This window comes from Micropruina sp., from assembly GCF_047606665.1.
Classification (GTDB): Bacteria; Actinomycetota; Actinomycetes; order Propionibacteriales; family Propionibacteriaceae; genus Micropruina.
On the sequence record NZ_JASGEF010000053.1, the window covers coordinates 57,231 to 103,536 of the forward strand.

At 69.0% G+C, this 46,306-nt stretch carries 42 protein-coding genes and 1 tRNA gene (1 of these 43 running past the window's edge); 20 read left to right on the forward strand and 23 right to left on the reverse strand.

Going from position 1 to position 46,306, the window contains the following annotated elements:
• Positions 1-264: the end of a DUF349 domain-containing protein gene (locus tag QM619_RS12905; RefSeq protein ID WP_415109235.1), read on the forward strand. It extends 978 nt beyond the left edge of the window; the window shows 264 of its 1,242 coding nt (coding positions 979-1,242); its start codon lies beyond the left edge, outside the window; the stop codon is at positions 262-264.
• Positions 265-266: 2 nt separating this feature from the next.
• Positions 267-602 carry a gamma-glutamylcyclotransferase family protein gene (locus QM619_RS12910; RefSeq protein WP_415109238.1) on the forward strand — a complete coding sequence of 112 codons (336 nt, stop codon included), beginning with the start codon at positions 267-269 and terminating at the stop codon, positions 600-602.
• A gap of 205 nt (positions 603-807) precedes the next feature.
• Here the strand turns inward: QM619_RS12910 and QM619_RS12915 are convergent, their stop codons facing one another.
• The 15 genes from QM619_RS12915 to QM619_RS12985 all read right to left on the reverse strand — a co-directional run bounded on the left by QM619_RS12915 (position 808) and on the right by QM619_RS12985 (position 17,619).
• Positions 808-3,192: a RelA/SpoT family protein gene (locus tag QM619_RS12915; RefSeq protein WP_415109241.1), complete on the reverse strand. Its 2,385-nt coding sequence runs from the start codon at positions 3,190-3,192 to the stop codon at positions 808-810.
• Between the two features lie 105 nt (positions 3,193-3,297).
• Positions 3,298-3,834 carry an adenine phosphoribosyltransferase gene (locus QM619_RS12920; protein WP_415109244.1) on the reverse strand — a complete coding sequence of 179 codons (537 nt, stop codon included), beginning with the start codon at positions 3,832-3,834 and terminating at the stop codon, positions 3,298-3,300.
• A gap of 4 nt (positions 3,835-3,838) precedes the next feature.
• On the reverse strand, positions 3,839-5,050 hold the full coding sequence (gene secF, locus QM619_RS12925; protein WP_415109247.1) for a protein translocase subunit SecF: 1,212 nt from the start codon (positions 5,048-5,050) through the stop codon (positions 3,839-3,841).
• On the reverse strand, positions 5,050-6,744 hold the full coding sequence (gene secD, locus QM619_RS12930; protein ID WP_415109250.1) for a protein translocase subunit SecD: 1,695 nt from the start codon (positions 6,742-6,744) through the stop codon (positions 5,050-5,052). Before secD ends, secF begins: the two co-directional genes overlap by 1 nt.
• Before the next feature lie 21 nt (positions 6,745-6,765).
• Positions 6,766-7,203 (reverse strand): preprotein translocase subunit YajC, encoded by a 438-nt coding sequence (gene yajC / locus QM619_RS12935; RefSeq protein ID WP_415109253.1) that lies wholly within the window; start codon positions 7,201-7,203, stop codon positions 6,766-6,768.
• A 226-nt stretch (positions 7,204-7,429) separates the two neighbouring features.
• Positions 7,430-8,446 carry a Holliday junction branch migration DNA helicase RuvB gene (ruvB, locus tag QM619_RS12940; RefSeq protein ID WP_415109350.1) on the reverse strand — a complete coding sequence of 339 codons (1,017 nt, stop codon included), beginning with the start codon at positions 8,444-8,446 and terminating at the stop codon, positions 7,430-7,432.
• Positions 8,447-8,516: 70 nt separating this feature from the next.
• The gene (gene ruvA / locus QM619_RS12945; protein ID WP_415109256.1) at positions 8,517-9,122 is read right to left on the reverse strand and encodes a Holliday junction branch migration protein RuvA; all 606 of its coding nucleotides are present in this window, start codon (positions 9,120-9,122) and stop codon (positions 8,517-8,519) included.
• Positions 9,119-9,646 carry a crossover junction endodeoxyribonuclease RuvC gene (gene ruvC / locus QM619_RS12950; RefSeq protein WP_415109353.1) on the reverse strand — a complete coding sequence of 176 codons (528 nt, stop codon included), beginning with the start codon at positions 9,644-9,646 and terminating at the stop codon, positions 9,119-9,121. The genes ruvA and ruvC overlap by 4 nt, the downstream gene beginning before the upstream one ends.
• Before the next feature lie 119 nt (positions 9,647-9,765).
• Positions 9,766-10,530, reverse strand: coding sequence for a YebC/PmpR family DNA-binding transcriptional regulator (locus QM619_RS12955; RefSeq protein WP_415109259.1), 765 nt, complete (start codon positions 10,528-10,530; stop codon positions 9,766-9,768).
• Entirely contained in the window at positions 10,531-11,541 is a 1,011-nt protein-coding gene (locus QM619_RS12960; protein ID WP_415109262.1) for a hypothetical protein, read from the reverse strand.
• A gap of 48 nt (positions 11,542-11,589) precedes the next feature.
• Positions 11,590-12,315 (reverse strand): bifunctional 1-(5-phosphoribosyl)-5-((5-phosphoribosylamino)methylideneamino)imidazole-4-carboxamide isomerase/phosphoribosylanthranilate isomerase PriA, encoded by a 726-nt coding sequence (gene priA / locus QM619_RS12965; RefSeq protein WP_415109265.1) that lies wholly within the window; start codon positions 12,313-12,315, stop codon positions 11,590-11,592.
• 707 nt (positions 12,316-13,022) lie between these two features.
• Positions 13,023-13,099, reverse strand: a tRNA-Val gene (locus tag QM619_RS12970).
• 29 nt (positions 13,100-13,128) lie between these two features.
• Complete coding sequence (locus QM619_RS12975; protein WP_415109268.1) at positions 13,129-13,551, reverse strand: DUF3052 domain-containing protein; 423 nt, start codon at positions 13,549-13,551, stop codon at positions 13,129-13,131.
• 140 nt (positions 13,552-13,691) lie between these two features.
• Positions 13,692-16,454, reverse strand: a complete 2,763-nt coding sequence (aceE, locus tag QM619_RS12980; protein WP_415109271.1) for a pyruvate dehydrogenase (acetyl-transferring), homodimeric type — start codon at positions 16,452-16,454, stop codon at positions 13,692-13,694.
• Between the two features lie 154 nt (positions 16,455-16,608).
• Entirely contained in the window at positions 16,609-17,619 is a 1,011-nt protein-coding gene (locus QM619_RS12985; protein ID WP_415109274.1) for a PHP domain-containing protein, read from the reverse strand.
• 121 nt (positions 17,620-17,740) lie between these two features.
• Here QM619_RS12985 and QM619_RS12990 point away from each other — a divergent pair, with 121 nt between their 5' ends.
• From QM619_RS12990 to QM619_RS13010, 5 genes are all read left to right on the forward strand, one after another.
• Complete coding sequence (locus QM619_RS12990; RefSeq protein ID WP_415109277.1) at positions 17,741-18,934, forward strand: PucR family transcriptional regulator; 1,194 nt, start codon at positions 17,741-17,743, stop codon at positions 18,932-18,934.
• 131 nt (positions 18,935-19,065) lie between these two features.
• Positions 19,066-19,992 carry an ACP S-malonyltransferase gene (locus QM619_RS12995; RefSeq protein WP_415109280.1) on the forward strand — a complete coding sequence of 309 codons (927 nt, stop codon included), beginning with the start codon at positions 19,066-19,068 and terminating at the stop codon, positions 19,990-19,992.
• The gene (locus QM619_RS13000; protein ID WP_415109283.1) at positions 19,989-20,984 is read left to right on the forward strand and encodes a beta-ketoacyl-ACP synthase III; all 996 of its coding nucleotides are present in this window, start codon (positions 19,989-19,991) and stop codon (positions 20,982-20,984) included. Before QM619_RS12995 ends, QM619_RS13000 begins: the two co-directional genes overlap by 4 nt.
• A 55-nt stretch (positions 20,985-21,039) precedes the next feature.
• Positions 21,040-21,282 (forward strand): acyl carrier protein, encoded by a 243-nt coding sequence (locus QM619_RS13005; protein ID WP_298135049.1) that lies wholly within the window; start codon positions 21,040-21,042, stop codon positions 21,280-21,282.
• 85 nt (positions 21,283-21,367) lie between these two features.
• On the forward strand, positions 21,368-22,624 hold the full coding sequence (locus tag QM619_RS13010; protein WP_415109286.1) for a beta-ketoacyl-[acyl-carrier-protein] synthase family protein: 1,257 nt from the start codon (positions 21,368-21,370) through the stop codon (positions 22,622-22,624).
• Positions 22,625-22,701: 77 nt separating this feature from the next.
• On the opposite strand, the gene QM619_RS13015 is transcribed toward QM619_RS13010, so the two are convergent.
• Positions 22,702-23,196, reverse strand: a complete 495-nt coding sequence (locus QM619_RS13015) for a DUF3145 domain-containing protein (protein WP_415109356.1) — start codon at positions 23,194-23,196, stop codon at positions 22,702-22,704.
• Positions 23,197-23,334: 138 nt separating this feature from the next.
• Between QM619_RS13015 and QM619_RS13020 the strand changes: the two genes are divergently transcribed.
• Complete coding sequence (locus QM619_RS13020) at positions 23,335-24,114, forward strand: crotonase/enoyl-CoA hydratase family protein (protein ID WP_415109289.1); 780 nt, start codon at positions 23,335-23,337, stop codon at positions 24,112-24,114.
• 178 nt (positions 24,115-24,292) lie between these two features.
• Here the strand turns inward: QM619_RS13020 and QM619_RS13025 are convergent, their stop codons facing one another.
• The 4 genes from QM619_RS13025 to QM619_RS13040 are packed head-to-tail and all read right to left on the reverse strand — an operon-like array spanning position 24,293 to position 28,363.
• Positions 24,293-25,255: a VWA domain-containing protein gene (locus QM619_RS13025; RefSeq protein ID WP_415109292.1), complete on the reverse strand. Its 963-nt coding sequence runs from the start codon at positions 25,253-25,255 to the stop codon at positions 24,293-24,295.
• Complete coding sequence (locus QM619_RS13030) at positions 25,255-26,199, reverse strand: VWA domain-containing protein (protein ID WP_415109359.1); 945 nt, start codon at positions 26,197-26,199, stop codon at positions 25,255-25,257. Before QM619_RS13030 ends, QM619_RS13025 begins: the two co-directional genes overlap by 1 nt.
• Before the next feature lie 11 nt (positions 26,200-26,210).
• Positions 26,211-27,248 carry a DUF58 domain-containing protein gene (locus tag QM619_RS13035; protein ID WP_415109295.1) on the reverse strand — a complete coding sequence of 346 codons (1,038 nt, stop codon included), beginning with the start codon at positions 27,246-27,248 and terminating at the stop codon, positions 26,211-26,213.
• Between the two features lie 20 nt (positions 27,249-27,268).
• Positions 27,269-28,363, reverse strand: coding sequence for an AAA family ATPase (locus QM619_RS13040; protein WP_415109298.1), 1,095 nt, complete (start codon positions 28,361-28,363; stop codon positions 27,269-27,271).
• 177 nt (positions 28,364-28,540) lie between these two features.
• On the opposite strand from QM619_RS13040, the gene QM619_RS13045 reads away from it, so the two are divergent.
• The 3 genes from QM619_RS13045 to QM619_RS13055 all read left to right on the forward strand — a co-directional run bounded on the left by QM619_RS13045 (position 28,541) and on the right by QM619_RS13055 (position 31,632).
• On the forward strand, positions 28,541-29,434 hold the full coding sequence (locus QM619_RS13045) for a hypothetical protein (RefSeq protein ID WP_415109301.1): 894 nt from the start codon (positions 28,541-28,543) through the stop codon (positions 29,432-29,434).
• On the forward strand, positions 29,431-30,225 hold the full coding sequence (locus tag QM619_RS13050) for an HAD family hydrolase (protein ID WP_415109304.1): 795 nt from the start codon (positions 29,431-29,433) through the stop codon (positions 30,223-30,225). Before QM619_RS13045 ends, QM619_RS13050 begins: the two co-directional genes overlap by 4 nt.
• Before the next feature lie 72 nt (positions 30,226-30,297).
• Positions 30,298-31,632: a serine hydrolase domain-containing protein gene (locus QM619_RS13055; RefSeq protein ID WP_415109307.1), complete on the forward strand. Its 1,335-nt coding sequence runs from the start codon at positions 30,298-30,300 to the stop codon at positions 31,630-31,632.
• A 200-nt stretch (positions 31,633-31,832) separates the two neighbouring features.
• Here the strand turns inward: QM619_RS13055 and QM619_RS13060 are convergent, their stop codons facing one another.
• Together QM619_RS13060 and QM619_RS13065 are read right to left on the reverse strand one after the other, a co-directional pair.
• Positions 31,833-32,855 carry a ketopantoate reductase family protein gene (locus tag QM619_RS13060; RefSeq protein WP_415109312.1) on the reverse strand — a complete coding sequence of 341 codons (1,023 nt, stop codon included), beginning with the start codon at positions 32,853-32,855 and terminating at the stop codon, positions 31,833-31,835.
• A gap of 56 nt (positions 32,856-32,911) precedes the next feature.
• The gene (locus QM619_RS13065; protein WP_415109315.1) at positions 32,912-33,916 is read right to left on the reverse strand and encodes an iron-siderophore ABC transporter substrate-binding protein; all 1,005 of its coding nucleotides are present in this window, start codon (positions 33,914-33,916) and stop codon (positions 32,912-32,914) included.
• A 95-nt stretch (positions 33,917-34,011) separates the two neighbouring features.
• Between QM619_RS13065 and QM619_RS13070 the strand changes: the two genes are divergently transcribed.
• The 5 genes from QM619_RS13070 to QM619_RS13090 all read left to right on the forward strand — a co-directional run bounded on the left by QM619_RS13070 (position 34,012) and on the right by QM619_RS13090 (position 38,959).
• On the forward strand, positions 34,012-35,064 hold the full coding sequence (locus QM619_RS13070; protein ID WP_415109318.1) for a FecCD family ABC transporter permease: 1,053 nt from the start codon (positions 34,012-34,014) through the stop codon (positions 35,062-35,064).
• Positions 35,061-36,119, forward strand: a complete 1,059-nt coding sequence (locus QM619_RS13075) for a FecCD family ABC transporter permease (protein ID WP_415109320.1) — start codon at positions 35,061-35,063, stop codon at positions 36,117-36,119. Before QM619_RS13070 ends, QM619_RS13075 begins: the two co-directional genes overlap by 4 nt.
• Positions 36,119-36,934: an ABC transporter ATP-binding protein gene (locus QM619_RS13080; protein ID WP_415109323.1), complete on the forward strand. Its 816-nt coding sequence runs from the start codon at positions 36,119-36,121 to the stop codon at positions 36,932-36,934. The genes QM619_RS13075 and QM619_RS13080 overlap by 1 nt, the downstream gene beginning before the upstream one ends.
• 124 nt (positions 36,935-37,058) lie before the next feature.
• Positions 37,059-37,727: a GntR family transcriptional regulator gene (locus QM619_RS13085; RefSeq protein WP_415109326.1), complete on the forward strand. Its 669-nt coding sequence runs from the start codon at positions 37,059-37,061 to the stop codon at positions 37,725-37,727.
• Positions 37,724-38,959, forward strand: a complete 1,236-nt coding sequence (locus QM619_RS13090; protein WP_415109329.1) for an MFS transporter — start codon at positions 37,724-37,726, stop codon at positions 38,957-38,959. Before QM619_RS13085 ends, QM619_RS13090 begins: the two co-directional genes overlap by 4 nt.
• On the opposite strand, the gene QM619_RS13095 is transcribed toward QM619_RS13090, so the two are convergent.
• Positions 38,934-40,295 (reverse strand): CitMHS family transporter, encoded by a 1,362-nt coding sequence (locus tag QM619_RS13095; protein ID WP_415109332.1) that lies wholly within the window; start codon positions 40,293-40,295, stop codon positions 38,934-38,936. The genes QM619_RS13090 and QM619_RS13095 overlap by 26 nt on opposite strands.
• Before the next feature lie 349 nt (positions 40,296-40,644).
• Here QM619_RS13095 and QM619_RS13100 point away from each other — a divergent pair, with 349 nt between their 5' ends.
• The 4 genes from QM619_RS13100 to efeO all read left to right on the forward strand — a co-directional run bounded on the left by QM619_RS13100 (position 40,645) and on the right by efeO (position 46,079).
• The gene (locus QM619_RS13100) at positions 40,645-42,351 is read left to right on the forward strand and encodes an ATP-binding protein (protein ID WP_415109335.1); all 1,707 of its coding nucleotides are present in this window, start codon (positions 40,645-40,647) and stop codon (positions 42,349-42,351) included.
• Between the two features lie 4 nt (positions 42,352-42,355).
• Complete coding sequence (locus QM619_RS13105) at positions 42,356-43,048, forward strand: response regulator (protein WP_415109338.1); 693 nt, start codon at positions 42,356-42,358, stop codon at positions 43,046-43,048.
• A 195-nt stretch (positions 43,049-43,243) separates the two neighbouring features.
• Positions 43,244-44,839, forward strand: coding sequence for an iron uptake transporter permease EfeU (efeU, locus tag QM619_RS13110; protein ID WP_415109341.1), 1,596 nt, complete (start codon positions 43,244-43,246; stop codon positions 44,837-44,839).
• Complete coding sequence (gene efeO / locus QM619_RS13115) at positions 44,829-46,079, forward strand: iron uptake system protein EfeO (protein WP_415109344.1); 1,251 nt, start codon at positions 44,829-44,831, stop codon at positions 46,077-46,079. Before efeU ends, efeO begins: the two co-directional genes overlap by 11 nt.
• Positions 46,080-46,306 lie beyond the last annotated feature (227 nt).

Here is a 46,306-nt window from a genome sequence, read left to right on the forward strand (position 1 = left end):
CTGGACAACCGCGTCAGAGCCCTGGAGACGGCGATCCGCAACGCCGAGGACGCCGAGTGGAAGCGCACCGATCCCGAGGCCCGCTCGCGCGCCGAGGAGACCGTGGCGATGCTCAGCAACGAGATCGACAAGCTGACCGAGAAGATCGCGAAGGCCGAGGCCCGCGGCGACGCAAAGGCCGCCGACAAGGCGCGGGACTCGATCGCGACCTACCAGACCTGGCTCGACCAGGCCCGTGCCACGCTGGCCGACTTCTCCCGCTGATCGTGGTCCACCGCGTCTTCTCCTACGGCACGCTGCGGCAGGAGAACGTCCAGCAGGCGTTGTTCGGGCGTCCTGTCGTCACCGTCGCCGACACCTTGCCCCGCTATCGGCTCGACTGGCTGACCATCACCGACCCCGAGGTGATCGCCACCAGCGGCTCGGACCGGCACCCGATCCTACGTCCCGGTTCGGTCACGGACGTCGTCGCCGGCGCCTACCTGGAACTCGACGACCGTGAACTGGCCCAAGCGGACGCCTACGAGGTCGACGCCTACGTCCGCGCCGCCGTCACCCTGGGCTCCGGAACGTCCGCCTGGGTCTACCTCGCCGCCGACTGATCACCCAACCCGTCATCACGGCGAACGCCGGGATCTCCGTCCAGCCGACTTCGCACGCTGGGGACGGTTCTTCTCATGCGAATTCCGAACCCTCTGGGGACGGACCTCGATGCCAGGGTCTGTCCCCGAACGATCGAAAATCGCACGCTCGAGAACCGTCCCCGAAGTTCGACAGAGCTTCTTCGGACAGGAGTTGCGGCGTGGCTCAGCTCTTCACCCGATGGGCGTCGTACACGCCCGGAATGCGTTTCAACGCGTTCGTCAGGGACGCCAGATGGGTGGGGTCGGGGGTCTCGAACTGTAGCCGCATGGTGAAGACCCGTTCCTTGTTGGTGCTGGCCGACATGGACAGGATGTTCGAGTGGTGCTCGGTCATCACCCGGCTCACGTCGGACAGCATGCCAGCGCGGTCGAGGCCTTCGACGTGCACGGCGACCAGGAAACTGGAGTCGGCGGACGGCGTCGCCCAACTCACCTCGACCAACCGGTCGGGCTTCTGCCGCAGATTGTCGGCGTTGGTGCAGTCTACCCGGTGTACCGACACGCCCTCTTCACGTGTGATGAAACCGAGGATCTCGTCACCCGGCACCGGCATGCAGCATTTGGCGAGCTTCACCCACATATCGGAATGGCCCTCGACCACGATGCCGGTGTCGGTGCTCCGGCGGTTCGGACGCCGGCCAGGGACCGGAGCGGTGAGCGCCGGATGGTCCTCGACGCTGGCCTCGGCGGCCTCCTCGGCACCGCCCTCGGCGGCGATCAGCCGTTCGACCACATTCTGCGCGCCGACCGTCCCCTCCCCGATCGCCGCATAGAGCGCATTGGTGTCGGGCACTCGGAAATGCCGGGCCAGTGCGGCCAAATGCTCGGCGGACAGCAGCCGGTGCACCGGCAGCCCGGTCCGCCGCAATTGCTTGGCCAGCGCCTCTTTGCCCTGCTCGATCGACTCCTCGCGGCGCTCCCGCATGAAGTACTGCCGGATCTTCGTCCGCGCTCGTGGGCTGGCCACGAAATTCAACCAGTCGCGGCTTGGGCCGGAATTGGGCGATTTGGACGTCAGCACCTCGACCTGGTCGCCGTTTTTCAACTCATATTCCAGAGGCACCAGGCGCTGATTGACCCGCGCCCCGATGCAATGATGGCCGACCTCGGTATGCACGGTGTAAGCGAAGTCGACCGGCGTGGAACCCGCCGGCAGCGACATCACGTCACCCTTGGGGGTGAACACGAAGACCTCGTTGGTGTTGATCTCGAACCGCAGGGTGTCCAGGAACTCGCCCGGGTCTTCGGTCTCCCGCTGCCATTCGGTGATCTGTCGTACCCAGGCCAGGTCGTTGGCGCCGGCGCCCTTGCCCTCTTTGTATTTCCAGTGAGCGGCGACACCGTATTCGGCCTGCCGGTGCATCTCGTGGGTGCGGATCTGGAACTCCACCGGTTTGCTGTCGGGCCCTAGCACTGTGGTGTGCAGCGACTGGTACAGGTTGAATTTCGGGGTCGCGATGTAGTCCTTGAACCGGCCCGGCAACGGAATCCACCGGGCATGCAGCACACCGAGGGCACCGTAACAGTCGCGTTGGGCGTCCACCAGGATGCGCAGCCCTACCAGGTCGTAGATCTCGAAGAAGTCCCGCCCGCGGACCACCATCTTCTGATAGATCGAGTAGTAGTGCTTGGGACGCCCGTAGACGGTGGCCTTGATCTTCGCTTCGGCCAGATCGTCGCGCACCTGGTCGATCACCTGCCGCAGATAGTTCTCCCGCAACGGGGCGCGGGCGGCGACCATGCGCACGATCTCGTCGTAGATCTTGGGGTGCAGTGTGGCGAAGGCGAGATCTTCCAGCTCCCATTTGATGGCATTCATGCCCAGCCGGTGCGCCAACGGAGCGAAGATCTCCAGGGTCTCGTTCGCGGTCACCACCTGTTTGTCCTGGCGCTGGAACCCCAGGGTGCGCATATTGTGCAGCCGGTCGGCCAGCTTGATCACCAGCACCCTGATGTCGCGGCTCATCGCCAGCACCATCTTGCGCAGCGTCTCGGCCTTCGCAGAGTCGCCGTAGGTGACCTTGTCGAGCTTCGTCACGCCATCGACCATGGTGGCAACCTCGGAGCCGAAGTCGGCGGTCAATTGCGCCATCGTGTACGAGGTGTCCTCGACGGTGTCGTGCAGCAACGCCGCGCACAACGTGGTCTCGGTCATGCCCAACTCGGCCAGAATCGTGGCCACCGCCAGCGGATGGGTGATGAATGGATCGCCGCTATTGCGGAACTGGCCCGCGTGATAGTGCTCGGCCGTCCGATAGGCCCGCTCGATCATGGTCAGGTCGGCCCGGGGATGATTGGCCCGCAACGTCTTCACCAGCGGGTCGAGCACCGCCGCCTGGCTGTTCTTCGGGGCTCCGAGCCTGGCCAACGCGTGCCGCATCCGCATCCGCGGCTGGTCGCGCGCGGCCGCCGGACGGGCCAGCGCGCGAGGCTCTCCGGGCAGGCCGTTGCCCGTCCCATACGGACCATGGATGCTGTCGCTCACCCGGTTTCCCTTCGGCAGGACTGCATCATACTGCTCGTCCCCGGTTGTCACGCATCCGCGCATTCCGCGTTGCCAGGACGGGGTGAGCGGTGGCCAAGAGAACCCGTCCCAGGTGACCGAACGAACCGTCCCCAGTGACCAGACGGACAGATCAGATGGTCGAGGCGATCAGATGGTGACGACCGAGGAATACCCGATGCCAAGCTCGGCGAGCTTCTCGCCGCCGGGAAGCGAGTCGAGTTCCATCAGCACCGCCACGTGGACCAGTTCGGCACCCAGCCGATGCACCAGCGCGGCGGTCGCGCCCACCGTGCCGCCGGTGGCGAGCACATCGTCGATCACCAGCACCCGTGCGCCCGGAAGGACGGCGTCGGTCTTGATGGTGAGGGTCTCGTGACCGTACTCGAGCGCGAACTGCTCCGAATACAGGTTGCCCGGCAACTTCCCCGGCTTGCGGACGGGGACGAAGCCGGCACCCAGCTCCAGGGCGACCGGCGCCGCCAGAATGAAGCCTCGGGCCTCCATGCCGACCACCACGTCGATCCCGTCCGGTGCCAGAGCGGCCAACTCTGTGACCGCCGCCCGCAGCCCGGCGGGCGAGGCCAACAACGGGGTGATGTCGTAGAAAGTGACCCCTGGCTTCGGGAAATCGGGAATGTCCGCGATCAGGTCCAGGATGAGCTTCTTGTTGTCGTCGCTCGACATATCGTCACTTCCTTCGCTTCGCTCGGGAACTGCGTTGAGGTTGCTGCCGCTGCTGGCGGGCCAACTCGTTGGCGCTGACCAGACCCAGCCGCTCGGGTTCGACCTCGTCCACCTCGGCGAGCGGGCCGTCCGCGTCGTGCAGCACGACCGCCTTCTTGGTGATCGTCGCCGCCTCTTTCGCGGTCTGCCGCTGTGCCCGGCGGGCCAAGCGCTCGCGATGCTCACGCATCTCGGGCTCGGCCTCCTTGAGCTGGGCCAGCAACGGCGCCGCGATGAAGATCGACGAATAGGCGCCGGCGATCATGCCGACCAGCAGCGCCAGACCGAGATCCTTCAGCGGGCCGGTACCCAGGATGAACACGCCGGTGAAGGTCAGCGCGGCCACCGGCAGCACGCCCAGGATCGTGGTGTTGATCGATCGGATCAGCACCTGGTTGACGGCTGCATTGGCGGCTTCGGAGTAGGTCGAGCGGCTGTTCTTCAGGTCGGCGACGTTCTCGCGCACCTTGTCGAAGACCACCACGGTGTCATAGAGCGAATAGCCGAGAATCGTCAGGACGCCGATCAGCGTGGCCGGCGTCACCGAGAAGCCGACCAGCGCATAGATGCCGACGGTCACCACCAGGTCGTGCAGCAACGCGACGATCGCCGCGATGGCCATCTTGTAGTTGCGGAAGTAGGCCCAGATCAGCAACGAGACCAGCACCAGGAACACCGCCAGCGCGATCACCGCCTGCTGGGTGATCATGCTGCCCCAGGACGCCCCGATCAGGCTGTAGCCGACCTCGTCCACGCTGATATCGCCGACGGCCTTGGCGATCGCCGCCTTCACCAGCCCTACCTCATCGACGCTCAGCGACCGGGTCTGGACGCGGACCTCGCCGTCGCCGACCGTGGTGACGCTGACATCGTCGTTATTGGGCAGGTTGAGCGCCTCGACCGCCGTCCGCACCTGATCGGTGGTCTGCTCGGCCACGGTGACAGGCGCGCTGAAGTCGGCGCCGCCCTTGAACTCGATACCCAGGTTCAGGTGCAGCACGGCGATCGCCAGCACGGAAAGCGCCAACAGGGCCGCGGAGAAGATGTACCAGCGGTTCCGCTTGCCGACGAAATCGTAGCTGACCTCGCCGGTGTACAGCCGATGCGCGAAGCTCTCCTTCTTGGCGGGCACGTCCTTCTTCTCGGCGGGTGCCTCCGGGGTGCTCGTGGTGCTCATCACGCCTCCTTGGTCGCTGCCGCGACGGGCCTGGCCGGACGCCGCCGATGCAGCGGCGGCTGATGCTTGGCGCCCAGATGCTCAGGCTCGAAGCCGGAGAATTTGCGGCCTTGGCCGAAGTACGTCGTCTTGCCCAGCAGCGACACCAACGGCTTGGTGAACCAGAACACCACCGCGAGGTCGATCAGGGTGGTCAGGCCGAGGGTGAACGCGAAGCCCTTCACTGCGCCGATCGCCAGGATGAACAACACGATCGCCGACAGCAGCGAGACGCCGTCCGCCACCAGGATGGTCTGCCGGGACCGCACCCAGCCGACCTCGATGGCGGTGCGCAGCGTCCGGCCGTCGCGGACCTCGTCCCGGATTCGTTCGAAGTAGATGATGAACGAGTCCGCGGTGACGCCGATCGCCACGATCAGGCCGGCCACACCGGGCAGGTTGAGCGCGAAGCCCATCGCCTGACCCAACAAGACGATGAAGGCGTAGGTGATGCCGAAGGCGACCACCAGGCTGCTGACCACCACGATCGACAGCGCCCGGTAGTAGAGCAGGCTGTAGGCGACCACCAGCGCCAGGCCGATGATGCCGGCGATGATGCCCGCGTCGAGCTGCTCGCCGCCCAGCTTGGCCGACACGGTGTCGACGCTGGACACGTCGAAGGCCAGCGGCAGCGCGCCATACTTCAGCACGTTGGCCAGTTCGGTGGCGCTCTTCTGGGTGAACGACCCCGAGATCTCGGCCTTCCCGCCCGCGATCGTGGTGCTGACATACGGCGTGCTGATCACGTCGCCGTCCAGGACGATGGCGAACTCGTTCTGCGGGCTGGTCTTGGTGGCGAGCGCCTCGGTGACGGTCTCGAAGGTCGCACCCGCGGTGCTGTTGAACTCCAGGTTGACCACCCAACTCACCTGGCCCTGCGGGATTCCGGCGGCTGCCTTCACCAGATCTTTGCCCGAGATCACGGTGGGCGACAATAGGAACTTCGTCGTGCCAGCCTTGTCACAGGTGATCAGCGGCTGATCGGAGACATCCGGGAACGGATCCCCGCACTGGAAGTCGGTGTACTCGCTCTGGTCACGCTCGGACGGCTGCCAGTCCAGCACCTGCTGCGTGGTCAGCGGGGTGGCGCCGGGTGCGGTGGGCCGAGGGCTGGGTACCGGTGTGGGCAGGCTGGGCAGCGGGCGTCCGTTCGTGCTGGGCGAGGCGGACGGCTCGGCGCTGGGCTGAGCAGACTCGGCGGGTTGAGCGGATTGGCTGGGCTGAGCGGGGTCAGTGGGTTCGACCGTGGGCTGAGCCGACGGATCGGCCACCGTCTCCTGTGCGTAGACCAGCCGGAAGTACAGCTGGGCGGTCTGGCCCACCGTACGCACCAGCTCGTCCTGCTGGACGTTCGGGACGCTGACCACGATCTGCCGGTCGCCCGAGGTGGTCACCTCGGTCTCGCCGACGCCGAAAGAGTCCACCCGCTGCTGGATGATCGTCCGGGCCTGCTCCAGGCTGTCGGGATCGATCGAGCCCTCGCCGGAGGTATTGCTCGCAGTCAGCGTGATGGTGGTGCCGCCCCGGAGATCGAGGCCCAGTTTCGGCGTCCACACACCACCCAGTGCCATCAGCCCGACCAGTCCGACGCTGAACGCCAAGAAGACGATCAGGGTGCGCAATGGGTGGCTGTGGTGCTTACTTGTCGTTGCCACGGCTCGCTCTGCCCTCGCGGGTCACTTCTGGGTGCTGGACTGATCGGTCGGATCGTCGTCGGTGGCGCGCGCGTCGGACGGCTTCGGATCGATGAAGTCGGACGGCTGGATGTTGTCGAACGGCGAACCCTCGACGTCGTCGAAGGACCCCTCCGGCTCGTCGTCGCTCACCTGATCGTCGTCGGAGTACTCGAACTCGTCGTCCTCGGGAAGCAGGGTCTTCACCACCGCCTGCTTGACCACGGTCATCTCGATGCCGGGAGCGATCTCGATGATCGCCTGCCGCTCACCGAGATGGCGAATGGTGCCGAACACGCCGGACGACAGCATGACGCGCGTGCCGGGCGCCAGGGAGTTGGTCATCTCCTGCTGCTTCTTGGCCCGCTTCTGCTGCGGCCTGATCAACAGGAAGTAGAAGGCGGCCCCCATCAGCACAAGCATCAGGAGGGTGCTACCCATGTCACCCATGTGGATTCTTTCGTTAGACGATTGATCGGTGGCTCAGCCACACGACGCCTAACTCTAGCCGAGGCGTCCCGATTGCCCCGACTCCGACCAACCGGGCGGATGCCCGGATCTCCTGCGCCAACCACGGCGTCCTGGTCGGAGATCCCGTGGAAAGCCCGGATGACGGGCTCTGCCGGTGTCGTCGCGGCGTCGCCTGGACGGCCTTGCCCAGCGCGAATCAGCCGTCGGCGCCGAAGAGGTCCGGTTCGGCTGAGTTCGGCATGGTCAGGCCGAGGTGGGCCCAGCCGCGGACGGTGGCGACGCGGCCACGCGGCGTTCGCATCAGAAAGCCTTGCCGGACCAGGAATGGCTCGGCGACCTCTTCGACCGTCTCGCGCTCCTCCCCCACCGCCATGGCCAGGGTGGAGACCCCGACCGGACCGCCGCCGAAGCGTTCGCAGAGCGCGGACAACACCGCACGGTCCAACCGGTCGAGGCCCAGCTCGTCCACCTCGTACAGCTCGAGGGCGGCCCGCGCAACGGCCGCGCTCAGGCGTCCGTCGGCACGCACCTGTGCATAGTCGCGGGCGCGGCGCAGCAGCCGGTTCGCGATCCGAGGGGTGCCGCGCGAGCGGGAGGCGATCACCTCGTCGGTGCCGCGTTCCAGCGCGATGCCCAGCAGGCCTGCCGAGCGCCGCACGATCGAGCGCAGCGCGTCGGTTTCGTAGAAGTCGAGCTGCGCCGTGAAGCCGAACCGGTCTCGCAGCGGGCCCGGCAGCAGACCGGCCCGCGTCGTGGCGCCGACCAGAGTGAACGGGGGAATCTCCAGCGGGATCGCGGTCGCACCAGGCCCCTTGCCGACCACCACATCGACCCGGAAGTCCTCCATCGCCAGGTACAGCATCTCTTCGGCCGGCCGTGACATGCGGTGGATCTCGTCGAGGAAGAAGACCTCGCCCTCGGTCAGCCCGGACAGGATCGCGGCCAGGTCGCCGGCATGCTGAATGGCCGGGCCGGAGGAGATCCGGATCGGCGAGCCCACCTCGGCGGCGATGATCATCGCCAGCGTGGTCTTGCCCAGTCCGGGCGGCCCGGACAACAGGACATGGTCGGGCACCGAGCCACGGTGCCGCGCGGCGTCCAGCACCAGGCCGAGCTGGTCGCTGACCCTCGGCTGTCCGGCGAACTCGGCCAGGCTGCCGGGGCGCAGCGCGGACTCCGCCAGGGCCTCGCCATCGTGGACGTGCGGATCCATTACCTCGTCGGTTTCGTGACTCACCACGCCAGACCCCGTCCGATTCGCTCACTCATCTGGCCGCGCCCCCTCATTTGGCCAGACTCCGCAGCGCGGCCCGCATCAGCACCGCGACCGGGGTTGCCGGGTCGTCGTCGACCAGCGGGGCGACCGTGTCACAGGCCCGGTCGGCGTCGCGCGACGACCAGCCCAGACCCTCCAGTCCACCCTTCACCTGGTCACGCCACTGAATGGGCGCGGTGGCGGACGACGTGGCCGGGTTGCCGACCGCGGCGAGGGTGTTGATCTTGTCCTTCAGCTCGATCACCAGGCGTTGCGCGCCCTTGACGCCGATGCCCGGCACCTTGGTCAGCGCCGGAATGTTCTCGGCGGCGATCGCGGCCCGCAGGGCGTCCGGGCTGAGCACCGACACCACGGCCTGGGCGATCTTGGGCCCGATGCCGCTGGCCGACTGGACGAGTTCGAAGCAGTCCCGCTCGTCGGCGTCCGCGAAACCGTAGAGGGTGAGCGAGTCTTCGCGCACCACCAGCGAGGTGGCCAGCGTGGCCGGCTGTCCGATCCGGACCGCGGACGCCGTCGCCGGCGTGCACTGGGCGCGGACGCCGAAGCCGTTGAGGTCGAGCACCACCCAGGTGGCGCCGGCGGCGATCACCGTTCCGCTGAGTTGAGCGATCATGCGCCCCTCCTGTGTCGCTGGCGTCGTCCGGCCGCCACCGCAGCCTCCAACCGGGCCTGGCCGGCACCGCGCCACAGCTGGCAGACCGCGAGCGCCACGGCGTCCGCTGCGTCGGCCGGTTTCGGTGCCTCGGCGAGCCGCAACACCCGTGTCACCATCACACCGATCTGAGCCTTGTCGGCGCGTCCCGAACCGCTGATCGCCGCCTTCACCTCGCTCGGAGTGTGCTGCCGGACCGGCAGCCGATGTCGGGCGGCGACCAGCAGCGCCACCCCGGCCGCCTGTGCGGTGCCGATCACCGTCATCGTGTTGTGCTGGCTGAACACCCGCTCGACCGCGACCACGTCGGGGCGATGCCGCCCGATCCACTCCTCCAGGCCAGTCTCGATGGCCAGCAGTCGCAGGCCGAGGTCGGCGTCCGACGGAGTCCGGATCACGCCGGCCTCGACCAGGGTCGGAGTGCGGCCCGCCACGCCGTCCACGACGCCCACACCGCAACGGGTCAGGCCCGGGTCGACGCCCAGAACACGCATGCCGATGAACTCCCGTCAGCCGAACAGATGTTCGGATACTAGTGGACGCCGCCAGCCCGCCCCGGGAACCGCGCTGGCGCGCCGTTCCGAACGCCCCGGCCGGCTGGAGGTCACTCCAGCTCGGCGAGCACCGCCTCGGGGACGTCCTCGTTGGAGTAGACGGTCTGCACGTCGTCGACGTCCTCGATCGCGTCGAGCAACCGGAACAGCTTCTCGGCGGCCTCTTTGCCGTCGATGGCCTGGGTGTACTGCGGCACGAACTGGACCTCGGCCGACTCGTAGTCGAGCCCGGCCTCCTGGACCGCCTTGCGCACGTCGACCACCGCGCTCGGGTCGGAGATCACCTTGAAGGTCTCGCCCTCGTCGGAGACGTCCTCGGGGTCGGCCTCCAGCGTCGCCTCGAGTAGATCGTCCTCGTCGAGTTGGCGTCCGCCCTGGGACTTGGCCACCTCTACGATGCCCTTGCGGTCGAAGATCCGTGACACCGAGCCGACGTCGGCCATCGTGCCGCCGTTGCGGGTGACCGCCACCTTCACGTCAGAGGCCGAACGATTCCGGTTGTCGGTCAGGCATTCGATGAGGATCGCCACGCCGCCGGGACCGTACGCCTCGTACATGATCTCGGTGTAGTCGACCGCCTCGCCGCCGATACCCGAGCCGCGCTTGACGGCGCGGTCGATGTTGTCGTTGGGGACAGAGTTCTTCTTCGCCTTCTGGATGGCGTCGTAGAGGGTCGGGTTCCCGCCGGGGTCACCGCCACCGACGCGCGCCGCCACTTCGATCTTCTTGATCAGGTTCGCGAAGAGCTTGCCCCGCTTGGCATCGATCGCTGCCTTCTTGTGCTTGGTGGTGGCCCATTTGGAGTGCCCGCTCATCTACGTCCCATCTGCTGCTCGTCCATCGTGCGCGGCCCCGATTGTATCGGTGCCCAGCTGTTGCACGTACCAGACCATGGTGTCGACGCCGACGTACCCGAGTTCTGCGTAAGGTCGCGAACCCTGATCGGATTCGGTCTCGATGCCGATTCCGGCGGTGAGCAGGCCGGCCTCGACGAACGATTGGTGGCTGCGGGCGAGCAGCGTCCGGTAGAGGCCGTGATTGCGCCATTCCGGCACCGCGCCGAGGTACTCCGTCCAGCCGGCGAACTCGCCGGCCAGGCTGGTCTCGGCGTTCAACACCCAGCCGACCGCCTGCCCGTCGACCACCGCGACCCACGACCAAGCGTCGCGGATGCCAGCGCCGGCCAGGCCCCATTCCCAGGCGTCCGGTTCGAGCAGGTCGGCGGGATGGCTGACGGTCGCGTTGTAGAGCAGCCGCACCGGCTCGCTCCAGTGCGCCCCGAACGGTTCGAGCGCGACACCGGGCAGCGGGCGGGGACCGTCCGGGAGAGGCTCGGCGAGGCTGCGGCGCATCGCGTGATACCAGCGCTGAGGCCGGAACCCGCAGTCGGACAACGTCTCGGCAAGGAAGAGGTTGCTGACCGAGATCAGCATTGACAGTTCGGCCGGTTCGCTCTCGTCGCCCTCCAGCTGCCACTCCTCGGCGCGCTCGATCTGCCAGCGCAACATGGTCTCCTGGACGCCCTCGTCCCGCCATGCCGGATGGCAGCCGCCGTGCAGCCGCAGCCGGTTGGGCGGCTCACCGGCGTCCGGCAAGCGGATCCAGGCGTAGGCGATCAGGGTGCCGCTGGGTTTGCGCAAGACCACGCCGGTCTCGGTATCGCGGACGATGCCTCGCGCGACCGCCGCCTCCAGCGCCGGCAGGTCGTGATGATGGGTCGCGTCGCCGAAGTGCTCTTCGGCGACGATCAGGCCGGCGATCTCGGGAAGGTCCTGTTCGGACAGCCAATGCCATGTGCAGCCATGGCTCTTGGCCGGTGTGGGCATCGTCGCCTCCGTTCCTACTCCCCAATCTAGTACCCCAATACGGGCGGGTTACTGCGTGGCGACAGCCAATGCATCCTCAAGGGTGAAATTGCCGATGTAGAGGGCGGTCCCGATGATCGCGCCGGTGACGCCGAGCGGCACCAGTCCGCGCAGCGCGACCAGGTCGTCCAGCTGTGCGATGCCACCCGAGGCGATCACCTGGGCGTCGGTCTGCGCAGAGACCTGCCGCAGCAGGTCGAGGTTCGGGCCGGTCAGCATGCCGTCGGACTTCACATCGGTGACCACGAAGGTGCCGCAGCCGGCCGCCGACAGCCGATCGACCGCCTCGGCCCAATCGCCTCCCTCGCGCACCCAGCCGCGAGCGGCGAGCTTGCTGCCCTTGACGTCGATGGCGATGCCGATCCGGTCCCCGTGCTCGCCGATGATGCGCTCGCACCACTCCGGGTTCTCCAACGCAGCGGTGCCGATGTTCACCCGACGACAACCGGTGGCCAATGCCCGCTCCAGGCTGGCGTCGTCCCGGATGCCACCGGAGAGTTCGACGTTGAGATCGAGCCGGGCAGTGATCGACGCGATGATCTCGGCGTTCGAGCCGCGCCCGAAGGCGGCGTCCAGGTCGACCAGATGCAGCCACTCGGCACCGGCGTTCTGCCAGCGCATCGCGGCGGCGAGCGGGTCGCCGAACACCTTCTCGGAGCCGGCCACACCTTGGGTGAGCTGGACGGCCTGGCCGTTCTGGACATCGACGGCGGGCAGCAGGGTCAGTGCGGTCACGGTCTTCGACCCTAGTGGACGGCCCGAGGACCACGGCAATCTGTGCGAGGTCCGGACGGCTCACACCGGGACCGACGATCACCGACAAGGGTCCTGGACGGGATGGTCGAGTGGTAGGAGCGGCCGTCGGACCCAGTGTGTCCGGCGACCTGGGTCCGCGCCCAGCCGACAAGTCCCGCGATCGCGAGCACGATCGAGGCGCTGACTCCGCCGAAGAAGCCGATGCCCGTGACCACCCAGCGGGAGCTCGCCGACAAGCTCTGCGCGCGCTCCAGAGCGGGCTCGTCGCGCTCATCGACGCACTGGAGCGCAAGGAGCTCGTCGTTCTCACCGGCAGCACCACCGACCGCCGCCGGAGGCAGCTCTACCTCACCCCGGCCGGCCGCGACATGCTCACCGCCCTGCGTGCCGCAGCAGAAGTCCAGGAAGCGGCGATCACCGAGTACTCAGCGAACACGCCAAGACGACGCTCTACGAGGTGCTCGTTACGCTCGGCGCACGCCAAGGCATCGACGCCAGCGTGCATCCGGGATACAAGACCGAATCGCTGCTATCGCTGGAGCCGCGAGGGTCGGCGGCGAGGTCGTAGCGGGCCTGGTCTGCGACGGCGGGGGTTCCACCAGCGGTCGTCGTGGATCACCGTGGTAGGCGCGGGTGAGGTCGAGTCCGAACCCGGCGGCTCGCAGGGAGAGCACAACGAGGCTCGGTGGTGGGCGCAGAGGGACTCGAACCCCCGGCCACCTCCTTGTAAGGGAGGTGCTCTAACCAACTGAGCTATGCGCCCGCAGCTCTCCGGCGGCCCCATTGTGCCAGCTATCGCCGGTTTCCCCGTGGGCGGACCAGCTTCTGCGCCTGCCAGTTCGTCGAAACGGACGCCGGATTGGCCAGCACCAGGCCCGCGGTCAGCGCGCCCTCGGCGACGTCGGTCGGATCGACGTATTCCGGACGTCCCACCTTCGGAGTCAACAGCCAGATACAGCCGGTGGGTGACAGGTCGGTGAGCGCGTCCACCAGACCGTCCACGACGTCGCCGTCGCTGTCGCGCCACCACAGCAGCACCACGTCGACCGCCTCGTTGGACTCGTACAGCAGGTCGCCGTCGATGGCGTCCATCACCGCATCGCGCAGCACTTCGTCGACGTCGTCGTCCCAACCGAGCTCCTGCACCGCCAGGCCGCGGGTCAGCCCGAGGGCAGTCACCTCCGCGGCGCTTGCCGAGCCATCCGTGCGGGCCACCTGCTTCCTACTCTCCACTCTCGCGACACAACGTCTGTCGCGGCCTAGCCTGCCAGACTTCCGCACCGGACGGAAAGCGCAGAATATGGCAGTGGGCCGGTGACCCGCAGCAGCGGAACACCGGCCCACGACGCATTCACTCAGGCGTCGCCGCCCGCGCTACCGGAGGCGCCGGCCGCAACGTCCAGCAGCCGGTACTTCTCCGCGGCCCGACCGGGTGCGGAGGCATCCAGCTGGCCCTTGGCGGCCAGCGCCTGCAGCGTCCGGACCACCATCGACGGACCGTCGATGTGGAAGAACCGCCGCGCCGCCGCGCGGGTGTCGGAGAAGCCGAAGCCGTCCGCGCCGAGCGAGTGGAACTCACCGGGCACCCACTGGGCGATCTGGTCCTGAACCAGCCGCATGTAGTCCGAGGTCGCGATGAACGGACCCGGACGTCCCTGCAGCCGCTGCGTCACGAATGGCACCTGTCGCTCCTGCTCGGGGTGGAGGAAGTTGTGCTCGTCGGCGGCCAGGCCGTCGCGCCGCAACTCGTTCCACGATGTGACGCTCCACACGTCGGCCACCACACCCCAGTCGCGCCTCAGCAGTTCCTGCGCCTCCAGCGCCCACGGCACGCCGACGCCGGACGCCAGCAACTGTGCCCGCGGGGCGTCGCCGCCGACACCCTCGAAGGAGCCTTCCTTGAGCAGGTAGATGCCCTTCTTGATGCCTTCCACATCGATGTTCTCGGGCTCGCGCGGCTGCGCCATCGGCTCGTTGTACAAGGTGATGTAGAAGATCACGTCCTGCGGGTTCTCGCCGTACATGGTCTCCAGGCCGTGCTGCATGACGTGCGCCACCTCGTAGGCGTAGGCGGGGTCGTAGCAGCGCATCGCCGGGTTGGTCGCGGCCAGGATGTGGCTGTGCCCGTCCATGTGCTGCAGGCCCTCGCCGGCAAGCGTCGTCCGTCCGGCGGTGGCGCCCAGCAGGAAGCCGCGGGCCAGCTGGTCGGCGGCGGCCCACATCGAGTCGCCGGTGCGCTGGAAGCCGAACATCGAGTAGAAGATGTAGATCGGCACCATGTGCACGCCGTGGGTGGCGTAGGCACTGCCGGCCGCCGCGAACGCGCCCATCGAGCCCGCCTCGTTGATGCCGACGTGCAGGATCTGGCCGTTCTTCGCCTCACGGTAGGCGAGCATCAGCTCGTGGTCGACCGGCGTGTAGGTCTGGCCGTGCGGGCTGTAGATCTTGATCGTCGGGAAGAACGCGTCCAGGCCGAAGGTGCGGGCCTCGTCCGGGATGATCGGGACGACATGCGGCGCGAATTCCTTGTCGCGCATCAGGTCCTTGAACAGTCGTACCCAGGCCATCGTGGTGGCGATCTGCTGCTGCCCGGAGCCCTTCTTCACCGACGCATAGGCGGAATCGCCGGGCAGCTTGATCGGCTTGGGATTGTTCCGCCGCTGCGGCAGGCCGCCACCCAGCGTCCTGCGTTGTTCCAGCGCGTACTGGATGCGCTCGTCGCGCGGACCCGGGTTGACGAACGGCGGACGGTACGGATCGGCCTCGAGGACGGCGTCGGTGATCGGCATGTCGAGCCGGTCGCGGAACTGCTTGAGGTCGTCCAGGGCCATCTTCTTCATGCCATGGGTGGCGTTGCGGCCGGCGAAGTGCGAGCCCAGGAAGTAGCCCTTGATGGTGTGCGCGAGGATCACCGTCGGCGCGCCGGTGAACTCCAGCGCCGCCTTGTAGGCCGCGTAGACCTTGTGGTAGTCGTGACCGCCACGGGTCAGCTTCCAGATCTTCTCCGCGTCCCAGCCCTCGACCATCTTGGCGACCCGCGGATCACGTCCGAAGAAGTGCTCCTTGACGTAGTCGCCGTCGTTGGCCCGGAAGGTCTGGTAGTCGCCGTCGGGGGTGTTGTTCATCACATTGACCAGCGCACCGTCGCGGTCGGCGGCCAGCAGCGGATCCCAGCCGCGACCCCAGACGACCTTGATCACGTTCCAGCCGGCGCCGCGGAAGAAGCCCTCCAGCTCCTGCATGATCTTGCCGTTGCCGCGCACCGGCCCGTCCAGCCGCTGCAGGTTGCAGTTGATCACGAAGGTCAGATTGTCGAGCTCGTCGTAGGACGCCAGCTGCAGCGCGCCGCGGCTCTCCGGCTCGTCCATCTCGCCGTCGCCGAGGAACGCCCAGACGTGCTGCTGCGAGGTGTCCTTGATGCCTCGGTTGTGCAGGTACTTGTTGAACTGCGCCTGGTAGATGGCGTCGATCGGGCCCAGGCCCATCGAGACCGTGGGGAACTCCCAGAAGTTCGGCATCTGCCGCGGGTGCGGGTAGGACGGCACCGCGCGCACCCGGCCGTCGACGACGTGGCTGTGCTCCTGGCGGAAGCCGTCCAGGTCGGCCTCCTCCAACCGGCCCTCGAGGAAGGCGCGGGAGTACATGCCGGGGGCGGTGTGGCCCTGGTAGAAGATCTGGTCGCCGCCGCCGGGGTGGTCCTTGCCGCGGAAGAAGTGGTTGAAGCCCACCTCGTACAGCGTCGCCGACGAGGCGAAGGACGAGATGTGGCCGCCGACCCCGATGCCCGGCCGGTTGGCCCGGTGCACCATCATCGCGGCGTTCCAGCGCACCAGACGGCGGAACTTCCGCTCCAGCTCGACATCGCCCGGGTACCAGGGCTCGCTCTCCGGCGGGATGGTGTTGATGTGGTCGGTCACGGTCAGCGAGGGCACGCCCAACTGGCGCTCACGCGAGCGTTCCAACAGCTTGAGCATGATGTAGCGGGCACGGTTCCGGCCGCCCTCGTCGATGATCCCGTCCAGGGACTCCAACCACTCGGCGGTCTCCTCCGAGTCGATGTCAGGCAGGCTCGTGGGCAGCCCGTTCAGGATCGGGCCGACGTTGTCGCTGATGGCCACAGGGGAGTCCTTTCTCATGCACGGCCCGGCGCGCAACGATGGGCACCACCGGGTGATTGGGGTCCATCCTGCCCCATCTTCCCTTCCGAGCACATCGTCTGGACCACACTGTGTCCGCGCCACGGCGTCCCGACGGGTGGATCGGGTCTCGAAGTCAGCTCTTTGCCCAATCCAGCAGCCGCCACACCGGCCAGGTGGTGACGATCCGGTCGGGGTCGATGCCGGCCGTTTCGGCCCGTGCCGCGCCGTAGACCAGGAACTCGAGCTGCCCCGGAGCATGGGCGTCGGTGTCGATGCTGAACAGGCATCCGGCGTCCCTGGCCAGCTCCAGCAGCCAGTCCGGCGGGTCGCAGCGTTCCGGACGGGAGTTGATCTCGACCGCCACCCCGAAGGCGCGGCACGCCTCGAAGACCACCTCGGCGTCGAAGGCGCTCTCCCCGCGGGTGCCCCGCTCCCCCTCGATCAGCCGTCCGGTGCAGTGGCCCAGGATGTTGGTGCGCGGGTTCGCGATCGCCGCCACCATCCGGTGGGTCATCGACTCGGCGTCCATCGCCAGCTTGGAATGCACGCTGGCCACCACGACGTCCAGCCGGTTCAGCAGGAACGGCGACTGGTCGAGCGTGCCGTCGTCGAGGATGTCCACCTCGATGCCGCGCAGCACCCGGAACGGCGCCATGGCCTCGTTCAGATCATCGATCAGGTCGAGCTGATCGGCGAGCCGCTCGGCGGAGAGTCCCCGAGCCACCCGCAGACGGGGCGAATGGTCGGTGACCGCGGTATAGGAGTGGCCCAGCGCCTGGGCGGCCAGCATCATCTCCTCGATCGAGCTGCCGCCGTCGGACCAGGTGGAGTGGGTGTGCAGATCGCCCTTGAGCAGCGACCGCAGCCGTGGTTCCGGCTCGACCAGCGGACGGGCCTTGGCCCGCTTGCCGGCCAGGTAGTCGGGGACGCCGCCGCGCAGCGCCTGCTCGATCACCGTCACCGAGGTGGCGCCCAGGCCGCGCACCTGCTTCCAGCTTCCCGACGCGGCGTGGCTCGCGCGTTCGTCCGCGGGCATCACGTCCACGATCTCGGCGGCTCGCCGGAAGGCCTTCACCCGGTAGCTGTCGGCGCGCTCGCGTTCCATCAGGTAGGCGATCTCGCGCAGCGCGACGACGGGATCCATGCGGTCCACACTAGGTCGTGACGTGACCGAGGAGAACGAAGCGAGGTGCCTGCCCGAAAGCGGCCAGGGGCAAGTATTAGGGGCGACAGGCCATTAGGGTGTCGGGGACGAAGGGAGAGCGGTGGCCGCCATTCCAGGGATCGGACGCGGCTGGCCGCAGTCCGGCCGGCAGCGATCGGCGCTCTCCAAGCGGCTGGTCCAAGCGTCCGCCGATCTCACTGCCGCGGCGCTCACTGAGATGGAGGAACGGCACCCCTGGTTTCGTGACCTGGACGCCGAACACCGCTCCTGGGTGACACTGGTGGCTCGCGCCGGGATCGACGGATTCATCCGCTGGTTCGCCGACGAGGGCCGCGACGTGAACCCCTCGGAGGTCTTCGACGCCGCACCTCGCGCGCTGCAGCGCCGGATCACCCTGCACCAGAGCGTCGACCTGATCCGCACCACCATCGACACCGTCGAGAGCCAGCTCGATCGGCTGGTGCCGCGCGGCGACCGCTCCGGGGTGTACCTGGCGATCGTCCAGTACTCGCGCGAGATCGCGTTCGGCGTGGCCGAGGTCTACGCCCGCGCCGCCGAGGCCCGCGGCGGCTGGGACGCCCGGCTGGAGGCGCTGGTGGTGGACGCCGTCATTCGCGGGGAGGCGGACGAAACCGTGCTGTCCCGCGCCTCCACGCTGGGCTGGCGCTCCCCAGCAGCGATCACCGTCACCATCGGCCAGGCACCCGCGAAAGACCAGGCGGTCGAGGCGATGCGCCGGGTGGTCGCCGAGCGCGGCTTCGATCTGCTGGCCTCCACCCAAGGCGACCGGCTGGTGGTCGTCCTCGGCGGGCACGCCGGAACCGCCGGAACCGCGCTGTCGGTGATCACCGAAGTCGCCGACCAGTTCGGGCCTGGCCACATCGTCGTCGGCCCCGAGGTCAGCGATCTGGTCGAGGCCGCCACGTCGGCCCGCGGCGCGCTGTCAGGCGTCCGTGCTGCGGACGCCTGGCCGAGCGCCCCGCGTCCGGTCGCGGCCGAGGACCTGCTGCCGGAACGGGCGCTGGCCGGCGACGGCCATGCCCGGCGGATCCTGGCCCGGGAGATCTACGGGCCGCTCCGGGACGCCGGTGCCGATCTGCTGGAGACCCTGGTCGCCTACCTGGACAACAGCGGCTCGGTGGAGGCCACCGCGCGCGCCCTCTTCGTCCATCCGAACACCGTGCGCTACCGGCTGCGCCGGATCGCCGAGGTGTCCGGCTATCACCCGGCGGACGCCCGCAGCGCCTACGTGCTCCGGCTCGCAGTCACCCTCGGCCGGCTGTTGGCGTCGTAGTACCACAAAGCAGGACGGGTCCAGTCCCCGTCCGACTGTGAGCGGTGTTGTGAGAACCCCACAAGAAGGTCTGTGCGATTTTCGTGCCGTCCCGCTGTCCTTCCCGCCCGGATTCGCGCAAGAGTATTCCCGTGCTAGCAATCCTCGCACCCGGTCAGGGTGCTCAGACCCCTGGCTTTCTCCGGCCTTGGTTGGAGGACACCGCCGTCCGGGACGAACTGGGCGCACTCTCCGAGGTCGCCGGCATCGATCTGGCGCACTACGGCACCGAGGCGGACGCTGAGCAGATCCGGGCCACCGACATCGCCCAGCCGCTGCTGGTCGCCGCCGGCCTGGTGGGCGGACGCGCCCTGCTCGCCGAGGCTCCGGTACCGGACGCGATCGCAGGTCACAGCGTGGGCGAGATCACCGCCGCGGCGCTGGCCGGAGTGCTGTCGCCCGCCGATGCGATGGCCTTCGTCGCCGCCCGTGGCCGTGGGATGGCGGCGGCGTCCGCATTGCGGCCGACGTCGATGATGGCCGTCGTCGGCGGCGTCCCCGAGCAGGTGAGCACCGCGATCGAGGCGGCCGGGCTAACCGCCGCCAACAACAACGGACGCGGCCAGATTGTGGCCGCCGGAACCGTCGAGCAACTCGCCGAGCTGTCCGCGAATCCGCCGGCTCGGGCTCGGCTGATCCAGCTCAGCGTGGCCGGCGCTTTCCACACCGTGCACATGCGGCCGGCGGTCGCCGCGCTGGATGAGTTGGCGTCCGCTCTGAGCACCGCCGCTCCGACCACCCGGCTGTTGAGCAATGCCGACGGCGCCGTCATCGACGACGGCGCCGAGGTGCTGCGCCGGCTGGTCCGCCAGGTGGCCAATCCGGTGCGCTGGGATCTCTGCCTCGACACGCTTGCCGAACTGGGCGTCACCGGCGTCCTGGAGTTGCCGCCGTCGGGCACACTGACCGGGATCGCCAAGCGCAACCTCAAGGGAGCCGCCTTGTTCAACCTGAACACTCCGGATCAACTCACCGACGCCCGTGCCTTCATGGCCGACCACACGGAGGTGGCCGCGTGACCACGTCGATCACGGCCGGCGCCGGCGCGCCGTTCGCGAAGTTGCTCTCCGTAGCCTCCTTCGTGCCCTCCCGTGTCGTCGACAACGCCGAGATGTGCACCTGGATCGACTCCTCCGACGAGTGGATCCAACAGCGCACCGGCATCGCCGAGCGCCGCTGGGTCGGCGAGGGCGAGGACGTCGAGTCGATGGCGCTCGCCGCGGCCCGCACCGCGATCGAGCGGTCCGGCGTCGCTGCCGACCAGATCGGCGCCGTGATCGTCGCCACCGTCTCCTACTTCCACCAGACCCCGAGCATGGCCGCCAAGCTGGCCCATCAACTCGGCACCACCGGCGCCGCCTACGACATCTCCGCCGCCTGCGCCGGCTTCTGCTACGGCCTGGCCCAGGCCGAGGCGCTGGTTCGCTCGGGGGCCGCCCGCTACGTGCTGGTGATCGGCGTCGAGGAGCTCAGCCGGTTCACCGACATCCATGACCGCAGCACCGCCTTCCTGTTCGCCGACGGTGCCGGCGCGGTCGTGGTCGGTCCCAGCGAGACCAACGGCGTCGGACCAGTGGTCTGGGGCTCCGACGGCGGCCAGTACGACGCGATCACCCAGACCGTCGAGTGGAGCCACGCCGTCTCCTCCGGCGAGCGTCCCTATCTCGCGATGGATGGCCGCTCGGTGTTCAAATGGGCCAGCGGCTTCATCACCGAGGCCACCAAGAACGTCCTGGACGCCGCCGGTCTCGCCCCGGCGGACCTCGACGTCTTCATTCCGCACCAGGCCAACAACCGCATCACCGACGCCATGTTGCGGCATCTGAAACTGCCCGAACACGTCATGGTGGCGCGCACCATCAAACAATTCGGCAATAATTCAGCAGCCTCGATACCGATGGCGATGGACGCCCTGCTCACCTCGGGCGAGGCCACCTCGGGGCAGACCGCCCTGCTCATCGGCTTCGGCGCCGGCCTGGTGTACGCCGGGCAGGTCGTCACTCTGCCCTGACCCAACATGATCTTCCGGGGACCCCCGGAAAGGCCCTACGACAAGGAGAAACCCTATGGCCACCACCGAAGAGATCCGCGCTCAGCTGGCTGAGCTCGTCAACGACGTTGCCGGTGTGCCGGTCGAGGACGTCCAACTGGACAAGTCCTTCGTCGACGATCTCGATGTCGACTCGCTGGCGATGGTCGAGATCATCGTCGGTTGTGAGGAGAAGTTCGGCGTCACCATTCCCGACGAAGACTCCAAGAACCTCAAGACCGTGGGCGACGCCGTGGCCTACGTCGAGGCGCACAGCTGACCTGCGCTGTCGTGTGCCCCGGGTCCACCACTGAAGGTGGGCCCGGGCACCCCTCCATCACCGTCCCCGAACACCTCGGAGAAACATGCCTGAGATTGTGATCACCGGCATCGGCGCCACCACCCCGCTGGGCGACGACGCGGCATCGACCTGGGCCGGTCTGCTGGCCGGCACCTCCGGAGTCCGCCGCCTCACCGAGGAGTGGGCTGAGGAACTCCCGGTCAAGATCGCCGCCCATGTGAAGGTCGATCCGTCCACCGTCATCGAGCGGGTCAAGGCACGCCGACTCGACCGATCCACCCAGTTGGCGCTGATCGCGGCGCAAGAGGCCTGGCAAGACGCCGGCCTGACCTGGAGCACCGAAAACGAGGTGGACCCCTACCGGCTGATCGTGTCGCTGGCCAGTGGCATCGGCGGCCTGCACTCCCTGCTGAACAACTGGGACGCCCACCGCGACAAGGGCTATCGCCGGGTGAGCCCGTTCACCATCCCGATGCTGATGGCCAACGCGCCGGCGGCGAACGTCGGCATGGCGATCAACGCCAAGGCCGGGGTGCACACCCCGGTGTCGGCCTGTGCGTCGTCCAATGAGGCGATCGCACTGGCCATCGACCAGCTTCGGCTGGGCCGGGCCGACATCGCCCTGGTCGGCGGCACCGAGGCCACCATCCATCCTCTGCCGATCGCCGCATTCGGGCAGATGCAGGCGTTGTCACGACGCAACGACGAGCCCGAGAAGGCTTCCCGGCCATGGGACATCGGACGTGACGGCTTCGTGATGGGCGAGGGCTCGGCGGTGCTGGTGATCGAGACCCTGGAGCACGCCAACGCCCGCGGAGCGAAGAGCTACGGCACGCTGGCCGGAGCCGGCATCACCGCCGACAGCCACGACATCGTCCAGCCCGACCCGAGCGGTGCCGGGCAGTACGGCGCCATGCAGAAGGCACTCGTGGACGCCGGACTGGCGGCATCCGACATCAGGCACGTGAATGCCCACGGCACTTCGACTCCGCAAGGCGACGTGACCGAGGCCGGATCGATCCGGCACGCCCTGGGCGACGCCGTCGATCAGTGCGTGGTGACCTCGACCAAGTCGATGACCGGCCACCTGCTCGGTGGTGCCGGCGCCCTGGAAACCCTCGCGACCGTGCTAGCGCTGCGCGAGCGGATGATTCCGCCGACCATCAACCTGGACAATCCGGAGCCCGATCTCGGCATCGACATCGCCGCGAACGTGGCCCGTCCGTTGCCCGAAGGCGACCTGGCCGCGATCAACAACTCGTTCGGTTTCGGTGGCGCCAATGTGGCGATCGCCGTCACCAACGCCAACATCACCCGCTGACCCGCTGCACACGGTTCCGAACCCCGGCGTCCCGCGTCCCTACCCCCTAGGCCCTGCCTAGCGGGTAGGGACGCGAGTCAGACCACCTGATGCAGCCAGCGGATGTCGGCGCCGTCGCCGGCTTGGCGGAAGACCTCGAGCTCGTCGTCCCAGGCGGTGCCGAGGAGATCGGCGACCGCCTCGTGGAGGCTTCGGCGTCCGAGGGCGTCACGAGCCAGCGCGGCCCGCAGCCGGTCCTCGTGAACCATCACGTCGCCGTGGCGGCCGAGGGTGGCATGGAAGACGCCCAGCGCCGGCGTGTAGGAGTACCGGACGGCCTCGGAATCGCCGGTGGCCTCCTCGCTGACCTCGAAACGCAGCCGCTGCCAGCCCTTGAGCGCGCTGGCGAGTCGTGCGGACGTCCCGGCCGGACCCGTCCAGGAATATTCGCTGCGATAGGACGCCCGTTCTGCCGGTTGCGGCGTCCATTCCAGCCGGACAGGTACGCCGACGACGCCGCCCACGGCCCATTCGACATGCGGGCACAACGCGGACGGCGCAGAGTGGATCTGCACCACTCCTTGGGTGGTCACCATGGTCATCTCCTTGGGCCGAGTAGCTGCCTTCCCCTGCATCTCTCGGCTCGCGGAGCGGGTCTATTCTGCCTCAGCTGCCACCCGTGAGCCAACCGCGCGATGACAAAATGCCCTTGTCCGGCTTGGATGGACGACGTGAGCGACGAACGGGTGCTGGTCGAGCGACGTGGGCATGTGCTGCTGATCGGGTTGAACCGCCCCGACAAACGCAATGCCGCCGACCTGGCGATGCTGCACGGCCTCGCCCACGCCTACACGCTGCTGCACACCGACACCTCGCTACGAGTCGGCGTCGTCCACGCGATCGGGGCGCATTTCAGCGCCGGCCTCGATCTGACCGACATCGGCCCGTCGTTGGCCGCGGGCAACCTGGAACTGTTGCCACCCGGCACGATCGACCCGTGGGGCGTCACCACCGAGCCGGTCGCCAAGCCGGTGGTGGCAGCCGTGCAGGGCACCTGCCTGACCATGGGTGTCGAGCTCGCGCTCGCTGCGGACGTCGTGGTGGCTGCCGCCGGGGCCCGGTTCGCCCAACTCGAGGTGGCGCGGGGAATCATGGCCTTCGGCGGCGCCACCTTGCGGCTGCCCCGTCTCGGCTGGGGCGACGGCATGCGCTGGCTGCTCACCGGTGACTTCTTCGACGCGTCCGAGGCCCACCGGATCGGGCTGGTCCAGGAGATCGTGCCGGACGGCACCCAACTGGACGCCGCCCTCGCGCTGGCCGAGCGGATCGCGGCACAGGCGCCACTCGCGGTCCAGGCCAGCCTGGCCAACGCCCGGCTGGCGCTCACCGATCCCCGCGCGGCCGCCGACCGGCTGCATCCGGTGGTCGCTATGCTGGCCCGCACCTCGGACGCCCGGCGCGCGGCCGCCGGCTATCTCCACGATGCACCGGTGACCTTCGAGGGACGCTGACGCCGTCCGCGCGAAACTCTGCCTGACAAGGCCCTCCCTAACTACTTCTGCCCTGCCGCATGTGGGAGGGCAGAAGTAGTTAGGGAGGGAGATACCGGGTATGCGATTCGGGCTGCGCGGGGGGAACCGGCCCGAACCGGGGATCCGGGCGGCGCCGTCCGATCAGGGGCGAAGGGCATCAGGGCCAGCGGGCACCCAGCGAGATCACGGCGATGGCGGCCAGGACGGCGAACCCGAGCGCATAGCCGGTGTAGACCTCGGTGACCTCCTGCTCTTCCTTCACGAAGCCGATCTGCTGGGCGATGTTGCGGTAGACGTCCTTCAGCTCGGACGCCGACCCGGCGGCAAACTTCTTACCGCCGGAGATGTCGGCCACCTTCTGCAGTTCCTCGTGGTTGACCGGGACCGACTCCCGGCGTCCACGATCGACGACATAGCCGTCCTCGGTGCCGTAGGCGATCGTGTAGATCGGGATGCCGCGCTTCTTGGCCTCTTCCGCGGCCGGGGCCGAATAGCGCGGAATGTTGGTGTAGCCGTCGGAGAGCAGCACGACCGCGCCCGGCGCCTGGTCGTTCGGGTGGTCCGGGTCGACCGGGGCCAGCGCCATGGCGTCCAGCGACGAGTAGATGCCCTCGCCGATGGAGGTGGACGGCGCCACCTGCAGCCCTTCGATCGCGCGGGAGACCAGTCCACGGTCGGTGGTCGGCGCCACCACGATCGAGGCCGTCCCGGCGAACGCGACCAGCGCCACGTTGAACCTGGCCGGCAGCATGCCGAGGAAGTCCTTCGCTGCGGTCTTGGCCGCGTCCAGCCGGTTGGGTTGGACGTCCTCGGCGATCATCGAGCGCGACACGTCGATCGCCAACACGATAGTTGCGCGGTCCCGCGGGACGTCCACCTGGTCGCTGGGCTTGGCGAACGCGACGTTCAGGGCGCCCAGCGACAGCACCGCGGCGCCCACCGCGATGTGCCGCTTCCAGGCCTGCTGCTTGGGCAGCACCTTGTCGAGATTGGAGATGCCGGCGGTCCGGCTACGAATGCTCTTTCGCCGCAGCAGCGCCAGGTAGAGCAGCAGCAGGACCGGGATCAGCACCAGCCACCACAGCCGGTCGGGCTCCAGGAACGCGATCATCGGAATCATCATGGCCACCTTGCCCCGAGCGAGACCGCGGCGAGGGCGGCGACCACCGCGAAGGCCAGGCCGTACCCGGCCCAGGTCGCGGTGATCTCTTTGCGCACCTCTTCGTAGCCGACCTCGCTACGGATGTTCTTGTACACCGAGTCCAACTGGCCCGCGGTCTCGGCAGAGTAGGCTTGACCGTTGGTCAAGCTCGCGATGCGCTGCAAGAGCGCCTTGTCCGGCGGCACCTTCTCACGCTTTCCGTCGAGGTCGACATAGCCGTTCTCGGTACCGTAGGCGATCGTGTACACCGGCACTTTCGCCTTGGCCGCCTCGGCCGCCTCCTGTGTCGGCGACCGACCGGCGGTGTTTTGGCCATCGGAGAGCAGCACGATGGCACCGGGCGGAATCGAGCCGTCCGCTCCCTTCGGCGCCGACTGCAGGGTGGCCATCGCCACGTTGATCGCGTCGCCGACGGCTGTCGAGTCCTGCAGGGTGAGCGCGTCGACCGCCCGGTTGAACTGCCCACGGTCGGTGGTCGGCGGCAGCCGGGACGCCGGATTACCGGACAGGCTGACCAGCGCCACGTTGTAGCTGGGCGGCATCGAGGCGACGAATTGCTTCGCCTCGGTCTTGGCGGCGTCCAGGCGATTCGGCTTGATGTCGGTGGCCGCCATCGACTGTGAGATGTCCAACACCAGCACGATCGTGGCCCGCTCGCGCGGCACCCGGTCGATGCCACTGGGCCGCGACCAGGCAATGGTCAGCGCGACCAGACTGAGCAGCGACAACGCGACCGCGAGATGACGCCGCCACTGCGACTGCACCGGCACCACCGCACCGAGAATGGAGGTGTTGGTGAACCGCATGCCGGTGCGGTTCTTCCGCCTGCTCAGGTAGATGTACGCGGCGACCAGGGCCGGAACGAGCAGCAACCACCACAGACGCTCCGGATTCAGGAACATCTGGTCGAGATTCACGTGCTCACCCCCTGGGGCGGTTGATGCAACATGCCGGCCACCCGGCGGTAGGCCAGCACGAAACGAGCGATGTCTTGCACCCAGTCTCTATCGGTGCGCAACTGGATATGCGCTACCCCGGCACGGCGCAGCGCGATCCGGATCCGCTCCCGTTGGGCGGCGGACGCCGCGTCCATCCGGGCCCGTGCTGAGGCGTCGCTGGTGTTCACGTAGCGCTGGAAGTCGGTCTCGGGGTCGCGGATCAGAATGTCTCCGACGTCCGGAAACTCGATCTCGCGCTTGTCGACCACCTCGATCGCCAGCACCTGGTTCCGGACGGCCAACCGGCGCAGCGGCCGCTCCCAGTCGGGTTTGACGTTCGGGTCGAGCTCGGAGTCGCCGGCCGACAGAAAGTCGGAGACCACGATCCGCATGCCGCGACGGCGTTGCAGCCGGGCGAGCTGCTCGACCCCGGCGGCCAGCGTGTACCGCCCGGTGCTGTGGTCGGGCACGATCGGCTCGTCGAGCATCCGCCGCAGCAGCCCGTACAGCGCCGTCCGGCCCGACCGGGCGGGGAGCCGCTCGATGGCGTCCGGACGCATGATCAGGCCGCCGAAGCGGTCTCCCATCCGCTGGGACAGAAAGCCGACGGTGGCGATGGCCGCGATGCCCAGGTCGCGTTTGGTGACGCCCTCGGTGCCCCAGTTCATCGACGGGGTGACGTCGAGCAGCGCCCACACCTCAAGTTCGCGGTCGGCGATGGTGTCCCGGACGTGCGGCGCCTGAGTGCGCGCGGTCACCGCCCAGTCGATCTTGCGGACGTCGTCCTGGCCGGGCACGTAGAGTCGGGCATCGTTGGTCTCCGAGCCCGGACCGGGCAGCAGCCCGCGGTGATCGCCGTGCAGGAAGCCCTCCAACCGCCGGACGATGGTGAGCTCGAGGCGTTTCAGCGCCGCCTCGGGGGCGAGTTTGTGCAGCGGCAGGCTGGCGCGGGTCGGTTCGCGCAGCACCGATTCGACCACGCCGAGGTCGTCGGCGGGCGGCTCGAATTGCATCTGCGGGGACAACGGCCTCGTCAGTTCTGGTAGCTCGGGTTGTGCCGGTGCTGACTGTGCGCCTGATCGCGCTGCTGCTGGTTCCACACCGGCGTGGGCGGCGGCACCATGGCGACGATCCGCTCGACCACCTGGGCGGGCGCGATGTTGTCGGCGACCGCGTCGAAGCCGAGGACGAGACGGTGCGACATGACGTCCTTGGCGACAGCCTGGACGTCGGTGGGCAGCACATAGTCGCGGCCATGGATCAACGCCAACGCACGCGAGGCGGCCACCAGGCCGAGGGTGGCGCGCGGCGAGCAGCCGATCTGGATCACCGGGGTCAAATCGGGCATGCCGAACTCCGCCGGCGTCCGGGTGGCCAACACGAGCCGGACGATGTACTCGGCGACCAGGTTGTGCACGAAGACGTTGGACGCCTGATCCTGCAGCTCGCGGATCTTCTCCGGGGTGAGCATGTTGGTCGGCTCGGGCGGCTGGACGCTCATTCGGCGGAGGATCTCGAACTCCTCGTTGCCGCGCGGGTACGGGACGTCGACCTTGAGCAGGAAGCGGTCGCGCTGCGCCTCGGGCAGCGGGTACACGCCCTCGGATTCGATCGGGTTCTGGGTGGCGATCACGATGAACGGCTTCGGCACCGGGTAGGTGGTGCCGCCGATCGACACCTGGCGTTCGGCCATCAACTCCAGCATCGCCGACTGCACCTTGGCCGGGGCGCGGTTGATCTCGTCCGCCAGCACGAAATTGACGAAGACCGGGCCCAGCGCGATGTCGAATTTCTCCTGGCGGGCCGAATAGATCCGGGTGCCGACAATGTCGGAGGGCACCAGGTCGGGGGTGAACTGGATGCGCGAAAAGTCTCCGCCGACCACGGTCGCGAAGCTGCGCACAGCCAGCGTCTTGGCCACGCCGGGGACGCCTTCGAGCAGCACGTGCCCCTTGGCCAGCAGGCCGACCATCAGCTGTTCGACCATGTGCTCCTGGCCGACGATCACCCGCTGCACCTGGGCGATCGCCTCACCCAGCAGCCGGGCGGCCTCGCGGGTGGCCGGGTTCCCTTGCGGCTGCTGGGCATTCCCCTGCGGCTGACCGGGGGCCTGGATCGGATTGGACACGCGTCTCTCCTGCTCGCCGAATGCACCTTGGGGCGGGCCTGGCCCGCCGGTCTGCAGCCACCTTACCGGCCGGTGCTGTCAGTCTTCTGTGCATCGGGCGGACGCCCGGGATCGGGCAGAATGGGCGGTATTGCGTGCCCGGCCGGCGGTTGGCCAGGTGTGATGAGATGGGAGCCGATGTCCGAGCAGCAGAACCCGGCACCCGGCGACCCGCAGTCGCACGGGACGGTGCCGCTGACCCCGCTGCTCGGCGACGATCCGCCCAAGGTGGGCGATTTCTGGCTGGACGCCCGGCTGGTGGCCGCGCCGTCCGGGGTTGCCTTCGCCGGGCACGACGAGGCGAGCACGCCAGTGATGCTGATCCTGCTGTCGCAGGGGGCGTCCGAGGATGCGGCGGCCCGCGACCGGCTGGCCGGCGTGGTCAACCAACTGCACATCGACACCGTGGTGGCGCGCGGCGGACACGGTCAGGACGAGGGCCGGCTGGGTCACAAATACCACCACGAGGACGACGACCCGGTCGACCCCGACGACGCGCCCCTGGCGCCCTGGGTGGCATTGGCCTACGACGGCTCCCCCGCCGCGATCGCCGAGGCGTCCCGGATTCTCGACGAGGTGCAGCTGGCTCGACTGCCGCTGCAGGGCCGGCCGGCCGGGCCCGACTATCGGCTGCATTGGATCGACCGGGCGCGTCCCGGGGTGGCCCGGGTGTGGCCGCTGCCCTGGCCCGGACGGCACGACCGTGCCGGCTGGGTGTCGATCCTGGCGTCCTGGCTGTTGATGCTGCTGCTGGCCGCGCTCGCGGTGCTGATCGCGATTCTGATCTTCCAGCAGTCGCCGCAGCAGAGCCCACCGCCACCGGTGCCGCCGACCGGATCGCCGCCGCCTCAGTCGGCGTCCCCGTCGCCGGAGTCGGGCTCCCCGTCGCCCCAGTCCGGGTCGCCCTCCCCACAGTCCGGATCGCCGTCCCCACAATCCGGGTCGCCCTCCCCACAGTCGGGTTCTCCTTCGCCGCAGTCGGCCTCGCCGTCGAACGGCGCTGGAACGCCGTCCCCGAACTCGCGGCTGTGAGCGTCCGGCTGATCGCCACCGACCTGGACGGCACCTTCCTCGACCCGGTCGGGCAGGTCTCCGAGGTCAATCGGCTGGCGCTGGCGGCAGCCGCCGCGTGTGGCGTCCCGGTGGTGGTGGCGACCGGACGGCCCTCCCGCTGGCTGCAGGTGCTGGACGACCTGCCCGGAGTCCATCGCGAGGTGGTGGTCAGCAACGGGGCAGGCGTCTTCGACCTGGACGGCCGGCGGCACACCGTCGTCCACGGGCTCGACCCGCAGCTGGCGGTGGAGGTGGCCGCCGACCTGCGGGACGCGATTCCGGGCACGGTGTTCGCCTTCGAATGGGGCGAGCATTTCGGCTGCGAACCGGAGTTGCCGCAGGAGCGCGGCGAATGGCTGAAACGAGCGCCGCTGGCCGAGCTGGCCGCCATCGAGCTGCCGGTGCTGAAGCTGTGCGCCTTCCACGCCGACCTGGACAGCGACACGCTCGCTGTCCGGGGCCGCACGGTGATCGGCGACCGGCTGACCATGACCCATTCGCACCTGGGCGACTACGGGCTGCTGGAGATCAGCGCGCCGGGGGTCACCAAGGCGTCCGGACTAGCGGCGTTGTGTGCCGGGCTGGGCATCGACCCGGCTGATGTGGCGGCCTTCGGCGACATGCCGAACGACCTGCCGATGCTGGCCTGGGCAGGGCACGGCCATGCCATCGCCGCCGGACATCCGCTGGTAAGGGCGGCCGGCTTCCGGCTCACCGAAGGTCCACAGGACGAGGCCGTCGGACGCGCGATCCTGCGGCTGCTGCGCTGATATCGCTGACTCGTCCGAAATCTGACCTTTCGGATGCTGACGTGCGACAATAGGCGGGAGTAGCCTCCGGCCATGCGTCGTCGCGGTCGGCTATGGCTGAAGATCCTGCTGGGCCTCGTGGTGCTGACAATGGCGGCTGTGGTCGGCGGGTATTGGTACGAGCGGCCGCTGCTGCGGACCGGCACCGGGTACGCCGCACACAACGCCTGCGCCCTGGACACGATCGCTCACCGGCCGGTCAGCGACGATCTGCCGCCGAACCCGCTGGTGCCGTACATCCGGTTCGGGACGCCCGCGGACAGCTACCCGGCCTCGGTACTCGGGGGTCTGGCCACCCAGCGGGCCTGGCCGGTCGAGGGGTTCGGCTGCACACTGGCCGGCGGGCGTCCGTCGTTCGGTCCGGCGACGCCGATCTCGGCACAGAACAATCCGATCTCCGGCCAGCCCCAACCCGAAGCCGCGCCCGCCTTGGAGGCCGCATTGGCGCGGGCGTTCGGCGACGAGCTCGACCCGGCGGGCCGGGTTCGGTTGGGCACCCGTGCCGTGGTCGTCGTCCGGGACGGTCGGATCGTGGCCGAGCGTTACGCCTCCGGATTCACCGCCGTCACCCCGCAGCTGGGCTGGTCGATGAGCAAGAGCGCGACCAGCCTGCTCACCGGGGTGCTGGCGGCGCAGGGCCGGGTGCGGCTCGCCGACGATCGGCTGCGTCCGGAATGGACCGATGAGCGGGCGCGGATCACCATTGAGGACCTGCTGCGGATGCGAAGTGGGCTCGCCTGGGACGAGACCTACGACCTGGGCACCACGATCACCGCCATGCTCTACGACCAGCCCGACATGGCGGCGTTCGTCGCCTCGCAGCCGCTGGCGCATCCGGTCGGCACGGCGCAGCAGTACTCCTCGGGCTCGACCACCCTGCTCTGCGGCGTGTTGCGGGCCAAGACCGGTCACGGGGCCGATCTGCCGCGAGCCGAGCTGCTGGCCCCACTCGGGTTGGCGTCCGCGATCTGGGAGGCAGACGCCACCGGGACGCCAGTCTGCAGCTCGTACCTGTGGGCCACCCCGCGGGACTGGGCGGCGCTGGGTCAGTTCGCGCTCGCCGACGGGATCTGGAACGGACGCCGGCTGCTGCCGGAGGGCTGGATGCGGCAGACCACCACCGCGGTCACGCCGACGTCCGCGGAAGACCCGAACTACGCCGCCGGCTGGTGGACCAACCTGACCGCCGCCGGCGCCCAGGTCGACCGGCGACTCCCACGGGACGCCTACTGGGCCAGCGGCCACGACGGCCAGCGGCTGTACGTGGTGCCGTCGGAAAAGCTGGTTGTGGTCCGGCTCGGCTTCTCACCTGCGGCGGACGACATCCGCACCGAACAACTCGTCGCGGACGTCATCGCCGCCACGTGACCATCGGGGACGGTTCTCTGGCATGCGAAGTCCGCACGTCGGGGACGGTTCTTTCAGATCCGGAATTCGCACGTCTGGGGACGGTTCTCTCATGTGCGATCTTCGAACACGGGAGAACCGTCCCCGAATGTGCGACGTTCGCACGAATAGGAACCGTCCCCGAATGTGCGGGATTCGAACGCCGAAGAACCGTCCCCGAGTCAGCGGAGGCGGGAGAGCAGGGCGTCCGGATTGTGCCGGTAGACGTCGATGCTCAGCTCGCCGGCGGTGAGGGCTTCGAGGGTCGAGGTGAGCAGTGCGTTCACCGGGGTGGGGACGCCGACCTGGGCGCCGTAGCGGGCAACAGCACCGTTCAGAAAGGAGACCTCGGTGCGTCCGCGTCCACTGTGCAGGTCGATGTGGAAGCTGGGCATCTTGTCGCCGCGGCCCGAGCCGAGCGCCTTGGTCAACGCCGGCTGAGCAATCAGCCGCGGCAACCTGGTAGCCAGTGCCAGGGCTCGCACCGGCGTCCCCGGCAGATCGACGACGCGATGGCCGAGCGCCTTCATCACCGCCAGGCATTCCCGCAGCACGGCCACTTCCAGGCCGTAACTGCGCTTGTCAGAGAATAGTTCGGCGACCGTGCGGTCGAGGATCGCCGAGGTGGCATTCCCGGTCAGGTTGGTCAGCAGCTTGGACCATTTCATCGAACCCACGTCGGCAAACAGGCGTCCGGACAGCCCGGCCCGCTCCAAGGCAGCGACCAGCGGCTCGCTCAGCCGATGGCCCATCGCCACCCCGATGCCGCGGTGCTTCTCTTCCACCACCTCGCCGACGCCCGGCTTGCTCACCGCGGTCGCCACGGTGCCGGCCAGCACCCGGTCGGCACCCAGGGTGGCCGCGATGGTCGGCTCGTTGTCCACCCCGTTCTGCAGCGACAGGATGCTGGGCACCTCGTGCCCGGTCGCGACCAGTTCGTCCAGCGCGGTCTGGGTGTCGAACGACTTCAGCGCGAAGACCCCGATGTCGTACGGTCCGGACGCCAGGGCGTCCGCGGCGCTGCCGTACATGGTGACGTTGTTGACCAGCCGGGTGGCGCCGGCGGTGTGCACCTTCAGCCCGGTCGAGGCGATCGTCTCCGCCGTCCGCGGCCGTTCGATGAAACTGACCTCCTCGCCGGCGGCGGCCAAGCTGCCGCCGACGTAGGTGCCGATCGCGCCCGCGCCCAGGAAGAGGAACCTCATGGCAGGACTCTTTCGGCTTCGGCCGTCGCGGGCAAGCGGACGCCAGGGACGGGCGGCTACTTCAGGGCGGCCTCCAGCTTGGGCACCAGGTTCTCGATGGCGTACTTGGTCGCCATCGTGGTGCCCAGCGAGTAGGCCTGCGACAGGTCGCCGTCGATCACCACGGCATGTCCGGCCTCGACCGCCGGCACCGCCTTCCAGGCCGCGTCACCGGTCAGCTGTTCGGTCTTGATGAAGATCGGGAAGGCCACCACCACGTCGGCGTCGATGTCGTCCAGCTTCTCCGAGGACAGGCTGACCGAGAATCCGGTGGCGTCCGGCTTCATCGCGGCGATCTTCGGGTTCTGCACGAAGCCGAGGTTCTGCATGAAGGTGACCCGCTCGCTGCCTTCGATGTAGGCGCCCCAGCTGTTCGCCGACTTGGTGGCGGCCGTCATGGTCTTGCCCTTCCACTCGGGGTGCGCCGCGGCAGCCGCCGCGAAGGCGTCCGCAACCTCCTTCTGCAGGGCCGCGGCCTTCTCCTTCTCACCGAGCGCGGTCGCGATCATGGTGAGCTGCGTCTCCGGGCTGGTCAGGTAGCTGTCGCCGCCGGTCGGGACGCCGATGGTCGGCGCGATGCTCTTCAGCCGGTCGTAGCGAGCCTGATCGCCGGAGCTCTTCACATCGAGGATCAGGTCCGGCTTCAGCGCCCCGATCTTCTCGTAGGACGGCTCCATGGTGCCGATGATCTCCGGCGCCGTGGTGTAGAGGCCCCTCGCCCACGGTCCGACGCCCTCGCCGCCGAAGCCCAGCCAGTCGGACGCGCCCACCGGCTGGACGCCGAGCGCCAGCACGGTCTCGGCGTCGCCCCAGCCCAGCGCGACTACCCTGGTGGGCTTGGCCTTCACCGTCACGTCGCCGAATTTGGTCGCGATGGTCGCCGGGAAGGCGGACGGCGCGGACGCCGACTCGCTCGGGGCCGCGGACGACGCGGACGGGCTCGCCTGCGGACCGGAGGAGCAGGCCGCCAAGCCGGCCAATAGGGTGGCCACCACGGCCGCCGCGAATGCTCGTAGACGCATCGGATTCCTTCGCTTGATCTGATGTGGAATGGGTCGCGATCGCCACGGATCGCACCCGTGGAGGAACTTAGGTAAGGCTAGCCTATGATCTCCCCGTGACCGACCTCCGTCCGCGCCCCGAGGCCGCGAGCGCACCCATCACGCAGCGGCGCTCCCCCGCCGTCCGTGCGGTCGGACTGCTGGTGCTGCTGGCCGCGCTCGCGGCGGCCGTGATCGTCAGTCTCGCGGTCGGCGCCCGCTCGATTCCGCCGCTCGAGGTGCTGCAGATCCTGTTCGGCGACCGCGGTGGGCAGAACGCGGCGGTGGTCAACCAGCTCCGCGTCCCGCGCACTCTGATCGCGCTCGTCGCCGGTGCCGCGCTGGGTGTCGCCGGCGCGCTGATCCAGGCGGTCACCCGCAACCCACTGGCCGATCCCGGCATCCTCGGGGTGAACGCCGGCGCCGCTTTCGCGTTGGCGATCGGCACCGGACTGCTCGGCATCTCCGGCGCCGCCGGCACACTGACCCTGGCCTATGTCGGGGCCTTCGGGGCGTCCCTGCTGGTGTACGCGATCGGCTCGCTGGGACGCGGCGGCGCCAGTCCGGTGCGGCTGATCCTGGCCGGCGTGGCCCTCGGTGCCGTCCTGGCCGGCATCACCCGCGCGATCACCCTGACCGATCGGGCGCGATTCGCCGGGATGACCGCCTGGGAGTCCGGCTCGCTGCTCGATCGGGACGCCGGGCTGCTCGCCCTGGCAGCGCCGCTCACCGTGGTCGGGCTGGGCATCGCGCTGGCCATCGGTTCGTCGCTGAACGCGATCGCGCTGGGCGACGACCTGGCCGCCGCGCTGGGCGCGAACGTGCTGCGCACCAGGATCTTCGCGGTGACCGCGGTGATGCTGCTGGCCGGCACCGCCACCGCGCTGGCCGGGCCGATCTCGTTCGTCGGGCTGATGGTGCCGCACGCCGTCCGGTGGATCGTCGGGCCCGATCAGCGCTGGATCATCGGCTACTCGGTGGTCGCCGCCCCGACTTTGCTGCTGCTCTCCGATGTGCTCGGACGCGTGGCGATCGCGCCCGGCGAGCTGCCGGCCGGCATCGTCACCGCCCTGGTCGGCGCGCCGGTGTTGGTCTTCCTGGTCCGGCAGCGGAAGGCGAGCGAACTGTGAGCGCCGGCGTCCAGGATCGGCCGCGGACATCCGACCCGCGGCAGGGCAGCTTCCCGATCCCGCTGGTCGGCGGCTGGGCGCCGCGGCGCGGCCTGCTGGTCGCCACGGTGGTCAGCGTTATCGCGCTGGTGCTGGCCGTGGTCGCGCTCGGCCTGGGCGATCTGCCGCTGAGCCCGGCCGAGGTGGTCCAGGCGCTGTTCGCCACCGACGGGAGCTTTACCTCGACCGTGGTGCGCGACTGGCGACTACCTCGGGTGCTCGGCGCGCTGGTGTTCGGCGCCGCGTTGGCCCTCTCCGGCGCGATCTTCCAGTCGCTGACCCGCAACCCGCTGGGCTCCCCGGACGTGATCGGCTTCGCCACCGGCGCCTATACCGGCGCCCTGCTGGCCCTCACCGTGATCGGTGCCGGCGCCGTGTCGGCCTCGGCGGGCGCCTTGGTCGGCGGCCTGCTCACCGCCGTGGTCGTGTACCTGCTCGCCTACCGGCGCGGCATGCAGGGCTTCCGGCTGATCATCGTCGGCATCGCGGTGACCGCGATGCTGCATGCCGCCAACCTGTTCCTGCTGCTGCGGGCACAAGAAGACGTCGCGATGGCCGCCGCGATCTGGGGCGCCGGCTCGATCGCGCTGCTCGGCTGGCCCGCCCTGGTGCCGGCCATGGGGGGGCTGGTGCTCTGCACACCCGGCCTGCTGCTGGTGCCGAGCCTGCGCCAGCTGGAGCTCGGCGACGATGCGGCGGCCGCGCACGGCGTGTCGGTGGAGCGGTCTCGGATCGGGTTGGTGCTGTTCGCGGTCGCGCTGGTCGCGATCGTCACCGCCAGCACCGGACCGATCGCGTTCGTCGCGCTGGCCGCGCCCCAGGTCGCCCGGCGGCTCACCGGGAGTGCGGGCATTCCGCTGGTCTCGTCCGCCGCCGTGGGGGCCGTGGTGCTGCTCGGTGCCGACCTGATCGCCCAGCACGTCCTGCCGGCCGACGTCCCGGTCGGCATCGTCACCGTCGTGCTCGGCGGTGTCTATCTGCTCACCCTGCTGGTTCACGAAGCGAGGAGCCGCTGATGACCGTCCCCGCACAGCAATCCCTGCGTGCCCCGAGGCTGCGCGCCGAGGGCGTCACGCTGCGCTACGACCAGCGCGTGGTGAGCACCGGGCTGACCGTCGACATCCCCGACCAGGAGTTCACCGTGATCATCGGCCCGAACGCCTGCGGGAAGAGCACGTTGCTGCGCTCGCTGTCGCGGCTGTTGCGCCCGGCGGAGGGTCGGGTCACCCTGGACGGCCAGGCGCTGGACGCCTACAAGCCCAAGGAGTTCGCCCGCCAGGTCGGGTTGCTGCCGCAGTCGTCCATCGCCCCGGACGGCATCACGGTGGTTGATCTGGTCAGCCGGGGACGGTTCCCTTACCAGAAGCTGGTCCGGCAGTGGACGCCGGCCGACGAAGACGCCGTGCGTGGCGCGATGGCCGCCACCAACGTCGCCGAGCTGGCGACCCGCGAAGTGGCGGAACTGTCCGGGGGCCAGCGGCAGCGGGTCTGGGCAGCGATGGCGATCGCCCAACAGACCCCGGTGCTGCTGCTGGACGAGCCCACCACCTACCTCGACCTCACCCACCAGATCGAGATGCTCGACCTGTTCGCCCGGTTGCATCGCGACGGCACCACCATCGTCGCGGTGCTGCACGATCTGAATCAGGCCGCTCGCTACGCCAGTCACCTGGTGGTGATGAAGGCCGGACGGCTGATCGCGGCCGGTCCACCGGCCCAGGTGCTGACCGTGGAGTTGGTCCGTGAGGTGTTCGAGTTGAACTGCCTGGTGATCGACGACCCGGCCTCGGGCACCCCGATGGTGGTGCCCACCGACGGCTGCTGGCGCTGAACCCAACTGATTGAGACTGCCGCGAGTGTCTGCGGTAGGCGGGACAACCGCCAACGGTCCGTCCGCCCCGCCGGTAGGCGTGGACCGGGGATCCAGACGAGCCTATAGGCTATAGGCTGCCGGAGTGAGTGGCCCGATCCCCAGCAAGAGCCAGTTCGCCTACACCGAGGTGAAACGGCGGATCCTGGCGGAGGAACTGGGCCCTGGCGCCCCGATCGGGCAGGAGCGGCTCGCGTCCGAACTCGGCATCAGCACCACCCCGCTGCGCGAGGCCCTCAAACAGCTCGCCGGGGAGGGCCTGGTGACCCTCAGCTCGCACCGGGACGCCGCCGTCACCCAGCTGACCGCAGCCGAGGCCCAAGACCTGCTCGACCTGCGCCGCGTCCTCGACCCGTTCGCCGCCGGGCTGGCCGCCGAACGCCGCGGGCCCCCCGACTTGGCCGCGATCGCCTCCGCCCTGGACGCACTGCATCCAGTCGCTGCCCAGCCCACCGCTGAATCGCTGCACGCACATCGCGCCTTTCACCGGGCCATCTACCGGGCGTCCCACAACCCGTCGTTGATCGGCATCCTGGACGGGTTGTGGGACCGGTCCGACCGCTACCGTCTGCTCGGCCTACGCCACCGCGTCCGACCGGGCGACCACGTCGAACGGGTCCGCGCCGAGCACGCCGCGATCGCCGACGCCGTGGCCGCCGGTGACCCGGCGACCGCTCGGGGGTTGATGCTCGAGCACGTCGACCGCAGCCTGATCGGGACCGTCGTCGCCGAACTCCGCGCGGGCGACAGGTGACCGGCAACGGACGCCGCCAGTTCGTGCTGCTGCTGGCGACTCTGGTGGTCACCCAGACCGGGCTGCACGCCGCCCGCCCGCTGATCTCCTACCGGACCATCGCAATGGGCGGCGGCGGTTTCGAGGTCGGCATCGCGGCCGCCGCCTTCGCGGCGCTGTCGGTGCTGGCGGCGATGCCGCTGGGGCGCTTCACCGACCGCACCGGCCGCACCCTGACCCTGCTGGTGATCGGCACAGTGCTGTGCGCGGCCTCGATCGGCTGGCTGGCGCTGGCGGCCGATCCGCTTGCGGTGGCCGCCTCGTCCACGGCTCTCGGCTTCGCCCACGTCCTGCTGATGGTCGGCGCGCAGGGGCATGTCGCCACGATCGCCACCGACGACCAGCTGGACGGGGGCTTCGGCGCGATGACCGCCTCGGTTTCGGCCGGGCAGCTGCTCGGCCCGTTGCTGGCCGGGTTCGCGCTCGGACCCGGTCAGGTCGGCGTTGCCGGCTCGGCGTGGGCGGCCGGGCTGGCCGCCGCCGTCGCCGCGGCGGCGATCCCGCTGGCGGTCTGCCTGGCACTCACCGCCCGCACTCGGAACGCCCCTCGTCGGCCCGCGCCGGATCCGGCCGACCGAATCGGCAGCCTGGAGTTGACCCGGCGTCCCGGCATTGCCAGCGCGCTGTTGACCAGCATGGCGCTGCTCACCGCCGTCGACATCCTGACCGCCTACCTGCCCCTGGTGGCTCACGACCGCGCCGTCGACGCCACCGCGGTCGGGCTGCTGCTCGGGTTGCGTGCCGCGGCGTCCCTGGCCTCGCGGATCGGGATCGGACGGCTCGCCGCCCGCTGGGGTCACGATCTGCTGGTCACCGCCAGCACCGTCGGCTCGGGAGTGGCGCTGGCAGTGATCGCCCTGCCGGTGTCGTCGATGGCGGTGCTGGTGCCGACGGCCCTGATCGGCGGGTTCCTGCTCGGCATCGGCCAGCCGCTGACCATGACGTTGGTGGTCCGATCGGTGCCGGCCACCTCCCGCGGGGCCGCGCTGGCGCTGCGCCTGGTCTCGAACCGGGTCGGGCAGGTGGTGCTGCCGACACTGGCCGCGGTAGGGACCGGTTGGCTGGGTGCGGCCGGCGCGCTGTGGTTCTCGGCGGCGGTGCTGGCGGCCTCCGGGCTCGCCCACCGGTTCGACGCCCGGACGCCGGCGCGGTCCGCGCCGTCCGGGCTCAGAGGGGGACGCCGCCGATGGTGAACATGGCCAGCAGGAAGGCCGCGAAGGTGCCGATGCCCCACTTGGCCGAGGTCAGCTGCCACTTGCCCATGTCCACCCCGGTCAGGTTGAGCAGCAGGTAGATGAAGCCGACCAGCGGGCTGAGCAGATGGAAGGCCTGTCCGGCGGTGGACGCGATGGCGATGTCCATCGCCGTGAACCCATTCTGCACGCCGACCTGGTTCAGCACCGGCAGCACGCCGAGATAGAAGGCGTCGTTGCTGAGCAGGAAGGTGCCCGGCGCCGAGGCGATCGCGGTGACCAGCGGCCAATGCGCGCCCAGCGCGTCCGGCACCCAGTCCGAGAGCGCCTGGCCCATCGCGCCGCTCATCCCGGTGCCGGCCAGCACACCCATGAAGACACCGGCGGCCAGCACCATGATGATCACCTGGACGGCTGAGGAGCCGTACTTCTCCACCACCCGGCGCTGATCGACCAGGTTGCCGTAGTTGATCACGATCGCGAGAGCGAAGCCGATCGCGAAGATCAGGGCGGCGTTCACCTTCGGGATGAACGGCAGCTCGCCACCGAACACCAGCACCACCATCATCACCATGGTCAGCACGAAGTTGAACCAGATGGTGTGCGGACGGCCCAGGTCGACGTCCTCGGGGTGGGTGGTCTTGCCCACTTCGGCGAGTTCCTCGGGGGTGATCTCCACCACCCCCAGCCGCTTGCGCTCGGAAAGTCCGCGGACGACGGCCACGCCGAGCACCCACAGCGCCGCCAGCACCATTCCGGGAATGATCCGGCGCAGCAACTCGCCTTCGTCGACGTTCAGGGCAGTGATGATCCGGGCGGTGGGACCGCCCCAGGGCAGCAGGTTCATGATCGAGTTGGCAAGGATGACCAGTACCGCGAGGTCCATCATCTTCATGTTCAGCTTGCGGTAGACCGGGATCATCGACGAGCAGACCACCAGTGTGGTAGTCGACCCGTCGCCGTCCACCGACACTGCCAGGGACAGCACCGCGGTGCCGACCAGCACCTTCAACGGGTCGCCTTTGACCACCCGGAGGATGAACGCCACCACCGGGTCGAACAGACCGGCGGTGAGCATCAGGCCGAAGTAGAGGATCGCGAACAGCAGCATCACCGCGGTACCCGCGACACCGGTGATCTCCAGATCGGCGTTACTGGTGATGCCGGCGATGGCGAACTTGAAGATGTCCGTCCAGGTGAACCCGCCGGCGACGAACGCCGCAACGATGCCGACCACCAGCGGCACCAGGACCAGCGAGGTGAACGGGGTGGCCTTCTTGGTCATGATCAAGGTCATGAATCCAGCCACGATGATCAAGCCGAACATTGCCAGCATCGCTGCACTCTTCCTCTTTGAAGAACCTGGGAAACGGTGGATGTGGGGTCACCGGACGCTTCGTCCGGACGCATTCGCACATGTCGCGCGATGCGCCGTCCGTTTCCGGGGAACCGTACTTCTCCGACCATCCCGCCGACAATACGAACTGCTGCGTACACAATGAACTTTTCCCGGCCCGCGGCGAGCGAGCCGGATCGCGCCGGCCGCGCGCAGGCGTCCGGAGGTCCTCCGGGCACCGCGCCGATGACCAGGAGAACCGTCCCGATGGCCACGACCGGTTCACAGGCGTCCGGACGCTGGCCGAGGCTACCGACGGGCGGCGTCCGGGTTTGCCATAGTTGGGCGCATGGCTACGGTGCCGGCGCTGGTCGGCTCCCGGCGATTCGAACCTCGCGTCCGGGGTCGGCACCGGGGGCTCTGGTCGGGCGCCCAGGATCGGTGGAGCCTCTCCGTCCAGATCTTCTCGCTGATCCTGCTGGTCTTGGCCATCACGGTGGCGCCGATCTGGGTGCTGGCCGTCCGCTCGGCCACCGACACCGCGCGGGCCGAGGCGGTAGCCCGTGCCGAGGCGGCGGCCGTAGCACTGGCCGGCTCGCCATGGCTCGTCGAGGCAGCCGGCTCGCCCGACCCACCGGCGGTGCTGCGCGAGCCGATCGAGCGGATCAGGGCCGCGGACAATCTGCTCTTCATCATCGTCATCTCCCCCGACGGCATCCGATGGACGCATCCAACCGGCGAACGCGTCGGCGGCGCCTACAACGGCAGCTGGCTTCCAGCCCGCGAGGGCGGCACGGTGGTCGAGGACTTCACCGGCACCCTCGGCCCGTCCGTCCGCGTGGTAGTTCCGGCCAGAGACGGCACGGGGCAGGTGGTCGCCCTGGTGTCGGTGGCGGTGGCGATGGCATCGGTCAACCAGCTCGCGTTCGACCGGGCAGCCCAGGTGATCCCGTTCGCCGCCGGCGCGCTGGCGGTCGGCCTGCTGGGGTCCTGGGCGATCGCCCGGCGGCTGCACCGACAGACCCGCGGCCTGGGATCGGTCGGACTGCGGCGACTGCACACCTACTACGAGGCCGTGCTGCACTCGCTGCGGGCCGGCCTGGTGATGGCCGGCAAGGACGGCACGGTGATGCTGATCAACGACGACGCCCGCGACCTGATCGGGATGCCCGAGATAGAACCCGGCCAGCGGGTGGAGGATCTGTGGCTCGACCCCGAGTTGATGGAGTTGATGACCTCGGACCGGGAGTGCTACGGCGAGCAATTCGTCGAAGACGGCCGGGTGCTGGTGGTCACCCGCGAGCGCGCTGTCTTCGACGGCGAAGACCTCGGCTGGGTGACCACGCTGCGGGACCGCACCGAGCTCGTCCGGTTGACCGGCGAACTGGATTCGCTGCGGTCGTTCAGCGAGATGCTGCGCAGCCGCGCCCACGAGGCCGACAATCGGATGCACACCGTGATCATGCTGATCGAAATGGGCCGGGGCCAGGACGCCATCGCCTATGCGACAGCGACCGTCGCCGGCAACCGAGCCCAGATCGAGGCCGTCACCCGTGCCGTCCAGGACGAGCCGCTGGCGGCGCTGTTGCTAGGCAAATCGGCTCAGGCCCACGAGCACGGCGTCGAGTTGCTGCTGGCCGAGGATCTGGACGTGCCGAACACCGGTGACCGCGGCCCGGACGTCCTGGTGATCGTCGGAAACCTGGTGGACAACGCCATCGACGCCGTCGTCGGCCTTCCCGGCGAGCGCTGGGTGCGGGTGGCCGGGCGAGTGGACAACGCCGCCGGCGGCGTCCGGAACGACCTGGTGCCGACACTGGTGCTGGAGATCAGCGACTCCGGCGTCGGCGTCGACCCCGCGGATCTGGACCGGATCTTCACCCGCGGCTGGAGCACCAAGCCGGCCGAGGACGATGCCCGGCCACACGGGCGAGGCCTGGGACTGTCCCTGGTCTCCGGCGCCGTGCGCCGGCTGGCCGGTTCGATCGACGTCCGGCAGAACCCGTCGAGGTTCGAGGTCAGGATTCCGCTGCCGCCGCGCGATTTGGAAAAATGACCTGATGATTAGGGTGCTGGTGGTGGACGACCAGCCGGTGGTCGCCGAAGGGCACAGCCTGTACGTGCGACGGGTCCCCGGCTTCGAGGTGGTCGGCGTCGAACTCGACGGGCGCAGCGCCGTCGAGAGGTGCGCCATCGGCGGGGTCGACCTGGTGCTGCTCGATCTCGACATGCCCGGCATGCACGGCTTGGAGGTGGCACGGGCACTGCAGACCATGCCGGATGGACCCGACATCATGGTGCTGACCGCCACCCGCGACGTACCGTCGATGCGCGGCGCAGTCCGCAGCGGTGCGTTGCACTATGTGATCAAGCCGTTCTCGTTCGCCACACTGCGGGCCAAGCTGCTGCACTACGCGTCGTTCGTCGCCGCGACCACCGGGGAACGTGAGGTGCTCGACCAGGGCGAGATCGACGCGGCGCTGGCCGCGCTGCGCGACCCGGCCGGGCCACAGCTGGCCAAGGGCATGTCCAAGGAGACCATGGTGGCCGTCCGGGCGGCGGTACGCTCCGCAGCGGGTGGGCTCTCGGCCAGCCGGGTCGCCGAGATCATCGGCGCCTCGCGGGTCACCGCCCGGCGCTATCTGGAGCATCTGGCCGACACCGGCGGGTGCGAACGGGTACCGGTGTACGGCCGGACCGGCCGTCCGGAGCTCACCTATCGGATGCGCATGCTGCCCGCTCCGGACGCCTGACCGGCGCTGCCGAGCGGCACCTTTGGCGCCTATGGGGCGGCGGCGCCGGCGTCCGGATCGCGAGTCTCATCCCGAAGCTCCACACCGGAGGCAATACGGTAGCTAAGGTTAGGCAAAGCTAACCACCCGCACGGGCCCAACGGGAGCTGAGACCGCGCGAGTGCCACCCACCATCACCCGCGGACGGCGAACAACGTGCTGGCTACCTTCATCATCGGCCTGCGTGAAGGGCTCGAGGCTGCCCTCATCGTCGGCATCGTCGCTGCGTTCCTACGCCGCAACGGACACTCGCTGACCCCGATGCTGGTCGGTGTCGGAGCCGCGATCCTGCTCAGCCTCGGTGTCGGCATCGGGCTGCGGACGGTGGAGACGAGCCTGCCGCAGGACGCCCAGGAAGGCATGGAGGCGATCATCGGCGTCATCGCCATCGTCTTCGTCACCGGCATGCTGATGTGGATGAACGGTCACGCCCGCGGCTTGAAGCGCGAGCTGGAAAGTTCCGCCGACCACGCCTTGGGCTCCGGCACCGGCCGAGCGCTGGTGGTGATGGCGTTCCTGGCGGTGCTCAAAGAGGGCTTCGAGAGCGCGGTGTTCCTGTTGGCCACGTTCTCGGCGTCCACCAACGCCGACCTGGCCGCCACCGGAGCCACCCTGGGCATTCTGACTGCGGCGGTGATCGGCTACGGCCTTTACACCGGCGGCATGCGGATCAACCTCGGCAAATTCTTCCAGGTCACCAGCCTCTTCCTGCTGCTGGTCGCGGCAGGTCTGGTGGTGAACGCGTTGGGCAAGATGCGTGGTGCCGGCTGGCTGAACGCCGGCCAGGCCACCACCGTCGACCTGTCCTGGCTGGCGCCGCCGGGATCGGTCCAAGGCGCGCTGTTCACCGGCGTCCTGGGCATTCCACCCGACCCGCGGGTGATTCAGGTGGTCGCCTGGTTCGCCTACCTGGTCCCGATGGCACTGTATGTCTACTGGCCGCGGAAGTGGCGGCCAAGCCCGTCCGGCGCGGTGCGCCTGCGGTACGGGGTCGCCGGCGTCCTTGCGGTCACCGCGGGGGTGCTGTTCGGCGTCCTCGGTCCGGCGCAACTGCCTGCGCTCGGGGCCGCGGCACTGCTGAACCAGTCCGGCCAAATGGTTGGCAGCGTCCAGGTGGACACCGGCCAGGCCATTGTCACGGTGGGCGCCGCCGAGTCGGCGATGCCGCTGACCGGCGGCGTCCCCGAGGCACATCGGGGCGTGCCGGACGCCGTCGCTTACCAGCAGGCGCTCGAACCGGCCAGCTCCGCGGCCCTGCCAGCAACTCTGACCCTCGACGAACTGGTTGCCGTCAACGGCGGACGCCTCCCCGTCGGCATCAACCCGCAACTCGCCAAGGGCCCGTTCACCACCAGCTGGTCACGCACCGGGGAACGCCGATTGTGGCTGACCTCCAACGAAGTGCTCGACTTCACCCAGACCGAGGCCACCACCGCGACGATCAGCGGCGGCGGGCTGGAACATCCGCGAACTCTGAACCTCAACGGGAGGTTGAGCAACGGAACGCAGCTCCGGTCGGGTTCGCTGACCGTGGACGACGCCCGTGTGCAGGCCGCCGCGGACGCCGCCCGGCACGTCCGTGCCGAGCAGGTGGAGCGCGATTTCTGGGGTCGGACGCTACCCGTCCTGTTGCTGCTGGCGGCTCTGGTCGTCCTGTTCCTCGCCGTGCGCGCCCAGCGCCGACTCACCCCGCCCGAGCCGGTGGCCGCGGCGTCCGAATCCGAATCAAGGAGGAATCTCAATGTCCCATAAGTCCCACGCGGTGGCCGGCCTGGGTGCCGCTCTCGCCTTGGCGACCGGCCTGGCCGGGTGCTCGGCCAGCAGCTCGCCGAGTACGTCGACCAGCCCGTCCGCATCGGCATCGACCGGCGGCGCTCCAGTGGTCAACGGCGTCGCCCAGGTCAAGGTGACTCTGACCGGCGGCGAGGGCGGCGACACCTGCACTGCCGACTTCGCCACCGCGCCGGCCGGACCGATCACCTTCACCGTCGAGAACGTCAGCTCGACCGCGATCACCGAGGTCGAGCTGCAGAGCGAGCTGAAGATCCTCGGCGAGAAGGAGAACCTCGCGCCCGGCCTGCCCGCCTCCAGCTTCACCGTCACCATCGACGGTGGCCAGTACACGCTGTACTGCCTGGGCGCCACGCCGCAGACCCAGCCGTTCACCGTCACCGGACAGGCCGCCGCCGCACCGACCGGCAGCACCGCGACCCTGCTGAACCAGGGCGCCCAGGACTACGCCGTCTGGGTGGGCACCCAGGCCGACGGACTCAAAGGGGCGGTCGCCGCGCTGAAGAAGGCCGTCGACGCCGGCGATGTGGACGCCGCGAAGACCGCCTACATCCAGGGCCGCCCGTTCTACGAGAAGATCGAATCCGACGTCGAGGGCTTCGTGATGCCCGGCTTCAAGGTCGACGACAACAAGGGCAACCTCGACTACCTGATCGACATGCGGGCGTCCAACCTGGACGAGAAGGTCGGCTGGTCGGGCTTCCATGCCGTCGAGCGCGATCTGTGGAAGGCCGGCAAGATCACCGATTCGACCAAGAAGTACGCCACCGAGCTGGAAAGCAACGTCGGCAAACTGGTCGATGTGGTGAAGACGCTCGAGTTCAAGCCGGAAGATCTGGCCAACGGTGCGGCCGCCCTGCTCGAAGAGGTGCAGTCGGGCAAGATCACCGGCGAAGAAGAGGCCTACAGCCACATCGACCTGTACGACTTCCACGCCAATCTCGAAGGTGCCCGGCAGGCGTTCGGCTACCTGCAGCCGGGACTGGAGAAGATCGATCCCGATCTGCTGCAGCAGGTCGTCGCCCAGTTCGGCAATGTGGACACCGCCCTGGGCAAGCTGCGGACCAAGGATTCGCCGACCGGCTACCTGGCCTGGACCGCTGCAAATCGCGACGAGCACCGCAAGGCACTGAGCCAGGCCGTGCTCGCCCTGCAGCAGCCGATGCAGAAGATCGCCGAGAAGGTCGCCACGGCCACGTGACGCCGATGGCGCTCGGCATGGGGCGCCGGACGGCCCCGGTTGTGAACGGAGCAGGAGATGACTGAGGAATCGCACGCCGATCCTTCGGGCAGCGCTGCCCCGCCGCAGCCGGGGCCGTCCACGACCGGTCCGGACGCCTCCGCGCCGGCCGGGTTCTCCCGCCGCCGATTGATCGCCGGCGGCGCCGCGGCGGCTGCCGCCGGCGCTGCGGTCGGCGGTGGCGCCGC

Excerpts from the sequence above, each read along its gene's own strand:
- QM619_RS12915 (WP_415109241.1), bottom strand. The coding sequence starts at position 3,192 with ATGCGCGGATGCGTGACAACCGGGGACGAGCAGTATGATGCAGTCCTG.
- QM619_RS12920 (WP_415109244.1), bottom strand. The coding sequence starts at position 3,834 with ATGTCGAGCGACGACAACAAGAAGCTCATCCTGGACCTGATCGCGGAC.
- secF (WP_415109247.1), bottom strand. The coding sequence starts at position 5,050 with ATGAGCACCACGAGCACCCCGGAGGCACCCGCCGAGAAGAAGGACGTG.
- yajC (WP_415109253.1), bottom strand. The coding sequence starts at position 7,203 with ATGGGTAGCACCCTCCTGATGCTTGTGCTGATGGGGGCCGCCTTCTAC.
- ruvB (WP_415109350.1), bottom strand. The coding sequence starts at position 8,446 with ATGGATCCGCACGTCCACGATGGCGAGGCCCTGGCGGAGTCCGCGCTG.
- ruvA (WP_415109256.1), bottom strand. The coding sequence starts at position 9,122 with ATGATCGCTCAACTCAGCGGAACGGTGATCGCCGCCGGCGCCACCTGG.
- QM619_RS12955 (WP_415109259.1), bottom strand. The coding sequence starts at position 10,530 with ATGAGCGGGCACTCCAAATGGGCCACCACCAAGCACAAGAAGGCAGCG.
- QM619_RS12960 (WP_415109262.1), bottom strand. The coding sequence starts at position 11,541 with ATGCCCACACCGGCCAAGAGCCATGGCTGCACATGGCATTGGCTGTCC.
- QM619_RS12985 (WP_415109274.1), bottom strand. The coding sequence starts at position 17,619 with ATGGATCCCGTCGTCGCGCTGCGCGAGATCGCCTACCTGATGGAACGC.
- QM619_RS13005 (WP_298135049.1), top strand. The coding sequence starts at position 21,040 with ATGGCCACCACCGAAGAGATCCGCGCTCAGCTGGCTGAGCTCGTCAAC.
- QM619_RS13010 (WP_415109286.1), top strand. The coding sequence starts at position 21,368 with ATGCCTGAGATTGTGATCACCGGCATCGGCGCCACCACCCCGCTGGGC.
- QM619_RS13025 (WP_415109292.1), bottom strand. The coding sequence starts at position 25,255 with ATGATTCCGATGATCGCGTTCCTGGAGCCCGACCGGCTGTGGTGGCTG.
- QM619_RS13030 (WP_415109359.1), bottom strand. The coding sequence starts at position 26,199 with ATGTTCCTGAATCCGGAGCGTCTGTGGTGGTTGCTGCTCGTTCCGGCC.
- QM619_RS13035 (WP_415109295.1), bottom strand. The coding sequence starts at position 27,248 with ATGCAATTCGAGCCGCCCGCCGACGACCTCGGCGTGGTCGAATCGGTG.
- QM619_RS13045 (WP_415109301.1), top strand. The coding sequence starts at position 28,541 with ATGTCCGAGCAGCAGAACCCGGCACCCGGCGACCCGCAGTCGCACGGG.
- QM619_RS13055 (WP_415109307.1), top strand. The coding sequence starts at position 30,298 with ATGCGTCGTCGCGGTCGGCTATGGCTGAAGATCCTGCTGGGCCTCGTG.
- QM619_RS13060 (WP_415109312.1), bottom strand. The coding sequence starts at position 32,855 with ATGAGGTTCCTCTTCCTGGGCGCGGGCGCGATCGGCACCTACGTCGGC.
- QM619_RS13065 (WP_415109315.1), bottom strand. The coding sequence starts at position 33,916 with ATGCGTCTACGAGCATTCGCGGCGGCCGTGGTGGCCACCCTATTGGCC.
- QM619_RS13080 (WP_415109323.1), top strand. The coding sequence starts at position 36,119 with ATGACCGTCCCCGCACAGCAATCCCTGCGTGCCCCGAGGCTGCGCGCC.
- QM619_RS13095 (WP_415109332.1), bottom strand. The coding sequence starts at position 40,295 with ATGCTGGCAATGTTCGGCTTGATCATCGTGGCTGGATTCATGACCTTG.
- QM619_RS13100 (WP_415109335.1), top strand. The coding sequence starts at position 40,645 with ATGGCTACGGTGCCGGCGCTGGTCGGCTCCCGGCGATTCGAACCTCGC.
- QM619_RS13105 (WP_415109338.1), top strand. The coding sequence starts at position 42,356 with ATGATTAGGGTGCTGGTGGTGGACGACCAGCCGGTGGTCGCCGAAGGG.
- efeO (WP_415109344.1), top strand. The coding sequence starts at position 44,829 with ATGTCCCATAAGTCCCACGCGGTGGCCGGCCTGGGTGCCGCTCTCGCC.